This window comes from Acinetobacter brisouioides (assembly GCF_004331075.1).
GTDB lineage: Bacteria > Pseudomonadota > Gammaproteobacteria > Pseudomonadales > Moraxellaceae > Acinetobacter.
Genome location: NZ_SJNX01000010.1, coordinates 1 through 41,797 on the forward strand (window position 1 = coordinate 1; position 41,797 = coordinate 41,797).

34 protein-coding genes, 1 tRNA gene and 1 pseudogene are annotated in these 41,797 nt (G+C 41.8%); 11 read left to right on the forward strand and 25 right to left on the reverse strand.

Translation table 11 applies throughout. The annotated features are described in order from the left end of the window. Positions 1 to 48: 48 nt before the first annotated feature. The 7 genes from lpdA to sdhC all read right to left on the reverse strand — a co-directional run bounded on the left by lpdA (position 49) and on the right by sdhC (position 9,566). Positions 49 to 1,482, reverse strand: a complete 1,434-nt coding sequence (gene lpdA, locus E0H77_RS12760) for a dihydrolipoyl dehydrogenase (RefSeq protein WP_131314058.1) — start codon at positions 1,480 to 1,482, stop codon at positions 49 to 51. Positions 1,483 to 1,544: 62 nt separating this feature from the next. Next, positions 1,545 to 2,762, reverse strand: coding sequence for a 2-oxoglutarate dehydrogenase complex dihydrolipoyllysine-residue succinyltransferase (gene odhB / locus E0H77_RS12765; RefSeq protein ID WP_131378541.1), 1,218 nt, complete (start codon positions 2,760 to 2,762; stop codon positions 1,545 to 1,547). Positions 2,763 to 2,782: 20 nt separating this feature from the next. Then, the gene (locus E0H77_RS12770; protein ID WP_131378543.1) at positions 2,783 to 5,602 is read right to left on the reverse strand and encodes a 2-oxoglutarate dehydrogenase E1 component; all 2,820 of its coding nucleotides are present in this window, start codon (positions 5,600 to 5,602) and stop codon (positions 2,783 to 2,785) included. A gap of 573 nt (positions 5,603 to 6,175) precedes the next feature. Continuing rightward, positions 6,176 to 6,886, reverse strand: coding sequence for a succinate dehydrogenase iron-sulfur subunit (locus E0H77_RS12775; RefSeq protein WP_131314064.1), 711 nt, complete (start codon positions 6,884 to 6,886; stop codon positions 6,176 to 6,178). A gap of 14 nt (positions 6,887 to 6,900) precedes the next feature. Next, positions 6,901 to 8,796 (reverse strand): succinate dehydrogenase flavoprotein subunit, encoded by a 1,896-nt coding sequence (sdhA, locus tag E0H77_RS12780; RefSeq protein WP_131314066.1) that lies wholly within the window; start codon positions 8,794 to 8,796, stop codon positions 6,901 to 6,903. A 12-nt stretch (positions 8,797 to 8,808) separates the two neighbouring features. Then, positions 8,809 to 9,174 (reverse strand): succinate dehydrogenase, hydrophobic membrane anchor protein, encoded by a 366-nt coding sequence (gene sdhD, locus E0H77_RS12785; protein ID WP_131314068.1) that lies wholly within the window; start codon positions 9,172 to 9,174, stop codon positions 8,809 to 8,811. Then, a complete protein-coding gene (sdhC, locus tag E0H77_RS12790) occupies positions 9,174 to 9,566 on the reverse strand; it encodes a succinate dehydrogenase, cytochrome b556 subunit (protein WP_004903549.1) in 393 nt (130 codons plus the stop codon). The genes sdhD and sdhC overlap by 1 nt, the downstream gene beginning before the upstream one ends. Before the next feature lie 964 nt (positions 9,567 to 10,530). On the opposite strand from sdhC, the gene gltA reads away from it, so the two are divergent. Beyond that, a complete protein-coding gene (gltA, locus tag E0H77_RS12795; protein ID WP_131314073.1) occupies positions 10,531 to 11,805 on the forward strand; it encodes a citrate synthase in 1,275 nt (424 codons plus the stop codon). A gap of 67 nt (positions 11,806 to 11,872) precedes the next feature. Here the strand turns inward: gltA and E0H77_RS12800 are convergent, their stop codons facing one another. The 4 genes from E0H77_RS12800 to E0H77_RS12815 all read right to left on the reverse strand — a co-directional run bounded on the left by E0H77_RS12800 (position 11,873) and on the right by E0H77_RS12815 (position 15,369). Further along, positions 11,873 to 12,112 (reverse strand): helix-turn-helix domain-containing protein, encoded by a 240-nt coding sequence (locus tag E0H77_RS12800; RefSeq protein ID WP_131378545.1) that lies wholly within the window; start codon positions 12,110 to 12,112, stop codon positions 11,873 to 11,875. Positions 12,113 to 12,531: 419 nt separating this feature from the next. Next, positions 12,532 to 12,816: a hypothetical protein gene (locus E0H77_RS12805; protein WP_131378547.1), complete on the reverse strand. Its 285-nt coding sequence runs from the start codon at positions 12,814 to 12,816 to the stop codon at positions 12,532 to 12,534. Between the two features lie 36 nt (positions 12,817 to 12,852). Next, positions 12,853 to 14,892: a TonB-dependent copper receptor gene (locus E0H77_RS12810; protein WP_131378549.1), complete on the reverse strand. Its 2,040-nt coding sequence runs from the start codon at positions 14,890 to 14,892 to the stop codon at positions 12,853 to 12,855. Positions 14,893 to 14,970: 78 nt separating this feature from the next. Continuing rightward, on the reverse strand, positions 14,971 to 15,369 hold the full coding sequence (locus E0H77_RS12815; protein WP_131378586.1) for a DUF2946 family protein: 399 nt from the start codon (positions 15,367 to 15,369) through the stop codon (positions 14,971 to 14,973). Positions 15,370 to 15,783: 414 nt separating this feature from the next. Between E0H77_RS12815 and E0H77_RS12820 the strand changes: the two genes are divergently transcribed. Then, the gene (locus E0H77_RS12820) at positions 15,784 to 17,409 is read left to right on the forward strand and encodes an NAD+ synthase (RefSeq protein ID WP_131378551.1); all 1,626 of its coding nucleotides are present in this window, start codon (positions 15,784 to 15,786) and stop codon (positions 17,407 to 17,409) included. 106 nt (positions 17,410 to 17,515) lie between these two features. Here E0H77_RS12820 and E0H77_RS12825 read toward each other — a convergent pair. After that, a tRNA-Met gene (locus tag E0H77_RS12825) sits at positions 17,516 to 17,592 on the reverse strand. A 364-nt stretch (positions 17,593 to 17,956) separates the two neighbouring features. Continuing rightward, complete coding sequence (gene pobA, locus E0H77_RS12830; protein WP_131378553.1) at positions 17,957 to 19,189, reverse strand: 4-hydroxybenzoate 3-monooxygenase; 1,233 nt, start codon at positions 19,187 to 19,189, stop codon at positions 17,957 to 17,959. 141 nt (positions 19,190 to 19,330) lie between these two features. Here pobA and E0H77_RS12835 point away from each other — a divergent pair, with 141 nt between their 5' ends. After that, entirely contained in the window at positions 19,331 to 20,140 is an 810-nt protein-coding gene (locus E0H77_RS12835) for an IclR family transcriptional regulator domain-containing protein (RefSeq protein ID WP_131378555.1), read from the forward strand. Between the two features lie 42 nt (positions 20,141 to 20,182). On the opposite strand, the gene E0H77_RS12840 is transcribed toward E0H77_RS12835, so the two are convergent. After that, complete coding sequence (locus E0H77_RS12840; protein WP_131314087.1) at positions 20,183 to 21,658, reverse strand: alanine/glycine:cation symporter family protein; 1,476 nt, start codon at positions 21,656 to 21,658, stop codon at positions 20,183 to 20,185. Positions 21,659 to 22,365: 707 nt separating this feature from the next. Between E0H77_RS12840 and E0H77_RS12845 the strand changes: the two genes are divergently transcribed. Beyond that, positions 22,366 to 23,073, forward strand: coding sequence for a nitroreductase (locus E0H77_RS12845; RefSeq protein ID WP_131378557.1), 708 nt, complete (start codon positions 22,366 to 22,368; stop codon positions 23,071 to 23,073). 45 nt (positions 23,074 to 23,118) lie between these two features. Here E0H77_RS12845 and E0H77_RS12850 read toward each other — a convergent pair whose 3' ends face one another. Together E0H77_RS12850 and E0H77_RS12855 are read right to left on the reverse strand one after the other, a co-directional pair. After that, the gene (locus E0H77_RS12850) at positions 23,119 to 23,523 is read right to left on the reverse strand and encodes an NUDIX hydrolase (protein ID WP_131378559.1); all 405 of its coding nucleotides are present in this window, start codon (positions 23,521 to 23,523) and stop codon (positions 23,119 to 23,121) included. Continuing rightward, entirely contained in the window at positions 23,523 to 24,122 is a 600-nt protein-coding gene (locus tag E0H77_RS12855; protein ID WP_131378561.1) for a DUF2939 domain-containing protein, read from the reverse strand. The genes E0H77_RS12850 and E0H77_RS12855 overlap by 1 nt, the downstream gene beginning before the upstream one ends. A 257-nt stretch (positions 24,123 to 24,379) precedes the next feature. Between E0H77_RS12855 and ygfZ the strand changes: the two genes are divergently transcribed. Both ygfZ and E0H77_RS12865 read left to right on the forward strand, forming a co-directional pair. Next, positions 24,380 to 25,102: a CAF17-like 4Fe-4S cluster assembly/insertion protein YgfZ gene (gene ygfZ, locus E0H77_RS12860; RefSeq protein WP_131378562.1), complete on the forward strand. Its 723-nt coding sequence runs from the start codon at positions 24,380 to 24,382 to the stop codon at positions 25,100 to 25,102. A gap of 118 nt (positions 25,103 to 25,220) precedes the next feature. After that, a complete protein-coding gene (locus E0H77_RS12865; protein ID WP_131378564.1) occupies positions 25,221 to 25,928 on the forward strand; it encodes a DsbC family protein in 708 nt (235 codons plus the stop codon). A gap of 35 nt (positions 25,929 to 25,963) precedes the next feature. Here the strand turns inward: E0H77_RS12865 and E0H77_RS12870 are convergent, their stop codons facing one another. The 4 genes from E0H77_RS12870 to E0H77_RS12885 form a co-directional block, all read right to left on the reverse strand. Then, positions 25,964 to 26,950 (reverse strand): bile acid:sodium symporter family protein, encoded by a 987-nt coding sequence (locus E0H77_RS12870; RefSeq protein ID WP_131378566.1) that lies wholly within the window; start codon positions 26,948 to 26,950, stop codon positions 25,964 to 25,966. 191 nt (positions 26,951 to 27,141) lie between these two features. Further along, positions 27,142 to 28,065: an AEC family transporter gene (locus tag E0H77_RS12875; RefSeq protein ID WP_131378568.1), complete on the reverse strand. Its 924-nt coding sequence runs from the start codon at positions 28,063 to 28,065 to the stop codon at positions 27,142 to 27,144. Positions 28,066 to 28,082: 17 nt separating this feature from the next. Then, positions 28,083 to 29,213 (reverse strand): NADH:flavin oxidoreductase/NADH oxidase, encoded by a 1,131-nt coding sequence (locus E0H77_RS12880; protein WP_131378570.1) that lies wholly within the window; start codon positions 29,211 to 29,213, stop codon positions 28,083 to 28,085. Between the two features lie 22 nt (positions 29,214 to 29,235). Continuing rightward, positions 29,236 to 31,350, reverse strand: coding sequence for a TonB-dependent receptor (locus E0H77_RS12885; protein ID WP_131378572.1), 2,115 nt, complete (start codon positions 31,348 to 31,350; stop codon positions 29,236 to 29,238). 231 nt (positions 31,351 to 31,581) lie between these two features. On the opposite strand from E0H77_RS12885, the gene mutM reads away from it, so the two are divergent. Both mutM and E0H77_RS12895 read left to right on the forward strand, forming a co-directional pair. Then, the gene (gene mutM, locus E0H77_RS12890; protein ID WP_131378574.1) at positions 31,582 to 32,406 is read left to right on the forward strand and encodes a bifunctional DNA-formamidopyrimidine glycosylase/DNA-(apurinic or apyrimidinic site) lyase; all 825 of its coding nucleotides are present in this window, start codon (positions 31,582 to 31,584) and stop codon (positions 32,404 to 32,406) included. Between the two features lie 20 nt (positions 32,407 to 32,426). Further along, positions 32,427 to 32,711: a peptidylprolyl isomerase gene (locus E0H77_RS12895; protein ID WP_131314110.1), complete on the forward strand. Its 285-nt coding sequence runs from the start codon at positions 32,427 to 32,429 to the stop codon at positions 32,709 to 32,711. A gap of 49 nt (positions 32,712 to 32,760) precedes the next feature. On the opposite strand, the gene E0H77_RS12900 is transcribed toward E0H77_RS12895, so the two are convergent. From E0H77_RS12900 to typA, 3 genes are all read right to left on the reverse strand, one after another. Further along, positions 32,761 to 33,108 carry a gamma-glutamylcyclotransferase family protein gene (locus E0H77_RS12900; protein ID WP_131378576.1) on the reverse strand — a complete coding sequence of 116 codons (348 nt, stop codon included), beginning with the start codon at positions 33,106 to 33,108 and terminating at the stop codon, positions 32,761 to 32,763. 122 nt (positions 33,109 to 33,230) lie between these two features. Next, positions 33,231 to 33,668, reverse strand: coding sequence for a large conductance mechanosensitive channel protein MscL (mscL, locus tag E0H77_RS12905; protein WP_004753598.1), 438 nt, complete (start codon positions 33,666 to 33,668; stop codon positions 33,231 to 33,233). A 167-nt stretch (positions 33,669 to 33,835) separates the two neighbouring features. Further along, complete coding sequence (typA, locus tag E0H77_RS12910; RefSeq protein ID WP_131314116.1) at positions 33,836 to 35,671, reverse strand: translational GTPase TypA; 1,836 nt, start codon at positions 35,669 to 35,671, stop codon at positions 33,836 to 33,838. A gap of 175 nt (positions 35,672 to 35,846) precedes the next feature. Here typA and E0H77_RS12915 point away from each other — a divergent pair, with 175 nt between their 5' ends. The 3 genes from E0H77_RS12915 (at position 35,847) to E0H77_RS12925 (ending at position 39,787) form a co-directional block, all read left to right on the forward strand. Continuing rightward, complete coding sequence (locus tag E0H77_RS12915) at positions 35,847 to 37,220, forward strand: uracil-xanthine permease family protein (RefSeq protein WP_131378578.1); 1,374 nt, start codon at positions 35,847 to 35,849, stop codon at positions 37,218 to 37,220. Positions 37,221 to 37,288: 68 nt separating this feature from the next. Further along, positions 37,289 to 38,311, forward strand: coding sequence for a methyltransferase (locus E0H77_RS12920; protein ID WP_131378580.1), 1,023 nt, complete (start codon positions 37,289 to 37,291; stop codon positions 38,309 to 38,311). A 9-nt stretch (positions 38,312 to 38,320) separates the two neighbouring features. Beyond that, positions 38,321 to 39,787, forward strand: a complete 1,467-nt coding sequence (locus E0H77_RS12925; RefSeq protein ID WP_131378582.1) for an amino acid permease — start codon at positions 38,321 to 38,323, stop codon at positions 39,785 to 39,787. A 209-nt stretch (positions 39,788 to 39,996) separates the two neighbouring features. On the opposite strand, the gene omp38 is transcribed toward E0H77_RS12925, so the two are convergent. Beyond that, entirely contained in the window at positions 39,997 to 41,076 is a 1,080-nt protein-coding gene (gene omp38, locus E0H77_RS12930; protein WP_131378584.1) for an outer membrane protein Omp38, read from the reverse strand. Positions 41,077 to 41,618: 542 nt separating this feature from the next. Continuing rightward, positions 41,619 to 41,797 (reverse strand): annotated as a pseudogene (locus E0H77_RS12935) (OmpA family protein); the annotation flags it as partial.

Here is a 41,797-nt window from a genome sequence, read left to right on the forward strand (position 1 = left end):
GGTTTATATTAACCGCCATTTTTCAATTAGATTATGTAATTAAGCTAATTATTTGCGTTTACGTTGAATCGCGTGAATTGCACGACCATCTACAGCAAGCGCAGCTTCATGCACAACTTCAGAGAATGTTGGGTGACCAAAAGTCATCAACTGAAGATCTTCAACCGAAGATACAAATTCAAGTGCGATCATACCTTGGTGAACGATATCAGATGCCGCAGGCCCAATGACATGCATACCCAATAAACGGTCAGTTTTTGCATCAGCAACGAACTTAACGAAACCAGCACCTTCACCTGCAGCTAAAGCACGACCATTCACAGCAAAACCGAATTGACCAGTTTTCACTTCATGACCTTTTTCTTTCGCTTGTTCTTCAGTTAAACCAACCCATGCCGCTTCTGGATGTGTATAGATTACTGAGATGATTGTGTCATAGTTCACTTGTGCAGCATGGCCGTGAATACGCTCAACCGCCATTACACCTTCTTCCATTGCTTTATGTGCAAGCATTGGACCGCGAACCAAGTCACCAATCGCGTATACACCTTCAACAGAAGTTGCACACCAGTCATTCACTTCAACCAAGCCACGCTCAGTTAATTTGATGCCTGAATCTTCAGCCAATAGACCTTCTGCATAAGCTTTACGACCCACACAAACGATTAACTTGTCAAAAGTTTGAGTTTTGTCTTCGCCGCCTTGGGTGTATTTAACAGTCACTTCGCGACCATTGATCTCTGTACCAGCAACTTTAGCGCCAACACGAATATCAAGACCTTGCTTAGTTAAAAGTTTTTGATAGTCTTTTGCCAAAGCTTTGTCGGCCATTGGTAAAAAGGCATCCATTGCTTCAAATACAACAACTTCAGCACCCAAACGACGCCATACAGAACCAAGCTCTAAGCCAATTACACCTGCACCAATAACACCTAAACGTTTAGGTACTTCTGGGAAGTTCAGTGCACCAGTTGAATCAACAATAATATCTTGATCAACAGGAGCTACAGGAATATTTACAGGCACAGAACCAGACGCAAGAATGACATATTTTGGTTCTAAAACTTGAGTTTCACCTTCATGAGAAACGAACTCAACTTTTTTACCAGCAAGTAATTTACCTGTACCTTTTAACCACTCAATACCATTGCCTTTAAGCAATTGATCAATACCGCCAGTCAATTGGTCAACAATTTTGTCTTTGCGAGCAAGAAGTTTCGCAAGATCAAAATTTACTTCACCTGTAGTAATGCCGTGATCAGCTAAATGATGCACTGTATCTTCATAACGATGTGAAGAATCGAGCAATGCTTTAGAAGGAATACATCCTACGTTTAAGCAAGTACCACCCAAAGAAGGTTTACCGTTGTGAATGCGTTTTTCAATACATGCAACTTTAAAACCCAACTGAGCCGCACGAATTGCCGCTTCATAACCACCTGGGCCACCACCAATAACAACAAGATCAAATTGCTGAGACATGTTTATCTCCATGCACCAAGACAAAGGATCTCTCTGCCTTGGTTTGTATTATTCGTAAAAAATTAAAGGTCTAGGATAAGTTTAGCTGGTTCTTCTAACAATTCTTTGATTGTTACCAAGAAGCCTACAGCTTCTTTACCATCGATCATACGGTGGTCATAAGAAAGTGCTAAATACATCATTGGCAAGATTTCAACTTGACCATTAACCGCCATAGGACGTTCTTGGATTTTATGCATGCCCAAGATACCTGTTTGCGGTTGGTTCAAAATAGGTGTTGAAAGCAATGAACCGAATGTACCACCGTTGGTAATCGTGAACGTACCGCCAGTCATGTCTTCGATACCTAGTTTACCGTCACGCGCTTTATAAGCATAATCACGGATACCATTTTCAACTTCAGCATAGCTCATGCGATCAGTATCACGAAGTACAGGAACAACTAAACCACGCTCTGAAGATACAGCAACACCAATGTCATAGTAACCATGATAAACAATATCATCACCATCAATAGACGCATTGACTGCTGGATAACGTTTTAGCGCTTCAGTAACTGCTTTAACAAAGAAAGACATAAAGCCTAAACGTGCACCATGACGTTTTTCAAAGATGTCTTTGTATTGTTTACGCATTTCCATCACTGGCTTCATGTTCACTTCGTTAAACGTTGTCAACATTGCAGTTTGCTGAGTTGCCGCAAGCAAACGCTCTGCAACACGCTTACGCAAGCGAGTCATTGGAACACGTTTTTCAATACGTTCACCTACAGCAACGCTTAACGGTGTTACGTTAGCAGCAGCTGGTTTTGCTTGATGGTTTGTAACATCTTCTTTGGTGATGCGACCACCACGACCTGTACCTTGTACGTCAGTCGCAGCAATACCTGTTTCATTTAATGCTTTACGCACTGCAGGCGCTTGGTCTTGAACAGGTTGAGAACGCTCAACTACAGGAGTAGCACCTGCTTGAGTGTTTATAGCAGCTTGTTCAACTTTTTGTTCGCTTTGTACTGCTTCAGTCGCAGCCGCGCCAGAAACTGCACCCGCTTCAAATTGAGCAATCACTTCATTAGAAAGAACTGTGTCGCCTTCACCTTTCACAATTGCAATTAAGCTACCATCAGCAGGTGCAACAACTTCCAATACAACTTTATCAGTTTCAATATCACAGATCACTTCGTCACGTGATACTGGTTCACCAACTTTTTTGTGCCAAGTCGCAATTGTTCCGTCTGCTACAGACTCTGGAAATACTGGTGCCTTAATTTCGGTTGCCATTCTTTAGTCTCTCCTGATGATTAGGCTTCAATCGCAAGCGCGTCTTGAATTAATTTAGCTTGTTGTTTTGCATGTAAATATGGTGAACCACATGCTGGGGCTGCAGAAGCATCACGACCTGCGAAGCTAATGCGTGCTTGTTTGCCAACATTTGATACTGTTTCGTATAAGAATGGGGCAATAAAGTGCCATGCACCTTGGTTCTTCGGTTCTTCTTGACACCAAACAACTTCTGTTACGTTTGGATAAGCATTAAGAACTTCAGCAATACGTTGTTCTGGGTATGGATACAACTGTTCTACACGAACAATCGCAACATTGCCTAGCGCAGCTTCACGACGTTTTTCAAGCAAGTCGTAATACACTTTACCGCCACAGAATACGATACGAGTTACGTCTGCTTTGTTGATCTGATCGACTTCATCAATCACAGTTTGGAATTGACCATTTGCCAATTCATCTAAGTTAGATACTGCAAGTTTATGACGAAGCAACGACTTAGGTGACATCACAATCAATGGTTTACGGATTGGACGAACTGCCTGACGACGCAATACATGATAAATCTGTGCAGGAGTTGTCGGTGTGATCACTTGCATGTTGTCTTCTGCACAAAGCTGTAAATAACGTTCTAGACGTGCAGATGAATGCTCAGGACCTTGACCTTCAAAGCCGTGTGGTAACAACATGGTTAAACCACAAACACGTTCCCACTTGGTTTCACCAGATGCGATGAACTGGTCAATCACTACCTGTGCACAGTTAGCGAAGTCACCAAACTGAGCTTCCCAAACAATCAGACTGTTTGGCAATGTCGTTGCATAACCATATTCAAATGCCAATACAGCTTCTTCAGAAAGTAATGAATCCCAAAGCGCAAAGCGTGGTTGGTTTTCTTTGATATTACAAAGCGGAATATAAACCGAACCATCTTTTTGGTTATGTAGTTTCGCATGGCGATGTGAGAACGTACCACGACCCACATCTTCACCACTGATGCGAACCAAATAACCTTCATCAAGCAAAGTTGCATAAGCTAAAGTTTCAGCAGCACCCCAGTTTAGAGGCATTTCACCTGTTTGCATTTTCAAGCGTTCGTCAATCACTTTCGAAACTTGACGTTGCATTTCAAAGCCTTCTGGAAGCTGACGCATCTTTGTAGCAATTGCTTTTAGGCGTTCGATATCAAATGATGTATCCCAGTTGTCTGTGTAATCATGACCCAAGTAAGGTGTCCAATCCACAAACATTTTCGTATTTGGCTCAAGTACCAATGCGTTGGCAACGTGTTTACCCGCTTCCAAGTCAGCACGGTAGTCTTCAACCATATTGTCAGCTTCAGCACGATCCAAGATTTTTTGTTGTACCAGCTGATCAGCATATAGCGTACGTGTAGTCGCTTTCTTGTTAATCGCCTGATACATCACAGGTTGAGTTCCTGATGGCTCATCTGCTTCATTGTGGCCACGACGGCGGTAACAGAACAAGTCAATTACAACGTCTTTACGGAATGTATGACGGAAGTCATGTGCAAGTTGAGCAATAAATACAACTGCTTCAGGGTCATCACCATTCACATGGAAAATTGGTGACTGAACCATTTTTGCGATATCAGTACAGTATTCTGTAGAACGTGCATCACGTGGGTCAGATGTTGTGAAACCAACTTGGTTATTTACAACAATATGAACTGTACCACCAACCGTATAACCACGGGTTTGTGACATTTGGAAAGTTTCCATGTTCACGCCTTGACCGGCAAATGCAGCATCACCGTGAACAATCACAGGTAATACATCATCACCGCCAATGTCTTTACGACGAACTTGACGTGCACGAACAGAACCTTCAACTACAGGACCGACGATTTCCAAATGCGATGGGTTAAATGCCAACGCCAAGTGCACTTCACCACCTGGTGTCATCACGTTTGATGAGAAGCCTTGGTGATATTTAACGTCGCCAGATCCTTTTTTGTTGAGTGCTTTACCTTCAAACTCACCAAATAGGTCAGCAGGGTTTTTACCCATAATATTCACAAGCAAGTTCAAGCGGCCGCGGTGTGGCATACCAATGACCACTTCCTTACAGCCCACTGTACCTGCACGTTGAATAATTTCATTGACCATTGGAATGAAGGTTTCACCACCTTCCAAACCAAAGCGTTTTGCACCTACAAATTTATTACCAAGGTATTTCTCTAAACCTTCAGCGGCAGTCAAACGCTCTAAGAAATGTTTCTTTTGCTCAGCTGTAAAGCTAAATTGACCACGTGCACCTTCAAGGCGCTGTTGAATCCAGCGTTTTTCCACTGTATCTACAATGTGCATGTATTCTGCACCAATAGATTGACAGTAAATCGCCTCCATGGTTTCAACCATTTCACTGAGGGTTGCTTCATCTTTACCAATCGCAAGATTACCCGTGTTAAATACGGTATCTAAATCAGATTTGGTCAACCCGTGTGCATTTAATTCTAAATCAGGAACGTCTTCACGCTTTGCTAAACCGAGAGGGTCCAACTTCGCTTTTTGGTGTCCGCGGTTGCGATAAGCAGAAATAAGCTGTAAAACACCAATTTGGCGCTTTTCATGCTCAGTGCTTACGGTACTTTGCACAACAGACTGTACGCGATTTGAATTACGACCAAGTAATAAAAATTGTTCACGCACAGTTCCGTGTGGTTGGTCGCCTTTTGGGAATTTATCGAAATATTGACGCCAGTCTTCACTGACAGATGATGGAGAAGTTAGGTACTGCTCGTATAGTTCTTCGATATACGCTGCACTATCAGCGGAAAGTTCAGTATCAAGACGCAATGCGTCAGCAACTTCTTGCATTTTTGGACCCATTTCCTATTGCAAAAATATTACAGATTACTCAGTGAAGCAATCCATGATCGATAATGTCAGATTGGTAACCATGACACCATGCCCAATGACTTTCATCATCAGGAATATTCGTGCTTATAAAATAGGCATAACCTACTTTATAGGCACAATGAATTATAACGCCCATACCTGGCATCATCACTCATCTTATACTCGACCAAAAGTCGAGCAATTTTTTGCAAATCGTCTTAGATAAAGATAAATACACGATTTAGCTTTTCTAAAACGTTTTTCTGTTACTTTTTAACAATGCTATTTTCTCACATTATGAAAATAATAGCTCTTTTTTTTCACTATTTTTTTTAATATAGTGACTTGCTAAATGCTAACATGTTATCCCAATTGATTTAATTTTTTTCCCACATACCTCTCATCACGCATCAAAATATATAAATACAAAACAGAGATATATGTTGATCGATCCATCAAAAACATGCAATTACAAGACAACTTAGCTTAACACTCCCACTACAAATAAAAAAAAGCGCACATCATTCAATGTGCGCTTTTTTGTACATCTAATTAGCCCGCTTGGTCTAACAACATACTACGGATGTGACCGATTGCTTTTGTTGGATTTAAACCTTTAGGACAAACTGATACACAGTTCATAATTCCTTTACAACGGAACAGACTGAATGGATCATCTAAACGAGCCAAACGATCTTGAGTCGCTGTATCACGCGAATCAATAATGAAACGGTATGCATTCAACAACGCTGAAGGACCCAAGAATTTATCTGGGTTCCACCAGAATGATGGGCATGAAGTTGAACAGCATGCACACAAAATACATTCATACAAACCATTTAAGTGTTCACGCTCTTCAGGAGATTGCAAACGCTCTTTTGGTGGTGCTGGTTGGTTATTAATCAGGAATGGATGAATCTTGTTGTATTGATCATAAAACTGATTCATATCAACAACCAAATCCTTAATTACTGGTAAACCAGGTAAAGGACGGATCACAATCTTCTCAGGAAGATCATTCAGGTTTTGCAAGCAAGCCAAACCATTTTTACCGTTGATATTCACACCATCCGAACCACAGATCCCTTCACGACAAGAACGACGGAAAGTCAGTGTTTCATCTTGCACTTTCAAAGCAAGTAGAGCATCAAGCAACATACGGTGCTTATCTGTCAACTCAAGTTTAAAAGTTTGCATGTACGGCGCTTTATCCTTATCAGGATCATAGCGGTAGATTTCGAATGTACGAGTACCTCTACTCATCTTTATACTCCCGATTAGAATGTACGTGGTTTTGGTGGAATCGCATCAACAGTCAGCGGCTTATAACGCACTGGCTTATATTCCAAATGGTTGTCAGATGAATACCACAAAGTATGTTTCATCCACTGATCATCACGGCGACCATATGGATACTCTGGGTGATCTGGTAGCAACTCATAATCAACAACCGTATGCGCACCACGACATTCTTTACGTGCAGCAGCGGAAATCAATGTAGCTTTTGCAACTTCATACAAGTTTTCAACTTCAAGTGCTTCAACACGTGCTGTGTTAAATACTTTCGATTTGTCTTTCAAATGAATGTTACGCACACGTGGTTCTAACGCAAGGATTTGTTTTACACCTTCATCAAGCAATGCTTGAGTACGGAATACACCTGCGTGATCTTGAACGATGTCACGAATTGCATCAGCAACGTCTTGAGCATTTTCACCACCAGTTGACTCATCCAATTTACGGACGCGAGCCAAAGTGCTCACAAGAACGTCTGTTGGAAGTGGTGCGTATTCATCACCATGATGCTTGGTCACATAATCAATAATGTGTTCACCAGCAGCTTTACCAAACACAACCAAGTCAAGCAATGAGTTTGTACCTAAACGGTTTGCACCATGTACAGACACACAAGAACACTCACCAATCGCATAGAAACCTTTTACTGGCTTCACAAAGTTACGTTGGTTGTTGGCGTGATAAGTTTCAGTAGCCTTGTCGTATCCAGCATCCAATTCTTCAGCAGTTACTGCTTCAGGAAGCACAACCTGACCATGAATATTGGTTGGAATACCACCCATTTGATAATGGATTGTTGGTACAACTGGAATTGGCTCTTTGGTGATATCAACGTTCGCGAATTTCTTACCAATCTCAAATACAGATGGTAAGCGTTTCATGATGGTATCTGCACCCAAGTGAGTCATATCTAGCAAGATATAGTCACCTTTAGGACCACAACCACGACCTTCTTTAATTTCTTGGTCCATAGAACGTGAAACGAAGTCACGTGGCGCCAAGTCTTTTAAAGTTGGTGCATAGCGTTCCATGAATGGTTCGCCATCTTTGTTACGAAGAATCGCACCTTCACCACGGCAACCTTCAGTAAGAAGTACGCCTGCGCCCGCAACACCCGTTGGATGGAATTGCCAGAATTCCATATCTTGCAACGGAATACCCGCACGTGCAGCCATACCAAGACCGTCACCAGTATTGATATATGCATTTGTTGATGCACGATACACACGACCAGCACCACCAGTAGCGAATAGGGTTGCTTTCGCTTGGAATACTGCAATGTTACCTGTTTCTTGGTCAATGGCTGTTACACCAAGAACATCACCTTCTTCATTGCGGATTAAGTCAAGTGCAATCCATTCAACAAAGAATTGAGTACCCATTTTCACGTTGCTTTGATAAAGCGTATGCAAAAGTGCGTGACCAGTACGGTCAGCTGCTGCACATGCACGTGGAACTGGTTTTTCACCATAGTTTGCAGAGTGACCACCAAATGGACGCTGATAGATCGTACCATCTTTGTTACGGTCAAATGGCATACCCATGTGTTCAAGTTCATAAACAACTTTCGGCGCTTCACGACACATGAACTCGATTGCGTCTTGGTCACCTAACCAGTCTGAACCTTTTACAGTGTCATAAAAGTGGTAGTGCCAGTTATCTTCTTGCATGTTACCAAGAGATGCACCGATACCACCTTGCGCTGCAACAGTGTGCGAACGTGTTGGGAATACTTTAGTCAATACTGCAACTTTCAAACCAGCTTGAGCTAGCTGATAAGCAGCACGCATACCAGAACCACCACCACCAACAATAACAGTATCGAAAGTTAGGTTTTGGATATTTGAATAATCTTCTTTAGGGGTTATCGCGCCCATGATTTTTTCCTATCAATTCGCCCAGAAAATCTGGATACCCCAGATTGCATATACAAACACAGCAATAATCACTGCACTCGTTAATACTAGGCGCAAACCTTTAGCAGATGGACCCATTTGACGAGTAGTTACATAGTCAGTAAAGACTTGCCACATACCAATCCAAGCATGTACAACCAATGATAAAATTGACAACAATGAAAGGATTTTCATTGGCAAAGTCATCATAAAGCCAGACCATTGTTCAAAGCCAAAGCCGCCATGGAATAAAATCCATCCAAAAATCACGACTGTGTAAACGGCCAGAATAACTGCGCTCACACGTTGGAGGTACCAATCGCGAGAACCTGAACCCGTTAAACCTGTAGCACTTTTCATTAGAATACAATCCATACAAAAGCTGCGATAATTGCTACCACAGATAGAACCAATGAAATTGTAGCTGCAACTCGACCACTTTGTAGTTCTTCATTAAAACCAAGGTCTGCGAGTAAATGCTTAATACCACCAATAAAATGGTAAATTAAACCTGCTACAAAAACCCAAACAATGAATCGTACTAAGAAATTCCCAAATATTTGTTCTTTCACATAAGTAAAGCCTTCTGGCGAAGACAGTGACTTATCTAATATCCATAAAAGTACTGGAACCAACAAAAATACGATGACACCAGATAAACGGTGCAAGATTGATGCAATAGCCACGGGAGAGCGTAAGTTAACCGCTAACACCTGCCCCATGGACAAATTGACAGGTCTGTTGCTTTTCACAGCGGGCATCCTGTAAGTAGAAACTCCATCCGGAGTTTGTTTGATTAATTCGAAGGAAAGCTGGCATCGTTAGGCGAGCAAATGCCTAAACTTTTAAACGACACTTGATTATAGAACGCAAACTAACAAAATTCAAACAACCTAAATGCGTAGAATTTCAGTTTATTCCATAAATAAGAATCGTTTACATGTTTTGTTCATCACAAATTTCTCGTATTTTTCCATTATTTATCTACTATGTTATTATTTTTATAAGTGAATTTTGAAACTCGACATCACTTCTAAGAAATTTTTCCAAATTTCACCCTACAACCAAAGACCAATATTATAAAAAATAATAAGGAACATTTATTTGGGTAGATACACAACCAACTTTTTGCATACCTTTTCACCATTTTTTAAGTTTTTGACCCAATTTAAAGGTCAATCACCAAAAGAATAACCATTTTTTAAATAAATACCGATCATGAATAAACTTTACTAAGTTGTCGCTTTTTATCATTGTTTTTTTCCATGAGAGTACACTGATTCATCTATATTGAGTTAAATGTGTGATCTAGTGCATAGCTTAGTGAAAAGTGATTATGACTTTTTACCAATAAATGTTTTACCAAATATTTCGACAGCAAATAACCGTGTTTTATAGACTTTAGATATTTTAATGGCTATTTTTTAGACATCTTTAAGCCTTTTTGCCTCTTTTTCTATACGATAATTGCAATATGTACTGTATTTTTCGCCACTGCTTGCTGTACATTTATGTCGGACAAAAGAAGACTGCTACAAATTTGGATGTATACGGCATGGAGGCTATTAACATAGAGGTTAAAAGTTAATCCAAAGTATTATTGACAATTTTGCAGTAAGGCATAAGCTTTGTCCGTGTTTATCCCCCTGATTACGTTCATTAAAATACAATTAATACGTATCAGATCAACATTCACCAGGACAGGAGATCTATTGAATGTCTGAAGCAACTGGCAAGAAAGCCGTTTTAAAACTTGATGGAAAAGAAATTGAATTACCAATTTATAGCGGTACATTAGGTCCAGACGTTATTGACGTTAAAGACGTACTAGCCGCAGGTCATTTCACTTTCGACCCTGGTTTTATGGCTACCGCTTCTTGTGAATCTAAAATCACATTCATCGATGGTAACAAAGGTGTTCTATTACACCGTGGCTACCCAATCGATCAATTAGCGACTAAAGCTGACTATTTAGAAACTTGCTACTTGCTTTTAAATGGTGAATTACCAACGCCAGAACAAAAAGCAGAATTTGATGCAAAAGTTCGCAACCACACTATGGTGCATGACCAAGTAAGTCGTTTCTATAATGGTTTCCGCCGTGATGCTCACCCTATGGCAATCATGGTTGGTGTAGTTGGTGCATTGTCTGCGTTCTATCACAATAATTTGAACATCGAAGATGTTAATCATCGTGAAATTACTGCAGTTCGCCTAATCGCGAAAATCCCGACACTAGCAGCGTGGAGTTACAAGTACACAGTGGGTCAACCATTTATGTACCCTCGTAACGACTTGAGCTATGCGGAAAACTTCTTGTACATGATGTTTGCCACTCCTGCAGACCGTGATTACAAAGTAAATCCTATTCTTGCTAAAGCAATGGATCGTATTTTTACGCTTCATGCTGACCATGAGCAAAATGCATCTACGTCTACAGTACGTTTAGCAGGCTCAACTGGTGCAAACCCATATGCATGTATCGCTGCTGGTATCTCTGCACTTTGGGGACCTGCTCACGGTGGTGCAAACGAAGCTGTTCTTAAGATGCTTGATGAAATCGGCACTGTAGAAAATGTTGCTGGCTTCATGGAAAAAGTTAAAACCAAAGAAGTTAAACTCATGGGCTTCGGCCACCGCGTTTACAAAAACTTCGATCCTCGCGCGAAAGTGATGAAAGAAACTTGCGACGAAGTTCTTGCTGCTCTTGGCATTAATGATCCACAGCTTGCTCTTGCAATGGAACTTGAACGTATTGCGCTTTCTGACGAATACTTCATTAAACGTAACTTGTATCCAAACGTAGACTTCTACTCAGGTATCATCTTAAAAGCGATTGGTATTCCGACAGAAATGTTTACTGTAATTTTCGCACTTGCACGTACAGTAGGCTGGATCAGCCACTGGATCGAAATGCACAGTGGTCCTTACAAAATTGGTCGCCCACGTCAGCTTTACACTGGCGAGACTCAACGCGACATCAAACGCTAATTTCCCCTCAAGGAAAGCAGCAAACGACAAAAAAGACCGCATTTGCGGTCTTTTTTATACTGCCGAATTAATATGTCAAATAACGGACAACAAAATTCGGATTTTGAATAAAAAGCTTCAACAGCGTTTGGGCGGCACTTGATGGTCTGCGTGTTCCACGCTCCCAGCTTTCCAGTGTTCTCACAGAAACCCCCAAGATTTGTGCCAGTTGTAACTGAGTAATTTGAATACGTTTACGTGCCAATACAATTTGCTGTGCCAATCGCAAATCTTGTGTTTGATGAATGGATTGATTTTTTACGTCCATTATCCTCACCTAATTTTTATAATGTGATAAACAGCGCATAGCTGTGCGAAGTTAGCTCAACATTACGAAAGAAACTTGCTCTGATCGCAGTAAAATACGCTGTATAAAACAGCCCAATCAACCAAATGACATTACACGGCAACATCAGTACTCGAACTTAAGCAACAGCTTGCTTTAACCCCCATACAGGCAAATAACCATCGACGAAACAGTACAAGCAGTATGTTTGCTGTGAGATCTTGCTGAGATGAATACTGTATGTGTCAATACTCTGCAATGCACATGAGCATGACACATATAAGTAAATAAAGCCTGAAATTACTTCGGTAACATCGATTGAGAGGCTGCAATTTGACTTGATACAGTCATACAAGCAACTCTAAATACGTTATACAAAAACAGGGTTCTACACCTCTCATTTAAGGTTGTTTTGCTGAACTTGCAGGCGCATCATGCTGCATATTTGCCATATCATGCTCACTCATTTTTGACATATCCATATCTTTCATATTGGACATATCATGTTGTGCAGATGCCGAGGATTCATCACCCGTAGAGCGCCATTGCTTAGAGTAGCGGTTAATATCGTTATTATCAGAGGCAACGCTATAATATAAAAAGCCCAAAAAAGTCATGCTTAAAACCACAGCAATAATGACGCCGCGCCAAACCTTTGGAGTGCTTTTACCTTGTGAATTTTCCATAGAATTTACCTTGTTACAAGTTGAAAAAATTTTACGTTAGAATTTAAAACTCATTCGTACCCAATAATTACGACCGATACTGTCAAACTGCGTATTTGCGGCATAACCAAAAACACTCGCCCCTGCTTTATTTAAATGTTCAGCATAGGCTTTATTCAAGAGATTATCGACACCTAAAGACAGGTCGACACCTTGACTCAAATGATAGGTTGCATTGAGCGCAATTGCGGTAAAGGCTTTACTTGCTCCCATGTCATAACCAACAATATTCCCCTGATACAAACTATAACGGTTCTGCTTGGCAACCGAACGTACCAATAAACCCAATGTGTAACGGTCTTGTACATAGCGTAGATTCAGGCGAGCTTCCAAGGGAGCAATTTGTGGTAATGGCGTATGATCGGAAGTATTTTCACCCCATGCATACATGACACTCAAATCAGTTTGAATATGTGGGGTAAATTGATAACCCAGCCCAGTTTCTGCCCCTGCAATCGTTGCATCGACATTACGCACAGCAGGATAAGACTGTGAACTACTCGGATTGGCATATTGGATTAGGATAAAATCTTTCACAATACCCGCATAGACCGATGTCCACGCATTCCATTTTCCTTGCTGCCATTGTGAACCGATATCTAGCTGTGTAGTTTTCTCTGTTTTTACAGCATCCATGTTATTAATACTGTAAGCTCCTGAAGCGAGTTTAGTACTAAACAATTCCCAAAAATCAGGAACTCGTTCGACATAACCCAAACCCACATAATTTTTAATGCCAGAATTTGGCAAACTATTTTCCAAGCGAATAAAAGCACTGGGTACAGTTTCAGTGCGTTCACTTGGGTTGGTGATGATATTGGTTTTTGATGTGGTCATTGCCACGTGATCCAGACGTGCACCTGTCACTAACTGATTACTGTCGTTCAAATGATACGTCAGTTCACTAAATGCGCCGTAGGATTGATATTTCATATTACGCAGGTAAGGCTTATTCATCATCATCATGGTGCTTTTCATATCTCCACCATGATTCCAATGTTGCGAATCCACACCACTCACGACATTCAATCTCCCCCACTCGGTGGTCATCGCTAAACGCGAATTGAGTGTTTGACGAGCCAGTTCCATTGAACTTCGTACCCCCGCATTGGTACGGTAACTGTAGTTGTCCATGACATGGTCGTTGTCGGTATAGTCGATTTGCGCTTCGATTTTTTTAATATGTTCGCTGATATTTTTCTTTTCCGCATGGAAACCTAAACTTTGGCGCTTAAATTGCACCCCATCCATGGAACGCCCTGCATATTCAGAGTAACCATCTCCTGTACCAGCATTGAGTTCCAGCCATGTATCGTCATCAGGTGTCCATCCCATCGCCATATCTGCTGTCCAACGCTCCCATGCCGATGGGACTTTATTGCCATGACCATCTTTATAACTGTTTGAGGTTGAACGACTGGTCGTTAGGCGTAAATATTTGGTTTCATCACCCAATGTTCCATCAAAATTTTGATCTAAACGACCATAGGAACCGACTAACACACTGGCTGTTCCCTGATACGGTTTTTCACTACTCAATTTTGGTGGAATGCGCTCAAAAAGTACGGTTGCGGCTGAACCTGGGGTCGGATACAGTACCGTTTCCGGCCCCTTCACCACCGTAATTTTATCGTAGGTTTCAGGCGAAATATAAGCGGTTGGCGCATCCATACGTGCAGGGCATGCACCGAGTTTTTCAGTCCCGTTGGTGAGCATTTTAATGCGTGAACCGAACATTCCTCGAAATGTGACATCGCCATTGGTTCCACCACTACTAATGGCATTAAACCCTACGATACTTTTGAGATAATCCGCACCATCCGTCGCTGGAACAGGTTGAATTGGCTGTTTAGGATCAGCAACCACCACCAAACCATTAGCCTTCCTGCCTTTTACTACTGTGACCACAATTGGAGCAAGTTGAATTTCATCTATGGTTATCGATGATTGATCTGTGGTTTCTTCCGCGTGAACAAAATTTGAAGCAAGTGCGACTGCAACCGCAAGCGATCGTAAAATAAATTTCGGCTGTGACATGAATTTTCTCTTTTTATGTCATAAACAAAATCCTTGAGGGTTTCCTCAAGAACAAATACCTTGTATTGAATATTTTGTTTAAGCAAAAAGAGGGGGCGCTCGCCCTTGTGGAATAAGAAAAAGTCGTTGTAAAACAAAATAGATATGTTTAAAAGTTTTTTGAAAAGCAATCAGGCGAACTTGTAGACGCTCGAAGACTTCTTTAATTTCCAAATCAAGAAACGCAACCACATGCCCATAGACTTTACAATAAAGACATTCATGATTTGGGTCATGCTGATGCTTATCATGCACAGATACATGCGATGACATATGCATGTCTTGCATATGCGACATGTCAGCCATCGACATATCCATTTGGGTGGTATGACTATGATTCGTGAGGGTTAATGCATCGGAAATAGTCGCACATACCGGAGAAATCTGAAATTTTTCCGGAAGCAGCGCCTGTAAAAATACGGCGATTTGCAGCAACATTGCACTCAGTGCAAGTACAAATCCAGTTCTTAGCAAACTTAACCTTCTCTGCTCAGCAACCCCAATATGACTGTTAAAATAATCAGCCTTTTTAACTCGAGGCAGTCTACTATATTTATTTTGTTTTGGCTAAAAATTTGCAAGCCCGTATTTTTTGAAGATAAAGTTTTAATAAAGAGAATTCGTTCTATATTCACTGGGGTCGATTTTTTATTAAAACTGAGTAAAAATGTTGGTTTTTCTGTATTTCCAGCAGAATTTTTTAAGATTTAAGATCAATCTAAGCTGTGTTTCGTATATAGTATGACTACCTGAACGCCACTATATATCCCTGTTATACTTTACATTACGCTGAACAATTAAATTTATAAATCAGCCTGATGTAAGCCCCTATAGGAATAGGATTTTATTTGAATGAAAAATTTTAAAATTGCCCTTGCTCAATTCTCTCCACATATTGGCAATATTGAAAACAACACCCAAAAAATGATCGAACAGGCAAACCAAGCCAAACAACAGCATGCTGACATTATTTTATTTCCTGAGCTCAGCATGATTGGTTACCCTGCCGAAGATTTATTTTTACGTCCTAGTCTAAAAATACGCACTGAAGCTGCGTTGGCTGAACTTAGCAAGGTCAAAGATATTGTGATGGTCTTTGGCTTTGTTCATCATACTGAAGATGGACAACGCTTTAACTCAGCAGCCGTGATGAAAGATGGTGAAATTCTGGGGATTTATAACAAACAGAATTTGCCAAACTACAGTGTCTTTGATGAAAAACGCTACTTTGCCGTAGGTCAGCAACACCTGATTTTTGAGTATTTGGGGCATAAATTTGGCGTACTGATTTGTGAAGATATTTGGAGTCTTAACACCGTACAGCAATTGAGCCAACTCAATGTCGACAGTGTACTTGTACTCAACTCATCACCTTACGAAGTGGGTAAACCACAGCACCGTTTAACCACCATGGCTAAAGTGGCTAATGAGCTTAATATCAACCTGATTTATAGCAACCAAGTGGGTGGTCAGGATGATTTGATTTTTGATGGCTCAAGTTTTGCAATTAACCGCAATGGTGATGTCGTTTTACGTGCTGCAAGCTTCAAAGAAGAACTCTATTATGCAGACTTCGATGCAGAACAAGCTACTTACACCAAGCAAACACTTGCTCCTGAACTCGACACCATGGCAGAGATTTATCAAAGCCTCGTCATGGCAACCCGTGACTATGTTCAACGTTCAGGTTTCCCTGGTGTTATTTTAGGTTTATCTGGCGGGATTGACTCTGCTTTGACCTTAGCAATTGCAGTTGATGCTTTGGGTGCAGATAAAGTTCAAGCCGTGATGATGCCATATACTTACACCTCGCAAATTAGCGTTGAAGATGCGGCGGAACAAGCAAAAGCTTTAGGGATCACATTTGGTATTGCAGAAATTCACCCAATTGTGAACAGCTTTATGCAAACCCTGTATCCTTTCTTTGGTGACCGCCCTGCAGATGCGACCGAAGAAAATCTTCAGGCACGCGCACGCGGCACTTTACTCATGGGCTTGTCAAACAAGTTTGGTAATCTAGTCCTGTCTACAGGCAATAAATCTGAGCTTGCTGTAGGTTACTGCACACTGTATGGCGATATGGTCGGCGGTTTTGCAGTTCTTAAAGATGTGTACAAAACTATTGTATTTGAATTGGCAAAATACCGTAACAGTATCAGTGAAACTCCAGTGATTCCTGAGCGTGTCATTACTCGCCCACCTTCAGCAGAACTTCGCCCAGATCAGAAAGACCAAGACTCATTACCTGCATACGATGTGCTTGATGCCATTTTATATGCTTATATTGAAGAAGACAGCAGCCAAGCGGACATTATTGCTCGCGGTTTTGATCAGGCAACTGTAGAAAAAGTCATTCATTTGGTCGATCGCAATGAATATAAGCGTCGTCAAGGTGCAATTGGCCCACGTATTAGCTCACGCGCCTTTAGCCGTGAACGCCGCTACCCAATTGTAAATGGCTGGAAAGCGGGTATCTAATTAAAAAAATACAAAAAGCCCGAATTTATGTTCGGGCTTTTTTATATCTTAGGCATACGTCAGGCACAAAAAAAGAAACCATGCAGTGATGCATGGTTTATAAAAATGGTGGCTATGACGAGACTTGAACTTGTGACCCCCGCATTATGAGTGCGGTGCTCTAACCAACTGAGCTACATAGCCGTAAACTGTGCGTGCATTATCTACAGTTCTTTAAATCACGTCAACAAGTTTCAACACCATCTGTTCAGCAAATATGCAAAATTCAATATTTTGGCTATAAATTAACTATTTTTCTGTAGTTTACAACTCAAAAAGCAACTCAATACATAAGTTTTCATAGAGAATACTGACTAACGATAAATACTATCAGCCCAATACATAGAATATATTAACGCGTTAACTCATCACGTATTTTGCCCAACTCAAGGTTGAGCAAAACTATAGAAACCTTATGATGCATATCATATTATGAGGGTATCGTTATATTGCCATTTAATTGACTACAGGCAGAACTTCTGAAAAGTTCGCCAATTTAATGCAATCCTTATGAAGCTTTCTGGCAATTTCCCTCAGCAAGCAACTGCCGTAAATGCTCAACTTCACATGGTAAACCCACATAGTTTTCTGCTAGTGTTGCCTGCCCTGCTTCAGAGCCTAAAACATAATTCAATTCAGCCTGTTTAAGCTTTTTCTCAAAAGCAGTATCACCTTCAAAATCATGCAGTAGATTCGTCATCCACCAAGAAAAACGTTCCGCTTTCCATACGCGCTGTAAACATTTCTCAGAATACTGCTCAATACCTTGCTCAGAACCATGCTGATAATATTCAATTAAGGCACTGGCCAAATATGCAATATCTGAAGCCGCAAGATTTAAACCTTTCGCTCCTGTTGGCGGCACAATATGTGCAGCGTCCCCTGCCAAAAACAACTTACCAAAACGCATTGGCTCGGTGACAAAACTCCGTAACGGCGCAATACTTTTTTCCAATGAAGCACCTGTCACCAGTTTTTCTCGACTTTCAGTGTCTAAACGAAGTTTTAGCTCTTCCCAAAATTGTTCATCTGACCAGTTTTCTACTTTATCGGTCAAAGGTACTTGCAAGTAATAACGGCTGCGAGTGTTTGAACGCATACTGCATAGTGCAAAACCACGTTCTGACTGTACATAAATCAGCTCATCTGCAACAGGTGGCACGTCTGCCAGTAAACCTAACCAGCCAAAAGGATAAACTTTCTCAAAGGTTTGAATACGCTCTTGTGGAATGCTGGCACGAGAAACACCATGGTAGCCATCACAGCCTGCAATAAACTCACAATCAATCTGGTACTGCTCCCCCTGATAGTCAAAAGTGACTTTCGGTGCGTTGTCGAAATCATGAATTTGTACATTCTGCGCTTCATAAAATGAACTGAGCTGTTCCTGTTGGCGCGCCTGCATCAGATCTTTAGTAACTTCTGTTTGACCATATACCGTCACCTGTTTGCCTTGCGTCAGTGCTGACAGGTCAATGCGATACTTTGTACCCTGACTCAGAATTTCAATACCTGAATGCGGCAAACCTTGCTGTTTGAGATGCTGATCAACACCTGCCAAATGCAACAGGTCAACAGAGACCTGTTCTAAAATACCCGCACGAATACGCGCCGCCACATATTCAGCACTGCGCTGCTCTAGCAAAACATGTTCGATCCCAGCTTTATATAGCAACTGCCCAAGTAACAAACCCGCAGGCCCTGCACCAATAATCACAACCTGAGTGTTGAGCTTTTTCATGATGATATCCCTATCAAATTAATATCCTGCAAGTAAATTAAGCTGTTTTTTCAAATCACTCTATGCCTAGAATAGGAAAATGCCCGATATACAATACTTTTGTCCGAATATCGGACAGTTTTCAAATAGGATAAACTTGCCATGGAACAACAGGCATATCTCCAAGCAGCAAATGGAGAACAGATTACTCAGGAAGACTATATTGCAAGTTTGGCCAAAGGTCTGATAGTACTTGAAGCCTTTGGTATAGAACGGCAGCGCTTGAATATCACTCAAATTTCCCAGCGTACAGGCATTAGCCGTACGGCAGCACGGCGCTATGCCAAGACCTTAAAATTTTTAGGTTTTTTAGATAGTGATCAACATTATTTCTGGTTAACGCCACGTGTGCTACGTTTCTCAAGCGCCTATCTAAGTTCTGCACATTTGCCCAAAATCGCACAGCCTTTGCTCAACTTGCTGAGCGTGCAGACTAATCAAACTTTTTCAGTCGTAGTGCTGGATGAGCATGAAGTCGTACCAATTGCTCGCAGTTTTCTACCACAGCCTGACAGCCTGCGCCTCAATCCTTACGGTATGCATTTGGGACATCGCCTACCTGCCCATGCCACCTCAACGGGTAAGTTACTTTTGGCACAACTGAGCCCAAGCGAACGCCAAGCGTGGGTACAGCGCTATGGTTTAAAGCGCTTAACACCTTTTAGCATCACCAATGAAAGTGAATTTTTGCAGGAATTAGAGAAGATTTCTCAACAGGATTATTGTATTTCACAGGAGCAACACGAACTGGGGATTATTGCAATTGCGGTTCCTATTTTTGATGCTCAGGGACGAGCCATTGCAGCACTGAACTGCATTGGGCAACAACAGCGGATTGATGAAAACTATCTAATCAAAAGTATTTTGCCATTACTACGTCACTGTGCCCATGAAATCCGCAATATGCTCTAAACAAAAAAAGCCAGTGATAACACTGGCTTTTTCAACTAAATCTTACCAAATATCGGTATCGATCTTTTTCTTATATTCTGGATGATTGTCCAGTTTAAATACAGGCTCTTTCACACCCCGATTGAGCTGTGCGCGATAATCTTTCAGCATCATACGCAAGAATGGCATGAGAAGTAAAATCGCAATCAGGTTGATGGTTGCCATGATTCCCATCGACAAATCTGCCATCGACCACACCAAAGGAACACTAGTAATGGCACCAAAGTACACCATTAATAACACCATCAAGCGGAAAATAAACATCACCATTGGGCTATTATTAATAAACTGTACATTACTTTCCGCATAGGCATAGTTACCTAAAATTGCTGAATAGCAAAACAAGAATAAAATGAACGCAAGGAAGTCACCGCCATAATGTCCGACTTGAGTTTCCAATGCATGCTGAGTCAGCTCGACGCCTTGCAGCCCTGTACTGGTATAAACTCCTGAAATCAAAATGATCAGCGCGGTACTGGTACAAATCACAAAGGTATCCACAAATACACCAAGCATTTGTACCAAACCTTGGTTAACTGGATGTTGTACATCCGATGCCGCTGCTGCATTTGGTGCAGACCCCATCCCCGCTTCATTTGAGAACAAACCACGTTTGATCCCCTGCATCATCGCCATAGACACCATGCTTCCGAAGAAACCACCCGCAGCAGCATCAAACTGAAATGCTTTACTAAAAATCAGATAAAAAATATGCGGAATCAGGTCGTAATTGCTAATACAGATATAAAAAGCCAACGCCAGATACAGACCTGCTTTTAATGGCACAAACATTTCGGCAAAATGCGCAATACGCTTAATCCCACCAAAAATTGCCAGTGCAGTAATCGCCACCAAAGCCAACCCCACCCAAGAAATGGTCAGGTTCAAACCACCTAGTGGTACAACAATATTGGCTTTGTCCCAACCCCAAGCATGTGATGATGCATCAATCATGGCATTGGCTTGTACCGAGTTAAAGACGAAACCGTATGCCAAAATCATCGCCAAAGCAAAAACAATTCCGAAAGGTTTGCTTTTTAAACCTTTGGTAATGTAATAAGCAGGGCCTCCACGGAACTGCTCATTGTGTTCATCACGGATTTTAAACAACTGTGCCAAAGAGGACTCAACAAATGCTGAACTCATACCCACCAATGCGGTAACCCACATCCAAAATACCGCACCTGGACCACCAATTGCGATTGCCATAGCAACCCCACCGATGTTACCCACACCAACACGACTGGCTAATCCTGTAACAAAAGCCTGAAATGGGGTGATCCCATGTTCATCTTGCCCAGGCTGGCGACTTTCTTTCATGACGCGAATACTTTGTAAAAACATTCGAATCTGTACACCACCTGTCACAACGGTATAAATTAAGCCTACCGCAAGTAGCAAGATCACCAAGAAATTCCATAATGGGTCATTAAAATATGCAACCCACTGCATGAGGAATGCATTTAATTCCGAATTCATTCAGACATCCTTCTAGATCATACGGGCATCACTCTTTGGACAATTCAGTACTCTTTCTGCATAGATCGACGATATATCATCTCCTGATATATGTTTGCGATTATACGATGTCCATGAAAGATCTACTGAACTTCCCCCACAAAGTCTGAGTGATGGTCAGCATTATTGAGCCATTTGCTCATCATAAAGCGCCGCATCTAATAAGCCGTGCTACACAATAAAATTGCTTAGCCATCAACAAAAAATTTTTGACTGGCACAAGTCAAAATCAATAAAAATCTTTAGAAAAGATTAAGAATCAAACAGTATGAAAAGTTTCATACTCTGCAAAATTGCACCAAAAAAATCTCTTGCACTAAAAAAAGACGCAATTATACCGATATGAAGCTTAAAACCAACTTATTTTTGATTTATTGCACCGTTTTGGTGATTATCTTTTAAACTTTTTCTTATTATTATTTATACAAGCAAACTGATTATTTAGTATAAATAAACAACATATTTTCAATATTTCTTCAACTTATCAAGATTTTTTCTTTGCAGTAACAGTGAGTTAAACCTGACCATTTATTCCAAAAAAGCAGGTGATATTTTTTCTACAATCATCAACATAATTCCTTGCGAGTTTCTCTAGCTACTGCCTAACGCTATCGTTTATAGTGCTAAAAAAACCAAACTATTACCTCAATGAGATTACAGGAGTACTTATGAACTTGGAGCAAGTTCGCTACGTCGATGATGCAATTACTTCACGCCATTCGGTACGTGCTTTTCTAAACACCCCTGTTGAAACGCAGCTTATTCAAGATATTTTAGCTGTTGCGAGCCGCGCACCCTCAGGGACCAATACTCAACCATGGAAAGTATATGTCGTCACAGGTAAAAAACGTGATGCAATGGTTGAGCGCGTGTGTCAGGCTCAAATTGAAGTGAATCAACACCCTGAACTCGCCGAAAAATATAAAGAAACTTTCGCTTATTATCCTGAAAAATGGATTTCACCATTTATTGACCGCCGTCGTGCCAATGGCTGGGGTTTATATGGTTTGCTCAACATCCAGCGTGGCGAAAAAGAAAAAATGGCTGCGCAGCAATTACGTAACTTCAAATTGTTCGATGCGCCTGTAGGCCTATATTTTACCGTCAACAAAGCGATGGGCATTGGTTCAAAAATGGATATTGCCATGATGATTCAAAATGTCATGGTCGCAGCGAAAGCACGTGGTTTGGACACTTGCCCACAAGCAGCATGGAACCACTTTCACCCGATTGTACTGGAAGAACTGGGCGCGCCTGAAGATGAAGAACTGGTCTGTACAGTTGCGCTTGGCTACGCTGACCCTGATGACACGGTAAACACCTTTATTACTCCGCGCGAACCCGTCGAGAATTTTACTGTTTTTCTAGAAGAATAAATTCTGAAATGATGAATCATAGTCAGCCAGCTGGCTATGATTCAGCTAAAAACTCCTGCTCTGCACCATTCCCTGAAAACTCAAACAATCCCGCACCCGTTTTTGTTGCACAGCAGTCAATTCATCCAGATTAAACCACTGATATGCTGAATGCTCATCACTCAGCTTGATTTGCGCATGCTCAGGCAAATAGCAACGAAAAATAAAGGCATGCGAATTGACTGCACTGTGATAATACACGCCGCTCAAATAGACAATTTCAACTGTACAGCCCAGTTCTTCCTGACATTCACGCAGTAACGCTTGATGAATGGTTTCACCAATATCTAAACCACCACCAGGTAAACCCCATGCCTGATTGGCATATGTCGCTTTAAGTAACAAAACTTGTTGCTGATGATTGGTAATCACCGCATGTGAACTCATACGGTACAAATCATGAAAACCCATTAAGATGCCTGCTGTGTACCTAAGTCCAGATCAATATCGGTCATTTTCCAATGCCAGCCATCACGGGTAAAAATAAACTGGGTGTCCGCACCTTGTAAATGCACCACATGAATCACGAAATGGTTTAAATCACGATAGCCTGCTCGATATTGCAATTCGCTACTGCTCGCTGTCGATACAGGATCAGATGCAGTATGACTCATATTCGCTTCTATGATATTTGAGCTGTTATCTTCAGTCTTATGATGAGTGGCCAGAGATTGTGCCAACTGCTTGCCTTGTAACAATAAAATCAAGGTTTTCGGTGTGACGACCTGATCAAGCACAGCATTAGTAATCGGCCCGCCTAGATATTGCTCCACCAAACGCATCCAAGATGGATGCTGTCCTTGATTCAAATCTGCAGCAAACCATCGTGCATTCATTTGCGGTTTCAGGCTTTCTTTTACCGCCTCATAATCAATATATGCAGAAATGCGTTCGGGCTGATTGTGTTCATAAGCTTGCCTGAGCTGATACATCATCCAGTAAGGCGATGCCAACCATGCAGCAATAAATAACACAACCACAACACTAAGAGTAACAATGAGTTTTTTCACCGCAACTTTGCCCTATTTTTTACCACTGAAGAAAGTGCGTTAATGTAACCGATTCCGTATTTAGATGCTGTACAAGCTTTACTGATTTATGTAGTAATTGCTTTATTTCTCGATACAGCAATCACTGCATTCAAAAGACTGAGCATGTATTTTGTCTATTTTTCGGCTTTGCGCAGAAACATAACAATCTACGGCTGAATTTTCCAAGAAAATCCGCCACAATAGCTCCATAGTCAAAACCTAATTTTGAGAACAAGATGAGTGATTTAGCTTTTATTCAATATCAACTCAACGGCGTAGATGCGCAAAAATTTCTGCAAGGTCAAGTCACGTTGCATGTTGAACGTCTCCCAGAACAAACGCCTCGCTATACAGCCATTTGTGATTTAAAAGGTCGTATCCAGTTTGGGTTATGGCTCACTAAACTTGACGCTGAGCATTTTGAAATTGTTGTCACTGAAGATCAAAGTGATGAATTTGCCAAACATATTAAAAAATATGGTGCTTTTTCTAAAATGACGTTAAGCACTGTAGGCGAGGTTTTCCCTACCCTCACAGCAACAAGTACAAGTTTCACTACACAACCTACAGATATCACAGCATGGCAACAACAAGCGATTGCACAGGGACAAGCCTATATTTGCCAAGCCACTGCACATAAGTTTCAACCGCAAGAGCTACGTTTACATCAGCGTGAAGGTGTCGATTATGACAAGGGTTGTTATTTAGGTCAGGAAATCGTGGCGCGTTTATGGTTTAAAGCCAAACCTAAACACTGGCTACACTTAGTCGCAGGAACAGGAGATGTTCCCGCGATGGCAAGCCAAGTACATCGCGATATTGAAGTGGTCAATAGCATTGCAACCGCAACAGGTTTTCAAGCACTCGTGGTTGCTAAACCTGCTGCACTGACCGAACTGAATCTGACTGTACTTGACCTGCCTGCACAGCTCAATGCAGATGTCGCTCGCCCACAGTAGAATATGCTCTAGGCTTTGGGTAAAAAACTTTTACTCAAAGTCACGCACTAAAAAATTGTATAAATTGCACTAGTTTTCTTCCGTACGTATTCCTCATAACATCCATCAGAGTTATTTTATGAAAAAACTCCTTACTGCACTTGGGCTTAGTCTTATGACTATTGGTATAGCACATGCAGATATTGCGACACTTAAAGCCAACCTGCAAAAAAATTATCCAGACATTACGCCACAATCGATTCAACCAACACCAATTAAAGACATCTATGAAGTCTATATGGATGGTGAAATTGTCTATACCAATGATGAAGCACGTTATTTCTTTATTGGCAATCTAGTTGATCTAAAAAACCAAGTCAGCCTGACCGAACAGCGCCAGCAAGAATTAACCAAAATCGATGTGAAAACTTTACCGCTCAATCAGGCAATTAAACATGTCAAAGGCAATGGCAAACGCGTACTGTATATTTTCAGCGACCCTGATTGCCCATACTGCCATGCACTGGAAGAAGAACTCAAACAAGTCGATAACGTGACTGTTTATTTGTTCTTGTACCCATTGACCAACTTGCACCCAAATGCAGGGGCTATGGCACAGAAAATCTGGTGCTCAAAAGACAAATATTCGGCATGGGAAAACTACGTTCTAGATCGTAAAGAACCAAGCGATAAAGCAAGTTGCACAGCACCTATACAGAAAAACCTAGAATTGGGTGAAAAACTCCGTATTGATGGCACGCCAACCTTCTTCCTAAAAGATGGTCAGCGTATTTCTGGTGCACGCAGTGCCAATGATATTAATAAATTACTGGATTCAGTACAGTAATTAGAACCACCTCAGTCCTCATGGCTGAGGTGGTTTTATTGGTCATCCAAAGATTCATCACGCTGCGCAAAACGGCTGGCAAGAATACCGCAAATAATCAACTGAATTTGATGAAACAACATTAGCGGCAATAGTATTAAACCAATCGGCTGCCCTGCAAAAATAATCTTCGCCATCGGCACACCACTGGCTAAAGTCTTTTTAGAACCACAAAATAAAATCGCAATCTGATCTTTTTGATTAAAACCCAATGCACGGCTAGAAAAGTGAATCAGCAACATTGCTATTGCCAGCAACACACCACACACCACAAATAGACCCGCCAGCGTTTCAATAGAGACTTGATGCCAAATTCCTTCAATGACCGCCTCACTAAATGCGGCATAGACCACCATTAAAATCGAACCTTGATCAACGCATTTCACTACAGCACCATGCTGCTTAATGAGCGGGAACAGTTTTGAGCGGCAAATTTGCCCCAATACAAAGGGAACCAATAGCAGTGACACAATATTAAGCACAGCATTGGATGAGTCTGCGTCATGATGTGACAAGGACTGACCAATGAACAGACTCACCAAAAACGGAGTAATGAACATCCCGAAAATATTGGATGCAGATGCACTACACAATGCAGCAGGTACATTGCCTTTAGCAATTGAAGTAAAGGCAATCGATGACTGTACCGTTGACGGCAACAGTGCCAAGTACAAAATACCCAAATACAGTTCATGCCCAAGCAACGGCTCAATTACAGGTTTAAGCAACAAGCCTAAAATTGGGAACATGACAAAAGTGGCAGTAAAAATGCACAAATGCAGGCGCCAATGCGTCAAACCATCCATGACCGCCTGACGCGACAGTTTTGCACCATGCAAAAAGAATAATAATGCAATCGCAAAATTGGTGAGTTGCCCAAAGATACTGGCAGCATGACCATGAATCGGTGCAAAGCTGGCTAAGACCACCATACCAATGATCATCAGACTAAAATTATCGGGTAAAAAACGTGGTCGAGCCATTACACTTCCTTTTGGTTAATTCGTCTCTGTCGCTCTTGGATTAGATCATGAGAATTTTCAAATGACTTTTCACATACTTAAAAACAGCTTTTTGATCGCAAAGCACATTATCATGATTGAAGTTGCTGAAAAATAGAACGAAAAATCGCTTACTGCATAGTAACCGCAGACAATTTAATGGGTCAACCCATCTACCACCAACAGGTGATCAGCAAGCTAATCCCTATAAAACCTAAAAGGGTGCTGAGCATGAGTGCAGCAACAGCTCGCTGCTCTAGTCCATAAACTTGCCCTAAAATACCAAATACGATTGGCATCGGCAAAGCAGCAATCAAGGTCGCGGCATGTTGCATTTCTGTAGAAGCATGAGGCAAAAGAAAAAATAGACAGAAAATGACACTCGGCATCAACACGACTTTCAGCAATACCAACATAATCGTTTGCGTGTCGAGCGCTCGTAATTTCATGCCAACCAGACTACCGCCGATTACCAGAAGCGCCAGAGAAGGTGCTGTTTTCCCTAGAACATTCAGCACATTATCGAGTATTTCAGGTGGCCTTAACTCGAAGATAACTGCAAGCATTGCCAAAACGATCGAAATCACCAAAGGATTTTTCAGTAAATTTTTTAATGCCTGATATAACATTCTTGAAGGATGATGCTGCGACTGTAGACCTGCTTCTGCCAGTAATAACACCATTGGTATCATCAGCAGGTTTTCAATCATTAAAGTCAATGACAGATAAATCACGGCATGATTGGGTAACACTAACGGTAAAATTGCACTACCAATTAATCCCGTATTGGACATTGATGCGCCCATTGACAGGACTGCGGTCTGGGTCAGTGCATGGTGAAAGTGCCGTTTATAAATCCAGTATGCCAGTGCATATAAAATCAGTGACCCGCCTGCATACGCCAACAAATAGGGTAGCAACCAGATTTCATGCAGATTTTTGCTGGCAAGGGAATGCAAAATGAGTGCTGGTAGTGCAATCTTGATGACATAACCACCCAAGCCCTTAATCTGCTCAGTAGTCAGCAACCCTAACTTAACACTGGCATAGCCCGTACCCATGAGCAGAGACATGGGCACCAAGATTTCAAAAACCAATCGGTTCTACCTGAACCTTACGCGTTACTTTCAGCAAACGCATGGAACAGGTTTTTAAAACCATGCGGCTGACAACGCAAATACTGGGGTGCGATCTGAACAGGCTCACCCAAAGAAGCTGCAGCATGCCACACCCAACGCGGGTCATATAAAATCGCGCGTGCCAAGGCAATTGCATCGGCTTGATGATGACGCACAATGAGTTCCGCTTGCTGAGCCTCGGTAATCAAACCTACTGCAATCACAGGAATCTGTACATGTTGCTTGATTTCGGTCGCAAAAGGCACTTGATAGTTGGGTTCAATATCAATCTGTTGTTTTTCATGTAAGCCCCCACTAGACACATGCACATACGCTGCGCCTGCTTTTTCAAGCTGCTGAGCCAACTCAATGCTCGACTCAAGCGTCCAGCTCGCTTCTGCTTGTGACTCCATCCAGTCGGTTGCCGAAATACGCACTCCGACAGGGAAACCTTGCGGCACGACCTGTAAAATAGCATCCAGAACTTCCAGTGTTAGACGCATGCGGTTTTCCAGACTGCCACCATATTGGTCTTGGCGCTGATTCGATAATGGCGACAGGAATTGATGCATCAAATAACCATGTGCAGCATGAACTTCTATCAGCTCAAATCCCGCATCTACCGCACGCTGTGCTGCGGCAGCAAAGTCCTGTTTTACAGTCTGAATTTCGTCAAGTGTTAAAGCATGCGGTGCAAGATCCTGCTCAGAAAATGGCACGGCACTCGGTGCAACCGTTTGCCAGCCATGTGCATGCTCAGGTGCGAACTGTCCACGACCATGCCACGGTTTGTCTGTAGAAGCTTTACGTCCTGCATGCGCCAGCTGCACTCCAAAAGGCATCGGAGAAATGCTTTTGACCTTAGCCAATAACGCTTTAATTTGGTCACGCTGCTGATCATTCCACAAGCCCAGATCAGCGTAACTGATCCGTCCTTCAGCCTGTACTGCTGTCGCTTCAACAATACATAAACCGGCCCCAGACAAAGCATAATTTGCCCACTGCTGCTCATGCCAATAGCTGACTTCCCCTGCTTCAGTTGCAGAATATTGACACATCGGTGCAATCATCACTCGGTTGGTTAAGCTCAGATCAGCAAACTGAATAGCTTCGAATAATTTTGACATTTACAAAATTCCCCCTGTTTCATTAAAATTGTTTGGTAATACTGAGACCCGCGCTCCAGTTGCGTCCTTCCGCAGGTTCAAAATAGCGTCCATTGCCGTCATTCACAATGACTGAACCAACATAATTGCGGTCAAACAGATTATCGACCCGAGCATAGGTATTGATTACCCAATCCTGCATTTTCCATTTGTAGCCAACATCTATTGCAGTAACGGTATAGCTTGGCGCTGCATCGGAGTTAGCATCATTAATATAGATTTTATCCATATAATGCGCTTCGATGCCTGCAAACGCGCCCGTTTGTGGCTGCCATGCCAAGCGTGCAAAAGCCTGATTTTTTGCAATTCCAGGAATATACGTGCCTTTTTTGACTGTACCCGATGATGAGCTGAGATCCGAATCAAAGGTCGCATCCAAATAACTGTAGCTTGCCTGCACTTTCAGGTCTTTCCAAAGATTCTTATTCCAAGAAAACTCTACGCCTTGGCGCTGGGTTTTATCCACATTTTGATAAGTTGCCCGACCATTGACCGTTGCATAAGACACAATGTCATTTTTAGTTTTGCTTTGGAAGGCTGCAAATGTGAAATATCCCCAAGGATTTTTTGACTTTAAGCCAACTTCATAATTATCGCTACTTGAAGGTTTCAGGTTAAAGTTAAACCCTGCTGCGCCATCGGTACGATATGCCATTTCGGTAAAAGTCGGAGTTTCAAAGCCTTTGGCATAACTGACATACGCTAGTAGCTCAGGAATAATCTGCCAGCTCAGCGCTGCTGAAGGTAAGGTTTTTGCATATTCGGTTTTTCCACTGTCATTGCCATTACTCAGATAATGGTCATCTGACTTGTAATGGACATTGCTATAACGCACGCCTGTATCTAAGCGCCAAGTGGGTAAAAACTGCCATGATGCTTGTAGATACGGGTCAATATTCCATAAAGTATTGTCTTCGTTACGACGCAAGTTGCCTTTCAGCCCATAGTGACCCGCAGCATCGTAGTTATTATAACCTTTTCGGTCTTCATCCATGGCGTCCAGTGCTACACCTGCACTGATACTGGTGTTAGGCAAAAGCTCCTTACCTGTCCAGCGGAAATCCGCCCCATAATAATTACGGTCAAAATCAATCACGCCACCCGCATTATTGACATTGGCTTGGGTCGATTTTGGAATGGACTGATACTGCGTGACATGACGATTACCAACATAGGTCATGGCATACAGCTCATTGTGATCATCTAGCGGCTTTGTCCATGTTACCCCTGTTTGAGTCTGCTCAATTTCCTTACGGGTGTTGTAGGTCTCCGCACTGCTCACCGCCTGTTTTGGGTTTTGCTGCCAAAGCTGGCGGGTCAACCCCATCGGGTCATCCGCATTGATTTTGACGTAGTTGGTCACCCAGTTGATTTTACTGCCATCGCTCAAATTCCAGGTCAGCTTGGCATTGTTCAAAACTTTATCTGCCGCACTATGGTCGCGGTAACCATCGGTATCGAAATACGAAGAACTGATCACATAGCTCGGTTCATTTTCCGCATGTGCGCCGCCTTGTAACACAATCGAGCTGTTACTGCGTTGGTCGCTACCACCCGAATAGCCTATTGCCACAGAATCACGTCCCTGACCTTCTTTAGTGGTTGCCAGAATCGCCCCACCCGAAGAGTTGCCATATAGAGATGAAAATGGCCCAGTCAGCACTTCCAGATGATCCAGACTTTTCAAGTCAATGTTCGAAGTTTGCCCCTGACCATCGGGCATGGTGGCAGGAATGCCATCGACATATAAACGAATACCACGCACCCCAAAAGTCGAGCGTGCCCCAAAACCTCGCATGGAAAGCTGCAAATCTTGCGCGTAATTCTCACGGTTATTCAGTTGTAAACTTGGAATCCCCTTGACCACTTCCGTGAGGTTCACCCCAATATTGTCTTGCTGCTTTGGTGCATTTACCCGAAAAACCGAAGCGGGTGTTTTGGCATAGCTGGTGTCGGTATGTGTCGCTTCAACTTTGATGATTGGCAAATCTTCTTGAATGGCAACGTCATCTTCAGCGTATAAACTTCGACATACGCATACTGTGATCAACAACATGGCACTTTTCACAGTCAAACTGGCATGCATATTACGCATCATTTTCATCCTAAATCTTTTGAGGGGGAACAATTAGGGCATTCAAAATTGCAAGCAAAACAATATGCTTCGTGAACAACCAAGGTCAGTGATCTGACAAGTTTATGTTTTGAGTGGTGAACCTTCCTTGTATTCTCGTATTGTAGTAATGCCACTGTCCGAACACAAGTTGCGGATATACCTGTTTCTTCGTGCATGCTAAAGTATGCCTTTTCTTGTTGTTATTGTCTTGCTATGCCTGAATTACCCGAAGTCGAAACGACCAAAAATAGCTTAGCGCCGTTGCTTTTGCAAACTGTTCAACGTGTAGAAGTGCGCCAGCCCCAATTGCGCTGGGTCATTCCACAAGATGTTGACAAGTTACGTGGTCAAAAACTGTTGGGATTACAACGGCGCTCTAAATATATTTTGGCAAAATTCGAACAAGATAGCATGTTGTGGCATTTGGGTATGTCAGGCAGTTTTCGGATTTGCGATGCTCAGGATGAACTGCGTAAACACGATCATTTCATTCTAGATTTTGGTGGGCAGCAGTTACGTTATCATGACCCACGTCGCTTTGGCTGTATCTTGTGGCTCAACGAAGAATCCCAGCATAAACTGCTTGACCCTCTCGGCCCGGAACCATTGACTGATGCTTTCAATGCTGATTATTTGATTCAAAAACTTAAATCCAAGCATGTTGGTATCAAAGTTGCACTGATGGATAATCATATTGTGGTGGGTGTAGGCAATATCTATGCAACAGAAAGTCTGTTCAATTTGGGAATTCATCCAGCACAACCAGCTTCAAGCCTGAGCCAACAGCAAATCAGTGCCTTGGTGGTGGAGATTAAGCGTATTCTAAATTCTGCGATTGATCTAGGCGGCTCAACGCTAAGAGACTATACCAATGCCATGGGGGAAAATGGTTACTTTCAGCAAACTTTATTGGCTTATGGGCGTGCAGGTGAAATGTGTGTCAACTGCGAAACCACACTGGAAAATATCAAACTGGGGCAACGCGCCAGTGTGTTTTGTCCACAATGCCAGCCACTTAAAAAAACAGCAAAATCATAACCTGTCAGGAGGCTAAACCTATGCAAACTGCAATTGTACGTCATATCTTGGTCAAGGATAAAACGCTTGCCGAACAGCTGAAGAAAAAAATTCAGTCAGGTGGTGACTTTTCCAAACTTGCTAAAGAATACTCGACTTGTAATTCAGCAAAACGTGGCGGTGAACTGGGTGAAGTCAAAAAAGGCCAACTGGTACCTGTGATTGATAAACTGGTATTTACTGCGGCTGAACGAGTATTGCACGGCCCTATAAAAAGTCAGTTTGGTTTTCATTTACTGGAAATCAAATTTCGTATGAATTTTTAAATTAATACGATGTTTAAATACCCGATAAGATTTAAGCATCATTTTAATTTTAGGTGTGTGCAGATTTGGCTGTGGAATGCATTTGATATGTCCATGCCTGAACCATCTCACCTGACTCAAGCTCAACATCGACCATGACTCGCTGGTATTGAAACCCTTCAAAATCATCCAGCATTTCCCAATTATCTGCCAGTTTTTCTGTAGAGAAAAGTAAACCCTCGATTTTTTCTGCTTGTGGGTCAAGCACTAACGCAGGCAAACCCTGATCAGGCCCCCAGTCCAGAGTATGCACAACACCGCGAACATAACCTATTTGCCATTTACCCTCCATATTTCCCAAAATATGTGCATTGGCATGCCCTGGGCGCAATGTGCCATAAGTAAACAATTGGTTCATCTTTCCCCATCCTGATGCAGCAGAAATATTGATATTATCGCGTATTCATTTTACAAAAAACTGAGTCATCATACATAAAAAAAGCAGCTTGGTTGCAGCTGCTTTTTTTTAGTTATACAGAACTATGCTTTCTTTTTTAACTCATCACGAATTTCACGAAGTAACTGGATATCCTCAGGTGTTGCCACGGGTGCAGGCACAGCTTCTGCTTCTTGTTTACGGCGCATTTTATTAATTAATTTCACCATAATAAACACAACCCAAGCCAAAATAATAAAGTTAATCAGGATAGTTAAGAAATTACCATAAGTCAGTACGTTAACTCCTGCCTTTTGCATCTCAGCCAAAGATTGCAGATTGTTGGGGTTTTTTCCCAGTATGATGAATTTTTGAGTAAAGTCGACCCCACCACCTGTAATCAGGGTGATAATCGGCATAATAATGTCTTTGACCAAAGAGTCGACTATTTTACCGAACGCACCACCAATGATGACACCCACAGCAAGGTCGATCATGTTGCCTTTTACCGCAAATTCACGAAATTCTTTTAAAATGCTCATTTAAATCTCCAGTTCTTTTCATCTGAGTTATATAATGCGGTATATATTTGTATATGTATTTCCATTTAATTTACTTGGTTTTGGAAATTTTCCAACCCTTTGTAGAAAATCTTATACAAAAAAAACCGCTAATTAAAATTAGCGGTTTTTTTATGACTTAAGAGAACTTATTTGTCGCGGTTACGCTTACGTTCGTTTTCAGTCAAATAACGCTTACGAATACGAATTGATTTTGGTGTTACTTCAACTAATTCGTCATCTTCAATGAATTCAAGCGCTTGTTCAAGTGTATATTCAATTGCAGGGACTAAAGTTAAAGCATCATCTGTACCAGACGCACGAACGTTGGTTAACTGTTTTGCTTTAGTTGGGTTTACAACCATATCGTCTGAACGAGAGTTAATACCCACGATCATCCCTTCGTAAACTTCCAACTGTGGTTTAGCAAATAAACGACCACGATCTTGTAAACCAAATAACGCATAGCCCAAGCAAGTACCTTGAACCATAGAAATCAATACACCGTTTTGACGCTTCGCAACAGTACCTTGTTTAACAGGACCATAGTGAGAGAAGCTTGAAGTCATGATCCCTGTACCAGAAGTCATGGTCAAGAATTCAGAACGGAAACCGATCAAACCACGTGAAGGAACAGTTGCTTCAATACGGATACGACCTTTACCGTCAACTTCCATATTGGTCATTTCGCCTTTACGATGACCCATTTGTTCCATTACAGCACCTTGATGCTGTTCTTCAACGTCAAACGTTACGTTTTCGTATGGCTCTTGTTTTTCACCATCAACTTCTTTGATGATTACTTGTGGACGAGATACACCCATTTCAAAGCCTTCACGACGCATGTTTTCGATCAATACAGAAAGGTGAAGCTCACCACGACCAGAAACTTTGAAACGGTCTGGGCTTTCAGTATCTTCAACACGAAGCGCTACGTTATGAATCAATTCACGGTCAAGACGTTCACGAATATTACGTGAAGTTACGAATTTACCTTCTTTACCAGCAAATGGTGAATTGTTTACTTGGAATGTCATCGATACTGTAGGTTCATCTACAGACAATGGCGGTAATGCTTCAACAGTTTTCGGATCACAAATGGTGTCTGAAATGTTCAGTGCATCAATACCTGTAATACATACGATGTCGCCTGCTGATGCTGAATCAACATCAATACGCTCTAAACCATGGTAACCCATGATTTTTAAAATACGACCGTTACGTGTGTTGCCTTCTTTGTCAATCACAGTCACAGGCGTATTGGTTTTTACTGAACCACGTTGAATACGACCAACACCGATTACACCTACGAAGCTGTTATAGTCAAGTGATGAAATCTGCATTTGGAATGGACCATCAACATCAACTGCTGGTGGTTCAACGATGTCAACAATCGTTTCAAATAGCGGAGTCATGTCTTCAGCCAACTCTTCTGGAGAAGGACCAGCAACACCGCGTAAGCCTGAAGCATAAACGATTGGGAAGTCTAATTGTTCATCAGTTGCACCCAAGTTGTCGAACAAGTCAAATACTTGATCAATTACCCAGTCACAACGTGCGCTTGGTTTATCTACCTTGTTGATGATCACGATTGGTTTCAAACCACGTGCAAATGCTTTTTGTGTTACGAAGCGAGTTTGTGGCATTGGGCCTTCTTGTGCATCCACAAGAAGCAATACGCAGTCAACCATCGATAATACACGTTCTACTTCACCACCGAAGTCAGCATGTCCCGGGGTGTCCACGATATTGATACGGTAAGTGGTATCAGTACGCTTGTCCAACCAAGTGATCGACGTATTTTTTGCCAAGATAGTAATACCACGCTCTGATTCAAGCGCATTCGAATCCATAACACGCTCAATCTCACCCGCGCGGTCACCGAGTGCACCTGATTGTTGTAAAAGTTTATCTACGAGAGTAGTTTTACCATGGTCGACGTGCGCGATGATGGCAATATTACGGAGAGTTTTAATATCAGACATGTAAATTCGATACGCTTTAAATTTGAGGGCAAATTATACAAAAAAACACTAGCATTGAGTAGTGACAGTTGCCTGACAACAACACTTTTTTCGTCAGACAAGCCGCTTTTTAGTTTGTAAAGGGATGTAACTCGATTAGAATAGCTATATCTTGCTTACTATTTATTACAATTCCATGTCGGATTTAGATATATCTCCCCATTCCAATCCTCAACCTGATCTGCTTTTAGGGCTTAATGACAAACCAAAACCATGGATTGCGTTCTTCGCCGCCTTGCAGCATTTGCTTGCAATCTTGGTTCCGATTTTAACGCCAGGTTTACTGATCTGTGGGGCACTCAAAGTTCCCGCACATGAAACCACCATGATTTTATCGATGTCTTTAGTCATTTCAGGCATTGCAACTTTTCTACAGTCTAAAAAAGTTGGCCCACTGGGTGCAGGTTTACTGATCGTACAAGGCACCAGTTTTAACTTTATTGGCCCAATTATGGCGATTGGCAGCATGATGATTGCCAATGGCACACCCTATCAACAGGTGATGGCCGCCATTTTTGGTGTGGTGATCGCAGGTGCATTTATTGAAATGGGCGTATCACGGGTTTTACCGTGGGTCAAAAAACTGATCACGCCACTGGTGACTGGGATTGTAGTTTTACTGATTGGACTCACCTTGATCAAAGAAGGTTTAGTCAGTATGGGCGGTGGTTATGCTGCCATGGCAAATGGCACATTTGCCAATAGCGATAATCTGATCATGTCCAGTGTAGTTCTTGCCATTATTATTGTGCTCAATCGCATTCCTGTGGTTTGGATCAAAAGCTCAGCAATTTTACTGGCTTTGGTGATCGGTTATATCTTGGCAGGCTTTATGGGGCATCTGAACTTTACTGCGTTCCAGCAAGCGCCGACCTTCCAGTTACCAACGCCATTGCATTTTGGCATCAGTTTTAACTGGTCATTATTTTTACCATTTGCCTTTATTTATTTGGTCACTTCACTCGAAGCGATAGGCGACATTACTGCAACCAGTAAGATTTCAAAACAGCCTGTGACAGGTGAAATCTGGATGCAACGCATCAAAGGTGGAGTTTTGGTCAATGGCTTCAACTCTTTGATTGCAGGGATTTTCAATACATTTCCTAGCTCTGTGTTTGCACAAAATAATGGTGTGATTCAACTGACAGGTGTCGCAAGCCGTTATGTTGGGATTTGGATTGCAGCCATGTTGGTCTTATTGGGTTTATTTCCTAAAATTGCAGGAATGGTACAAGCTGTACCCGAAGCAGTTCTAGGTGGTGCTGTCATGGTCATGTTTGGTGCAGTTGCCGCATCAGGCATCAATATTCTGGCAGGTATTAAGCTTGACCGCCGTGCGTTACTGATCATTGCTATTTCTTTAGCACTCGGTCTTGGTATTTCACAAGTTCCTGACTTTCTAAAGCATATGCCTGAACTCATGCGTAATATTTTCAGTTCTGGCGTAGCAACTGGCGGTATCGCAGCATTATTGCTCAACTTGATTTTACCTGACCAAACAGAACAGTAATTTTTTTAAACAATGTCCAATCCCAGTGATATGCGGATTGGACATTTTATTTTGTGTAGGGTGTCATCATGGATCCTCGAAGTGAAGTCGTATTGCGCCAGCAAGATCAACTCAAAGGTCGCGTTTTATTTATTCATGCGCCCAATGATCAGCTCCTGATTGAACTGCGCGACACAGTACAAAGTAGTATCTGGACATGGAATTTTGCTGATCATCAAGCGCATTTGACTTTGGGTTTGGACAGCCACTTTGCTGTGACATTTCCTGAGCAGAATTTCGATCAAGTCATTATTTTTGTTCCAAAATCAAAAGAGTTGCTCAGTTATATCATTCATCAGGTTGCCAGCCATATGCAGCTTGGGCAATCTATTTTCTTGGTGGGTGAGAAAAAAGGTGGTGTGGAACGTGCAGCCAAACAGTTACAGGCCTATGGCAAAACCCTCAAGCTCGACAGTGCTCGACACTGCCAGTTTTGGCAACTGATTCTACAACAACAAGAGCAGGAAAAACCGCTTGAAGCTTGGCTCAAAACCTATGAGATTCAAGTTGCAGATCAAACACTGAAAATTTGCGCTTTACCAGGTGTCTTTAGCCAAGACCATTTAGATGTTGGAACAGCGGTACTTTTACCATATCTCACCCAAGTCAAATCGGGTAAACTCGCCGACTTTGGCTGTGGTGCAGGCATTATTAGTTGCTATTTGGCAAAGCTACATCCTGACAATGTCATTCATGCGCTCGATGTCGACGCTTTTGCTTTGAAGTCAACAGAATTGACTTGCCAACACAATGCCATTTCTGCCAGCCAAATCCAGTTACATGCCGTCACAGGTATTCAAGATGCTCCGACTGGGCTAGATGCCTTGATTAGCAATCCCCCTTTTCATCAGGGTATTCACACCTCCTATGCAGTGAGTGAAGATTTATGCCAACAGGCAGAAGGTCATCTTCAAGAGCATGGTGAATTATGGATTGTGGCAAACCGTTTTTTAAATTATCCGATTTTAATTGAGCAGTATTTCGGGCATTGCGACACGAAAACTGATCAACAAGGCTTTAAGGTGTTATATGCCTGTGCAACAAACAGATAAGGAAACTAGATGAGCGAAATGAATGAACATGCGCACCTAAAGCGTAAGTTAGGTGCTCGCCATCTGAATATGATTGCAATTGGTGGTTCTATTGGAACAGGGCTATTTTTAGCTTCAGGTTCGACCATCAGTACTGCAGGACCAGGCGGCGCGTTACTTGCCTATGTCCTGATCGGGATTATGATTTATTTCTTAATGACCAGCCTTGGCGAACTAGCAACCCACAATCCAACTTCAGGTGCATTTTTTACCTACGGTAACAAATATGTTGAAGAAGGTTTTGGTTTTGCACTCGGCTGGAACTACTGGTACAACTGGGCGATTACTGTCGCATTTGAACTGGTTGCAGCACAGTGGATCATGGCATTCTGGTTCCCTGAAATTCCAGGTTTTTGGTGGAGCTTGCTGTTTTTAATTGTGATTTTCGCGATTAACGCCATGTCGGTCAGAAGTTTTGGTGAGAGTGAGTTTGTATTTTCTCTGGTCAAAGTCATTGCGATCATTATTTTTATTTTTATTGGTTTCGCGACCATTTTAAAAATTATGCTGACTCCGAATGCCCTGCCTTTCGCCAACTGGACACATAAAGACGCGCCATTTGTTGGTGGTTTTCAAGCCATGGTCGGGGTTGCCATGATTGCAGGTTTTTCCTTCCAGGGTACTGAAATGGTTGGGGTTGCTGCGGGTGAATCTAAAGATCCACATAAAACCATTCCGCTGGCAATCAAACAAATTTTCTGGCGTATTCTGCTGTTTTATATCGTCTGTATTTTTATTATCGGCACATTGGTAAGTTATGACGATCCACGCCTGATTCAGGCAGCGAGTAGCAACAATATTGCCCTGTCTCCATTTACCCTACTCTATGAAAAAGCAGGTTTTGCTTTTGCTGCAGGTCTGATGAATGCGGTGATTCTAACTGCCATTTTATCTGCAGGTAACTCGGGGATGTATTCATCTACCCGTATGTTGTGGGATATGGCAGAAGAAGGGAGTGCGCCACGCTGGTTCGCAAAGCTCGATAAACGTGGCGTCCCAATGCGTGCATTGTATGCAACCACTGCGATTGCAGCATTATCACTCCTCACTAGTTTTATAGGCAAACAGGAAATCTATAACTGGTTGCTCAATATGTCGGGGATGTGTGGTTTTATTGTCTGGCTAGGGATTGCAATTTCACATTATCGTTTCCGTAAAGGTTATGTGGCTCAGGGCTACAAAATTAAGGACTTGGCTTATCGTGCCAAATTCTTCCCATTTGCGCCATGGTTTGCCTTTATTTTGTGTTCAATCATTATCTTAGGGCAAAATTATCAAGCGTTTCTAGGAGCAAAAATTGACTGGTTAAGTCTGCTTGCCACCTATATTACCCTCCCGCTGTTTTTAGCTGTATGGTTAAGTTATAAATGGATCTACAAGACCAAACTCATCCCTTACAACGAAATGGATGTGAAACCAATGCCAGATGATGAGTAATTGTCAGCTTGTATTTAATTTTAAGTTTACTGCGCTTGATCACTCGATGGCAAAAATCACTTATCTTATACAATGGATGTCAATGAAAGTGAAAAATAAGAATACAGCATCGCCATAATCACAAGGCAATGAAAGTGAACTAAAATCCAAATACCCATTACAAAGAAAGCGGCTCACTTGGAGCCGCTTTCTTTTCACATCAATCCAGATTATTGAGCTGGTTGTTGTGCTGCTGGTTGAGCGATTACAGTACGGCTACCTGTAATTGCAGCAAACACGCGACGGTTCATTGCACGACCTTCTTTCGTGTTGTTGTCAGCAATCGGTTGATCCCATGCAAAACCTTGGGTTGTCAAACGTGATGGATCAACATTGTATTCATGTACAAGTGCAGATTTAACAGAGTTCGCACGTGCTAAAGATAAACGTTCGTTTAACTTACGTGGACCTGTGTTGTCGGTGTGGCCTTCAATACGCGCTGTTGCATTTGGATACTCAGAAAGTTTCTCTGCAACTTTTGCAATTTCAGGTTTGTATTGTGGTTTGATGTTTGACTTGTTCGTATCAAAGAACACCCGTAGTTCCATGTTCAAGTCTTCTGTCAACTCTTGTGGCTGCGGTTGTGGTTGAACCACTGGCGGCGGAGTCACAGGTTGTACTTCTGTTACAGGTGCAGCAGGTTTCAAGTGACCACCGATCACTACGTTCAAACCAGCAAGCGCTGTATAGTTCCAGAAATCTTCATCAATGTTATATGTTGCACGTGCTTCTGTACGTAGAGACAATACATCATTTAAACGCCAGAATACACCCGCGCCAACGTTACCCAAAGTACCTGCTTCTGAGTTACCACGTGTACCACGATCTACACCTTTAAAATCATAATCATAGTGACCAGCACCTAACAACACGTATGGCTTGATTTTGCTGTCATAGTTTTTAGTGATCAGATCAGAGGTCGCAATAAAGTTACCGTTGATTTGTTTTTGCTTGTATTCAGCACCAGCAGCAACTGCACCACCTTTTACATCGCCTTTCACCTGAAGGTATTCAGCTTCAAAGCTTAACCATGGTGTTAATTCAACACCAAGCGCTGCACCAACGGCTAAATCGTCTTGTGCTTCACCTTGACCCGCTTTTGAATCAAGAAGGTGATCATTTCCGTTATTATGTTCGGTACCTTGGAATGTGTAACCAAGTAACAATGGAGTAACTGTTACACCAGCATTTGCTGCAACTAGTGGAGACGCTGCAAGCAATGTAGCAACAGCAATACGACTTAATTTCATGGATATCCTCCAGAGAAAAACAATTATTTTAGGTATGACCTAAATTATTTACTTTCTGAGATATTCTTACATCTCAGTCTTTTAAAGTTTCGAGTCTGTATAATACAAGTTCATTCAGAAAATTTAAACTTGAATAACATGACTATGGTCATATTTTTTCAGATTAAGCCATTTTACTTCAATACTACTATTCTGATTAGCATTCAATTTACAAATTAAATCTTTGAAATTTATTTAATACAGTTACAAAAAAATTTGCCAATCTCTAAAAAGTTATTTAAAAATAATAATAAATATAATAAGTTACATAAAAAAATCAAACAATTTACCCTATAAATAAGAATATTTTTCAACAATAATAATCATATAAACACGTATAATTTTTCGTTATATTTAAAAATATATTCAGTTTATTTTAGCTCTTAATAACATCATTATTTATTCTCTTCTTTTCAACTCATTAATCATAGCTCATCTTTTTAAATACCCATTACAAAGAAAGCGGCTCACTTGGAGCCGCTTTCTTTTCACATCAATCCAGATTATTGAGCTGGTTGTTGTGCTGCTGGTTGAGCGATTACAGTACGGCTACCTGTAATTGCAGCAAACACGCGACGGTTCATTGCACGACCTTCTTTCGTGTTGTTGTCAGCAATCGGTTGATCCCATGCAAAACCTTGGGTTGTCAAACGTGATGGATCAACATTGTATTCATGTACAA

Excerpts from the sequence above, each read along its gene's own strand:
- E0H77_RS12920 (WP_131378580.1), top strand. The coding sequence starts at position 37,289 with ATGGATCCTCGAAGTGAAGTCGTATTGCGCCAGCAAGATCAACTCAAA.
- E0H77_RS12810 (WP_131378549.1), bottom strand. The coding sequence starts at position 14,892 with ATGTCACAGCCGAAATTTATTTTACGATCGCTTGCGGTTGCAGTCGCA.
- odhB (WP_131378541.1), bottom strand. The coding sequence starts at position 2,762 with ATGGCAACCGAAATTAAGGCACCAGTATTTCCAGAGTCTGTAGCAGAC.
- E0H77_RS12805 (WP_131378547.1), bottom strand. The coding sequence starts at position 12,816 with ATGGAAAATTCACAAGGTAAAAGCACTCCAAAGGTTTGGCGCGGCGTC.
- E0H77_RS12850 (WP_131378559.1), bottom strand. The coding sequence starts at position 23,523 with ATGGGTTTTCATGATTTGTACCGTATGAGTTCACATGCGGTGATTACC.
- E0H77_RS12845 (WP_131378557.1), top strand. The coding sequence starts at position 22,366 with ATGAACTTGGAGCAAGTTCGCTACGTCGATGATGCAATTACTTCACGC.
- E0H77_RS12770 (WP_131378543.1), bottom strand. The coding sequence starts at position 5,602 with ATGCAAGAAGTTGCTGACGCATTGCGTCTTGATACTGAACTTTCCGCT.
- mutM (WP_131378574.1), top strand. The coding sequence starts at position 31,582 with ATGCCTGAATTACCCGAAGTCGAAACGACCAAAAATAGCTTAGCGCCG.
- E0H77_RS12880 (WP_131378570.1), bottom strand. The coding sequence starts at position 29,213 with ATGTCAAAATTATTCGAAGCTATTCAGTTTGCTGATCTGAGCTTAACC.
- E0H77_RS12840 (WP_131314087.1), bottom strand. The coding sequence starts at position 21,658 with ATGAATTCGGAATTAAATGCATTCCTCATGCAGTGGGTTGCATATTTT.
- gltA (WP_131314073.1), top strand. The coding sequence starts at position 10,531 with ATGTCTGAAGCAACTGGCAAGAAAGCCGTTTTAAAACTTGATGGAAAA.
- E0H77_RS12900 (WP_131378576.1), bottom strand. The coding sequence starts at position 33,108 with ATGAACCAATTGTTTACTTATGGCACATTGCGCCCAGGGCATGCCAAT.
- omp38 (WP_131378584.1), bottom strand. The coding sequence starts at position 41,076 with ATGAAATTAAGTCGTATTGCTGTTGCTACATTGCTTGCAGCGTCTCCA.
- sdhD (WP_131314068.1), bottom strand. The coding sequence starts at position 9,174 with ATGAAAAGTGCTACAGGTTTAACGGGTTCAGGTTCTCGCGATTGGTAC.
- E0H77_RS12820 (WP_131378551.1), top strand. The coding sequence starts at position 15,784 with ATGAAAAATTTTAAAATTGCCCTTGCTCAATTCTCTCCACATATTGGC.
- E0H77_RS12885 (WP_131378572.1), bottom strand. The coding sequence starts at position 31,350 with ATGATGCGTAATATGCATGCCAGTTTGACTGTGAAAAGTGCCATGTTG.
- E0H77_RS12775 (WP_131314064.1), bottom strand. The coding sequence starts at position 6,886 with ATGAGTAGAGGTACTCGTACATTCGAAATCTACCGCTATGATCCTGAT.
- ygfZ (WP_131378562.1), top strand. The coding sequence starts at position 24,380 with ATGAGTGATTTAGCTTTTATTCAATATCAACTCAACGGCGTAGATGCG.
- E0H77_RS12800 (WP_131378545.1), bottom strand. The coding sequence starts at position 12,112 with ATGGACGTAAAAAATCAATCCATTCATCAAACACAAGATTTGCGATTG.
- lpdA (WP_131314058.1), bottom strand. The coding sequence starts at position 1,482 with ATGTCTCAGCAATTTGATCTTGTTGTTATTGGTGGTGGCCCAGGTGGT.
- E0H77_RS12835 (WP_131378555.1), top strand. The coding sequence starts at position 19,331 with ATGGAACAACAGGCATATCTCCAAGCAGCAAATGGAGAACAGATTACT.
- E0H77_RS12815 (WP_131378586.1), bottom strand. The coding sequence starts at position 15,369 with ATGTTGCTGCAAATCGCCGTATTTTTACAGGCGCTGCTTCCGGAAAAA.
- typA (WP_131314116.1), bottom strand. The coding sequence starts at position 35,671 with ATGTCTGATATTAAAACTCTCCGTAATATTGCCATCATCGCGCACGTC.
- E0H77_RS12915 (WP_131378578.1), top strand. The coding sequence starts at position 35,847 with ATGTCGGATTTAGATATATCTCCCCATTCCAATCCTCAACCTGATCTG.
- E0H77_RS12865 (WP_131378564.1), top strand. The coding sequence starts at position 25,221 with ATGAAAAAACTCCTTACTGCACTTGGGCTTAGTCTTATGACTATTGGT.
- pobA (WP_131378553.1), bottom strand. The coding sequence starts at position 19,189 with ATGAAAAAGCTCAACACTCAGGTTGTGATTATTGGTGCAGGGCCTGCG.
- mscL (WP_004753598.1), bottom strand. The coding sequence starts at position 33,668 with ATGAGCATTTTAAAAGAATTTCGTGAATTTGCGGTAAAAGGCAACATG.
- E0H77_RS12895 (WP_131314110.1), top strand. The coding sequence starts at position 32,427 with ATGCAAACTGCAATTGTACGTCATATCTTGGTCAAGGATAAAACGCTT.
- E0H77_RS12925 (WP_131378582.1), top strand. The coding sequence starts at position 38,321 with ATGAGCGAAATGAATGAACATGCGCACCTAAAGCGTAAGTTAGGTGCT.
- sdhA (WP_131314066.1), bottom strand. The coding sequence starts at position 8,796 with ATGGGCGCGATAACCCCTAAAGAAGATTATTCAAATATCCAAAACCTA.
- E0H77_RS12870 (WP_131378566.1), bottom strand. The coding sequence starts at position 26,950 with ATGGCTCGACCACGTTTTTTACCCGATAATTTTAGTCTGATGATCATT.